Raw genomic sequence first — 54,852 nt, forward strand, 5'->3', positions numbered from 1 at the left:
AACAAGCGAATAACAATCTCTCGATCGGAAAAGGAGGTGTAGTTGTAGGGAATTTCACGCAGACGGGGGGAACCCGCCTCAGCGTCCAACAACTGGTTCAAAGCTAGTGGGGCGTTCATAGCGACATATTTGATAAATAAGCATTTTAATAGAGCAATCCCGATACTGGCAGTATTCCGAGAAAGCTGCTCCTGAAATGGATAAACCCTTGCAAATCTAAGGGCTTAGGAGCCATCCGTGGTACGCTCATTGGATGGCAACGAACTATTTAAAGAAAATTTTATCGGCTCGCGTCTATGACGTGGCCAGGGAAACTGAACTTCAGCTCGCTCCAGAGCTGACTAAGCGTTTGGGCAACCAGGTTCTCCTAAAAAGGGAAGATAACCAACCGGTTTTCTCTTTCAAACTCCGTGGCGCCTATAACAAAATGGCCCATTTACCCCCTGAGGCCTTAAAACGCGGGGTTATTGCGGCCTCTGCAGGCAATCACGCCCAAGGTGTTGCCCTATCGGCAGCCAAAATGAAGTGCAAAGCCGTCATCGTGATGCCAGTGACTACGCCTAGCGTCAAAATCGATGCGGTGAAGGCTCGAGGCGGATCTTGGGTTGAAATCATCCTTCATGGCGAATCCTATAGCGATGCCTTCAAGCATTCTGAAGTTTTAGGTAAAAAACGGGGCCTCACTTTTGTTCACCCCTTCGATGATCCTGACGTCATTGCGGGCCAAGGAACTATCGCCCACGAAATTTTTACCCAATATGAAAAACCAATCGATGCAGTATTTGTAGCCATTGGTGGTGGTGGCCTGATTGCAGGTATAGGCGAATACATCAAAGCCGTTAGCCCAAAGACAAAAGTAATTGGCGTTCAAGCCTCTGACTCAGATGCCATGAATCAATCGCTCAAAGCGAATAAGCGCATTGAGATGAAAGATGTTGGCCTGTTCTCAGACGGCACTGCTGTGAAACTCGTCGGCAAAGAAACATTCCGCATTTGCAAAAAAGTAGTCGATGAAATTATCACTGTTGATACAGATGAAATCTGTGCAGCGATTAATGATGTCTTTACTGACACTCGCAGCATTCTTGAGCCCGCTGGCGCGCTTGCTATTGCTGGCATGAAGAAGTATGTTGAGAAAAAACGCATCAAGAAGAAAACCGTAGTGGCTGTGGCTTGCGGGGCTAATATGAACTTTAGCCGTCTGCGCTTTGTAGCTGAACGCGCAGACGTTGGCGAGTTCCGCGAAGCTGTATTCGCCGTGACAATTCCCGAAGAACGCGGCTCCTTCAAACGCTTCTGTGAATTACTTGGAAAACGTAATGTCACTGAATTCAACTATCGCATTGGCGATCAAAGTGAAGCACATATTTTTGTTGGTATCAGCACACAAAAAGCTGGCGATAGTGAAGCAATTGCGAAACATTTCCGCAAAGCAAAGTTTGCAACGATTGACCTCACTCACGATGAATTAGCGAAGTCACATTTACGCCACATGGTGGGAGGACATTCTGCGCTCGCTAAAGATGAATTGCTCTATCGCTTTGAATTTCCAGAACGTCCAGGCGCTCTGATGAAATTCCTTACCAGCATGGCGCCGAACTGGAACATTAGCTTGTTCCACTATCGCAATCATGGCGCTGACTATGGACGTATTTTGGTTGGTCTACAGGTCCCCAAGAATGAGCAGAAGAAATTCCAAAGCTTTTTGGCTGGCCTAGGCTATCCACATTGGGATGAGAGCAATAATCCCGCTTATCGCCTATTTCTGAAATAAGAATTAACCCATGTCATACACCCTCACCGGAAAACTCGTCGTTGCGATCTCCTCGCGCGCCCTGTTTGATTTCGAAGAAGAAAACCGTATCTTTGAATCTACCGATGACAGTGCTTATATGAAGTTACAGCTTGAGCGTTTGAGTGAAGCAGCCCAAAAAGGGGTGGCCTTTCCATTGGTTAAAAAACTACTCGCCTTTAATGAAGAGGGTGAGCAGCGCGTTGAAGTGGTAATTCTTTCTCGCAACGATCCGGTAAGCGGCCTACGCGTCTTCCGCTCTGCAGAGCATCACGGCTTACATCTTGAGCGTGGCGTATTCACGAGAGGTCGCCCTCCATACCATTACCTACGCTCACTGCATGCCAACCTCTTTTTATCTGCAAATGAAGATGATGTACGTGCAACAATTGATGCTGGTTTTCCGGCAGCGCGTGTATATCCAGAGTCCAGCAAAACAGCTGAGTCACACCCAAATGAAATCCGCATTGCATTTGACGGAGACGCAGTACTCTTCTCTGATGAAGCTGAACAAGTGTTTCAGAAAAAAGGGCTTGAGGCCTTTGTTGATCATGAGAGCAAAAAGGTTGATATTCCCTTGCCTCCAGGCCCATTCAAACCCTTGCTCGAAGCACTCCACAGACTGCAGCGCTCTACCAGTGAAAACGGTATGCGCATTCGCACTGCATTGGTAACTGCGCGCTCTGCGCCTGCGCACGAACGTGCCATTCGCACCTTGATGGCATGGGGTATTGATGTTGATGAAGCAATGTTCTTAGGTGGCCTCTCGAAGAGTGAGTTCTTAAGAGAATTTGAACCAGACTTCTTCTTTGACGATCAAACTGGTCACTGCCAGTCTGCTGCATCTGTTGCACCAACAGGGCATGTTGTATCGGGCGTATCTAACAAGCCTAAGAAATAAAATTACTCATGGCAACGCTTCCACTCGGGCAATCAACCCAATACCCTGATCAGTATGATCCAACCGTACTCTTTCCCATTCCAAGAATAGAGAATCGCAAGAAACTTGGCATCAAAGAAAATCAGGCGTTGCCATTTGTTGGAGTAGATATTTGGAATGCATTTGAACTGAGCTGGCTCAATAAAAAAGGAAAGCCGCAGATTGCAGTGGCGGAGTTTCAGATTCCGGCCGACTCACAAAATATGATTGAGTCCAAATCATTCAAGCTGTATCTCAATAGCCTTAATAGCGCACGCTTTGAAGATGAGAATGAAGTTAAAGAGCGTCTAATCACTGATCTATCAGCAGTGGCCGGCAGCAAGATCACTACTCGCATCAACCCTACGGAAGCCATCTCCAAAAAAGGGATGCAAGAAATGGGGGGCATCTTGATGGATCGCTTAGATATTGAGGTTGATCCAAACCTACCCGCAGACCCAAGCTTGCTGGGCGTAAATGAATCTTTTGGTCCGATCGAGCAATGTCTTGTTTCGCACCTGCTTAAATCTAATTGCCCTGTGACAGGCCAACCAGATTGGGCAAGCGTACAAATTCGCTATCAAGGCAGACCAATTCTGGAAGAAGGTTTATTACGCTATCTCATTGGCTTTAGACAGCTAGGTGAGTTTCATGAGCATTGTGTAGAAACTATCTTTACTGACATCAAGCATCAGTGCAAACCAGAGAAGCTATCTGTATATGCGCGATACACGAGACGCGGCGGTTTAGATATCAACCCATTCCGCACTGATCACAATTCTCCATGGCCTGAAAACATTCGGCATGCAAGACAGTAAAAGTAGTTAATACTTAAAAAGTAGGTAATTAAAAACCCCTTGTAGGAAATCCTAGAAGGGGTTTTTGCTATTGCGGCATTGACCGCATTAGTTGATGTTGCTTAAAACGGAATATCGTCGTCCATTGCACCTAGTGATGCAGCATTTGAGGCTGCTGGAGCAGACTGCTCAGCCGGCTTTGAGCGGCTGTAGCTTTCGCCACCATCACCACTGCCACCAACTGGCTTACCACCGAGCATTTGCATTGTTTCTGCAACGATCTCAGTGGAATACTTTTCTTGACCACTAGCGTCAGTCCATTTACGAGTACGCAAACGACCTTCAACATAAACCTGTGAACCTTTTTTGAGGTACTGCCCAGCGATTTCTGCAAGCTTGCCAAAGAATGCAACGCGGTGCCATTCTGTGGTTTCTTTCATTTCGCCAGTTTGCTTGTCTTTGTAGCGATCAGATGTAGCTACTGAAATATTTGTAACGGCGTCGCCGCTTGGCATGTAACGAGTTTCTGGATCGCGTCCTACGTTACCTACGATGATGACTTTATTTACCGAAGCCATGTTGTCTCCCGAAGAAAAATACTGCTGTTATTACTACTAAAAATAAACTGCTCGCTTTAATTGAATTGATGAAGCTGCGGTTATGTCTTTGTGGCTACATCCTTTGATTCTGCTGCTCTCGTTGGCATTTCACCCATCGACCAAGCAATTATAAGCCAGCAAACCAAGAGCACTGCCCCCATCGCAAAGACTGATAAATCACCATGGCTATCCATTAAATAGCCGCCAATGGCAGCGCCTGTGAATAGGCCAATCGATTGCGTAGTGTTGTAAACACCTAGGGCTGTACCTTTAGATTCTTTGGCAAAGCGAGATACCAAAGATGGCTGCAATGCCTCTAATAAATTAAATCCGACGAAATAAATCAATAACGCTATTGCAATTGAAAGAATCGACGCAGTGTTTGTAAATAGAATTTCCGCAATCACTAGCAATACGATTGCAAATAAAAGAATGGTGCGTAATTGCTGCTTCTTTTCACCAAAAATTAAAATGGGAGCCATAAAGAAAAACGACAGTAAAACAACCGGTAGATAAACTTCCCAGTGCGATGAGAGTGGTAAGCCCGCTTGCACTAACAAACGCGGCACCACTAAGAACATGGCTACTTGAGTTGCATGCAATACAAATACACCTAGGTTTAAACGCATCAACTCTGGACGAAAGAAAACCTCTTTTAAAGAAGCTTGCTGAACTTTTGCCTCTGGTTTGCTTGTTGGCAAGACGTAGTAAGTGACGAACATCGCAATAACGCCCAACACTGCCAGAACAATAAAAATTCCGCTCAGGCTAATCGCACGATAAATCGGTGCTGCAATAACTAATGACAATGCAAAGGACAGAGCAATGCTACCGCCAACTAAGGCCATTGCTCGGGTACGAACTTGCTCGCGGGTTAAATCAGCCACCCAGGCTGAAATAGCGGCAGAGACTGCCCCCGCACCCATAATTCCACGGCCAATCGCGATCCACAGCAAATCATCCTTTGCAGCACAGATCAGGGCGCCAGCCACAAATAAGGATAGCCCCCATAAAACTACCGGTTTACGCCCAATTCGGTCCGATAAACGGCCTAAAGGGATATAGAAACAAGCCTGAACAATATTGAATATCCCGAGAGTCAAGCCCACCCAAAGGGCATGCTCACCACCCGGCAAGCCTCTCGCATGAATGCTGAAAATGGGCAATAGCAGAAATAGGCCCAACATACGGAGGCCAAAGATGCCTGCTAAGGCCAGAGTGGAGCGAAGTTCAGAAGGATTCATGGGAAAGAGCTATATTAACAAGTTACGCTAAAAAATCATGAATAACGAAATCAAGATCCGCGGTGCCCGCACCCACAACCTCAAAAACATCAATCTAGACATCCCTAGAGAGAAATTAGTCGTCCTCACTGGTTTATCCGGTTCAGGCAAAAGCTCATTGGCTTTCGACACCCTTTATGCAGAAGGCCAGCGCCGATATGTTGAGTCTCTCTCGGCTTACGCACGTCAGTTTTTGCAACTCATGGAAAAGCCAGACGTTGACACGATTGAAGGGTTGTCGCCAGCGATTTCGATTGAGCAAAAAGCAACTAGCCATAATCCTCGCTCAACCGTTGGTACCGTCACTGAAATTCATGACTACTTGCGTTTGTTATTTGCACGTGCTGGAACGCCGCATTGTCCAGATCATGATCTTCCATTAGAAGCGCAAAGCGTTTCACAAATGGTCGACACCGTATTATCGATGCCCGAAGATACGAAGTTGATGATTCTGGCTCCTGTTGTAAGTGAGCGCAAAGGCGAATTCGTTGACCTCTTCCAAGACCTGCAGGCACAAGGCTTTGTGCGCTTTCGCGTTCGCTCTGGCGGCGGCACAGCTAACGCCGCTAAGGCAGAGATCTTTGAAGTTGATCAACTACCAACACTGAAGAAAAACGATAAGCACTCAATTGAAGTGGTGGTTGATCGCATCAAAGTGCGCCCCGATATTCAGCAACGTTTAGCGGAGTCTTTTGAGACAGCGCTTCGTTTAGCCGATGGCAAAGCCATGATCGTTGATATGGATTCAGGCAAAGAGATGATTTTCTCGAGTAAGTTTGCTTGCCCAGTGTGTTCATATTCCTTGCAAGAATTAGAGCCTCGCCTCTTCTCCTTCAATAATCCAATGGGCGCTTGCCCATCCTGTGATGGTCTAGGCCACCAGTCCTTCTTTGATCCAAAACGAATTGTTGCTCACCCCGATTTATCGCTGGCATCAGGAGCCATTAAAGGCTGGGATCGCCGTAATCAGTTCTATTTCAAGCTACTGCAGACATTGGCTAAGCATGGTGGCTTCGATGTAGAAAAACCATTTGAAACACTAAACAAGAAACAGCAGGACCTGATTCTATTGGGCTCTGGCGATGTCACCATTCCTTTTGAGTACATCAACGAGCGTGGTAAAAATAGTATTCGTGAACATGCTTTCGAAGGAATTGTTGCCAACTTCGAAAGACGCTATCGCGAAACAGATTCGATGACAGTTCGCGAAGAATTGTCGCGTTATCAAAATGTGCAAACCTGCCCAGAATGTAACGGCAGTCGTTTACGTAAAGAAGCACGCTTTGTAAAAGTGGGTGAGAAAAAACAATCACGCGCTATTTATGAAATCAGTGCACTTCCACTAAAAGAAGCGAAAGAATATTTTGAGGCGCTTGAACTTAAAGGCGCTAAACGAGAAATCGCCGATAAGATTGTTAAAGAGATTAGTGCCCGCCTGCGCTTCTTAAATGACGTAGGTCTTGACTACCTCTCTCTCGAGCGTAGTGCCGATACCTTATCTGGCGGTGAAGCCCAACGCATTCGCCTGGCAAGCCAAATTGGCTCAGGCTTAACGGGCGTGATGTATGTTTTGGATGAGCCATCTATTGGATTGCATCAACGCGATAACGACCGTCTTATTGGCACCCTCAAGCATTTACGTGATTTAGGTAATAGCGTCTTGGTAGTTGAGCATGATGAAGATATGATTCGCGCCTCTGACTGGGTGATTGACATTGGCCCTGGCGCTGGCGTTCATGGCGGTGAAATTGTTGCTCAAGGCACTCCGGCAGAAGTAGAGGCAAATACAAACTCCCTAACTGGCGCCTACCTCTCAGGTCGCGAAGCAATCGCGGTTCCAGAAAAACGTATCCCAGTAAATGATCGTTTCTTGGAAATCATTGGTGCACGCGGTAATAATTTGCAATCCGTTCACGCAAAGATTCCAGTTGGCTTGTTAACCTGCGTTACCGGGGTATCAGGATCTGGTAAATCCACCCTAATTAATGACACCTTACATCATGCTGTAGCCCAGCATCTATACGGATCCAATGCGGAGCCAGCAGCACATGATGCGATCAAAGGTTTAGAGCATTTTGATAAGGTGATTAGCGTTGATCAATCTCCGATCGGTAGAACCCCACGCTCTAACCCGGCGACCTACACCGGACTATTTACTCCGATAAGGGAGCTCTTTGCAGGCGTTCCTGCTTCACGTGAACGCGGATATGAGGCGGGTCGTTTCTCCTTTAACGTGAAAGGTGGTCGCTGCGATTCTTGCGAAGGCGACGGCGTTCTCAAAGTAGAAATGCATTTCTTGCCGGACGTCTACGTTCCATGTGATGTATGTCATGGCAAACGCTACAACCGTGAGACTTTAGATATTCGCTACAAAGGCAAGAATATTCATGAAGTGTTATCGATGACCATCGAACAAGCTCATGAGTTCTTTGAAGCGGTGCCAGTGGTTAAACGCAAACTCAAAACACTGCTTGATGTTGGTTTGGGATATGTGAAGCTTGGGCAAAGCGCAACCACCTTATCTGGTGGCGAAGCGCAACGCGTCAAACTATCTCTAGAGCTTTCTAAACGCGACACCGGTAGAACCCTGTATATCTTGGATGAACCAACCACCGGATTGCATTTCCATGACATTCAGTTATTGCTAACAGTGATCCAAACCCTCAAGAAACAAGGCAACACAATTGTCATCATTGAGCACAACCTTGATGTCATTAAGACTGCTGATTGGATTATTGACTTAGGGCCTAAGGGTGGCGCTGGCGGTGGGCAGATCATTGCCACCGGTACGCCAGAAGATGTGGCCAAAAATGAATTGAGCTTTACAGGCCACTACTTAGCACCATTACTAACTCGCAAAATACCTGTAGCGAGCAAAAAGAAAAAGTAAATCGCTGACAGATCTCAGAGTAATTTAGCTTCAGCTAAATCCGTTGCTTCTGAATTACCTGAGATCACCAAAATATCATTTGCCTGAAGTTGTAAATCAGGGTTAGGTTCTAACTTCACATAATCGGCATTTTGACCTTTGCGACGCACTGCCTGGACGTTGACACCATCATCTTCTAGGCAAAGCTGGCCCAAGGTTTTACCAATTGCCTGTGAGTGTGGCAATAACGTAATCGCATGTAAGCGCCAAGACTCGTTCGAGCCAAAATCATCGTCTGCAGAACCTCGGAAGTACCCTCTCAATAAGCTATAGCGCTCTTCACGTGCTGTGGTGATACGGCGCACTACCTTACGCATGGGCACGCCCATGATCAGCAGAACATGTGAGGCAATCATCAAGCTGCCCTCAATGAGCTCGGGGACGACTTCGGTAGCGCCGGCGGCTTGCAACCTGGCAATATCCGCATCATCTCTAGTACGCACTAACACAGTCATCCCTGGGCGCAAGTGTTCTACTTGACGTAGAACGCGCATGCTTGCGGCAGTATCCGCATAGGTAATTACAACTGCCTTAGCCCTGGAAAGGCCCGCAGCCACTAAATAATTTTCACGGCTTGCATCTCCATAAACTACATTGTCACCGGCAGCCGCAGCTTCTTTAACGCGATCAGGATCTAAATCTAAAGCAATGTATGGAATTTTTTCTTGGTCTAGCATACGTGCCAAGCTTTGACCCGAACGACCAAACCCACAAATCACAACATGATTTTCATTGCGGACGCTTTTAGAGGCAACACGTGTCAATGCAAGAGATTGCAAGAGCCATTCGTTACTTGAGAAGCGCATTGCAATACGATCGCTATATTCAATCAGAAATGGTGCGCAGAACATTGAGATCAACATGGCTGCTAATACTGCTTGACTCAAGGTGGGATCAATCAAATCTAAACCATCAATTTGGTTGAGCAACACAAAACCGAATTCACCAGCCTGAGCCAAACACAAACCCGTTCTAATCGAGATGCCAGGGCTTGAACCAAATGCCCTAGACAGCAAAGCGATTAGGCCGAACTTAAAGAGCAAGGGGCCAATTAGTAAAACTAAAACCAGCAACCATTGCTCACGAATCACATTGAAATCAAGCAACATGCCAATCGTAATAAAGAAGAGGCCCAGCAAGACATCGCGGAATGGTTTGACGTCTTCTTCCACCTGATGGCGATAAGGGGTTTCAGAAATCAACATACCAGCCAAGAAAGCGCCAAGCGCTAGCGATAAACCAAAATGCTCTGTTAAGCCCGCCATACCCAGCACAATCAATAACAGATTGAGCATAAATAACTCTTGTGAGCGTAGCTTGGCAACCAACCTAAACCAGCGACTCATGAGCGTTTGGCCAATGAAGAAAATTAACACCAAAGCAATGGTGATTTTGATTGAAGCTGTTGTCAGCGCAACAAATAAGTCTGAAGGATTCTTGCCAAGTGATGGCAATAAGATCAAAAGAAAAACAACAGCTAAATCTTGGAATAACAAAATACCAACAACATTACGACCATGTTCGGTTTCTAATTCGGCGCGATCTGAAATCAATTTGGTCACGATCGCTGTTGAAGACATCGCCAATGCACCGCCTAAAGCAATAGCGGCATGCCAAGAAATGGGATATATCCAATTGATTAATAAGCTAGCGGGAATCGCTAACAACATTGTCAAAATGACTTGACTGCCACCCAGGCCAAATACGATGGTTCGCATTGCCCGTAATTTATGCAGGTTAAATTCCAGACCAATCGAGAACATCAAGAAAACTACCCCAAACTCAGCTAAATACTTGACCGTGGCTGAGTCGTTTGCCAAACCAAAGGCATGAGGGCCAATCAACACGCCAATGGCTAAATAGCCCAAAATAGGGGGCAAGCCAAAATAGCGGAAAATAACTACTCCGGCCACACCCGAGGCCAGGAGAATGAGGGTTAATTGAAGGACTGACGGCATATACTTACTCGATGATAGCTAAGACTCGTGAACGTACCCTAAAGCTTGCTCGCGACACCCTCACTATTGAGGCTGCTGCACTGCAAACAATGCGCGACCGCCTGGAAGGTGTCAATGCTGACGCCCTTGTGTTGGCGGTTGAACTTTTACACGGCTGCAAAGGCCGAATCGTGGTGTCCGGAATTGGTAAATCCGGCCATATCGCCCGCAAAATTGCCGCTACCTTTGCATCTACAGGCTCCCCTGCCTTTTTTGTACACCCTGCCGAAGCCAGTCATGGTGATCTAGGCATGGTGACTAGAGACGATGTTTTTGTAGCGCTTTCCAACTCTGGTGAGACGGACGAACTTCTGACCATCGTGCCGATTGTGAAGCGCACCGGCGCAAAACTCATTGCTCTGACTGGCGCACCAAATTCTTCGCTTGCCAAATTGGCAGATGCTCACTTAGATACCAGTGTTGAAAAAGAAGCTTGCCCCTTAAATCTTGCGCCCACTACTAGCACTACTGCAGCATTAGCAATGGGTGATGCTTTAGCAGTTGCTTTACTTGACGCCAGAGGATTTGAAGCTGAAGATTTCATTCGGTCTCATCCAGGTGGCAGACTAGGCCGTAAGCAACTTACGCATGTGAGTGAAGTGATGCGCAATCTTGCGGACACACCGAAGATTTCTATTAACGCTTCACTGCAAGAAGCTCTGTTAGAGATGACGGCAAAACGGATGGGCATGGTGGTCATCTTGGATGACAAACAAAAAGTATTTGGTATCTTGACTGATGGCGACTTACGTCGCTTATTGGAAAAGACAACCAATCTAGATGGCATCAAACTAGAAAGCGTAACCACTGCGGATCCGCGCACTATTCCAGCAGAATTGTTGGCGGAAGAAGCGATCGAAATGATGGAAAAGCACCGCATTAACCATTTAGTTGTTACCGACAACAATGGCCACTTACTAGGCGCCCTAAATCTGCATGATTTATTTGCAGCCAAAGTGATTTAACTTATTTAGTAATCGAACACATTCATGCCTAGCGCTTTTAATACTCACAATACCAACCCTTTAGCCCAATACCCACAAGCCTGGGAGCGCGCAGGCAAAGTGAAGCTCTTGGTTCTGGATGTAGATGGTGTCCTCACGAATGGTCAAGTTTGGATTGGTGCTGATGGCAAAGAATCCTTAAAAGCTTTTGATATACAAGATGGATTAGGAATAAAGCTACTAGAGCAATGCGGTATTCCAACTGCCATCATCACCGGCAGAAACTCCAAAATGGTTCTAGCGCGCTGCGAAGAACTCGGAATTAAACATGTACATATGGGTGTTGATAACAAAGCAATTGCATTGGCAGAGGTGACTAAATCTCTAGGGCTTGCTGCGGCAGATTGCGCCGTTATGGGTGATGACTGGCCAGACATGCAAATGATGAAGCAGGCTGGCTTAAGAATTTGCCCAGCACAAGGTCATGAAGCAGTTAAAGAATTTGCTCACTTAGTCACTACCCGTAACGGCGGCAATAGTGCCGTGCGTGAAGTGTGCGACCTCATTCTCAAAGCGCAGAATCGCTATGAAGAAATGCTCAATAAGGCCCGTAGCTAAGCAATGCAAATCAATCCCAAAAAAATCAAACTTGGACTTGGGCGCACCCTACTGCGCTTAATGCCAATGATATTGATGGGTGGCTTAACCCTCGCTACCTTTTGGATGGTGCAAAAAAATCAGCCCGGAGAAAAGTCAATGCTTGAACGGGTGCGTCTCCACGAGCCTGATTACATTATTACGAATGGCGCCCTTTCAGCATTAAACGAAATGGGAACTACCAAGTACCGCATCTTGGGAAACAAGGTCACTCACTATGATGACGATGCTTCCATCGATATTGACACGCCAAGGATGCGACTATTCCAGCCAGACAAAGCGCCTGTTACTGTGAAATCGGACACTGGGCATCTTGATGGTGATCTGACCATCTTGGACCTCATTGGTAATGCCTCTATATTTCGTCCAGCCAAAGCTGCGACCGCCACAGAGCCTGCAACAGCCCGTATGTTGGCTACCTCAAGCTACTACAAAGTGTTAATCAACGATGACATCATTGAGACAGACAAGCCAATTACCTTGCAACAAGGTATGTCAGTAATGAACTCCACTGATGGTGGAATTTTTAACAATATTGAACAAAGTATGGCGCTGAGTGGTCAAGTGAAAGGGCGCATTGAGCGCGCCCCGCGGAGCAACCCATAAAATGCCGCCATTAAATTACTTGCTAGCTCGCACTTCTCTATTAGGCTGTTTTGTCTTGGGACTCTCCATGACAAATCTAGCCAATGCCGAAAAAGCAGACCAAGATAAGCCCATCATTCTGGAAGCAGAGAAGGTTTCCGTAAACGACGTTAAGCAAATATACGACCTCAATGGTCAAGTCCTTCTGATCAAAGGCAGCATTATTGTTACTGGTCAAGATGGGCACATTACAGTCGACCCTCAAGGCTATGAATTTGTTGATGTCATCGGTAGTCTGAATGAAGTAGCCAGCTTTAGACAGCGTCGCGAAGGACCTGCAGATGAGTTCATGCAAGGGCGCGGCACCCAGGTTACTTATGATGCCAAAACAGAGTTTCTAACAATCACTGGTGATGCTACCTTGAAACGCTTACTCAATATGCAAATGCTCGATCAATTAAAGGGCTGGAAAATTGAGTACGATGATGTAAAGCAGTACTATCGAGTCATTCCCCCCAAAGATGCAAAGCCGGAAGATCTACCCTTAGCAAGAGCAATCCTTTCACCAAGACGAAAAGCAACACTAGAGAAATGACATCGGATTTAACCCAAGCCAGTAATGTGCCTACTCTCAGCGCCCATAACCTTCAAAAACGTTATGGCTCAAGAACCGTGGTTCGCGATGTGTCTGTTCAAGTCAAGTGTGGCGAAGTAGTAGGGTTGCTTGGCCCCAATGGAGCAGGCAAAACAACCTCTTTCTACATGATTGTTGGCCTTGTCCCATTAGACGGCGGAAATATTGTTTTAGACGGGACTGACATCACCCACTTCCCAATTCATGAGCGCGCCCGCATGGGCCTGTCTTACCTACCCCAAGAAGCCTCTGTTTTCAGGAAGTTGAATGTAGCTGAAAATATCCAAGCCGTCCTTGAGCTTCAGGTTCAAGGCGGCAAGCCACTTAGCAAGACTGAGATTGCTAATCGCTTAGATGAGCTCTTGGGCGAACTCCAGATTAGCCATCTGCGCAACAACCCAGCTCTCTCCTTGTCTGGCGGTGAGCGTAGACGCGTTGAGATTGCAAGGGCCCTTGCTTCCCAGCCTAAATTTATTTTGTTGGATGAGCCCTTTGCAGGCGTTGACCCTATTGCTGTTGGGGAAATTCAACGAATTGTGCGCTTCTTGAGAGATCGTCAAATTGGGGTTCTGATTACCGACCACAATGTCCGTGAAACCCTAGGCATCTGCGACCACGCTTATATCATCAGTGAAGGCAGCGTGTTAGCCGAAGGGAAACCAGATCAGATTATTCAGAACGATGCCGTTAGAAGAGTCTATCTAGGCGAAAACTTCCGGATGTAAGCCCAGTAAGGCTTCCCCCCTTTTAAGTAATAAAAATTGCTCTAACCTCTTGGTTTTCAGCAAATTCGCTGATACGCTGGAGGCTCATGGTTTATTTTTCCAAAAAAAACAGCTCAAAAAATTCAGGGGCCTGCTGCGCACCCCAGGCATCAGTATGCGCATGCATCAATAGTGTCTTTACAAGGAGTTGCTAATGAATTTAAAAATTAATAGCCGTCATGTAGAAGTTACACCCGCAATGCGTTCACACCTTGAGGCGGGGCTAGCCAAAATTCGTAAGCACTTTGACCATGTGATTGATGCCTCCGCCTTCCTGATAGTAGACAAGGCCAAAGAAAAGGATCTTCGTCAAAGCGCCGAAATCACTATTCACCTAAAGGGGAAGGATTTGTTCGCTGAAGCACACAATGCCGATCTCTATCACGCCATGGATGCAGTGGTTGATAAACTTGAGCGTCAGGTTGTCAAACACAAAGAAAAAATCCAGGATCACCATCACGAAAAGCATTTTGAGTGATCTATTGCGTCAGGACACCTATAATCAATTCACATGAATGCCCTGACCCATCTTTTTACTCCCGACTGCATTGCATTAGATGTTCCCGCTAAAAGCAGGGCTGATGCATTTGCAGCCGCTGGAGATCTATTTGCCAAGCAAACAGGTATCGATGCAAATTCTGTAGTCGAATTCCTTAATGCCCGTGAAGCTTTAGGCTCTACCGCCTTAGGAGCTGGTGTAGCCATTCCTCACGGACGAGTTAAAGGACTGAAGCAGCCGAGCGCTGCATTCATGCGACTACAAAACCCAATTGAGTTTGCAGCCCCAGATGGCGAGGCAGTATCAATCTTGATTTTTTTATTAGTGCCTGAAAAAGCCACACAACAACATTTAGAAATCCTGTCCTCAATTGCTCAGCTGCTATCTGATGCGGATGCACGCCAGACATTGCTTTCATCTACAGACTCCTCAACAGTTTGTGACCTTCTCCAGCGCTGGGGCGGGGCAAAATGACTCAGCCATTACTCCTAGACGGCGTAACCGCTCAGCAGATTTTTGATGACAATGTTTCGGATTTAAAACTATCTTGGATTGGCGGTCTCGAAGGTGCTGATCGTACTTTTCCACCGGAGGCCGTAAAGGCCGCTGCTGCGAGTTCAGACTTGGTAGGCCATTTAAACCTAATTCACCCAAGCCGTATTCAAATCTTTGGGGAACAGGAAGTCGACTATCACGCTGTCCTGGAGCCAAAACAAAGACAAGATCAAATTGCGAGCTTAATTTCTAAGACACCACCTTGTGTCATCGTAGCTGATGGCAAGAGTGCAGATCCTGACTTGCAACTGTTCTGCCAGCGCTCCTCAACACCTTTGTTTACTACTGCAATTTCAGCAGCCGAGGTGATTGATCATTTGCGCACTTACTTAACCAAAATTGGTGCGCCTCAAATTACGATGCATGGTGTCTTTATGGACATCTTGGGTCTGGGCGTCCTCCTCACTGGTGAATCCGGTCTTGGCAAGAGTGAATTGGGTCTTGAGTTGATCTCACGTGGCCATGGCCTGGTTGCAGATGATGCAGTGGACTTTGCGCGGCTTGGACCTGATTACATTGAGGGTCGCTGCCCTGTTATCTTGCGTAACTTACTCGAAGTTCGTGGATTGGGCTTATTGGATATCCGTACAATTTTCGGCGAAACGGCTGTTCGTCGCAAATTAAAATTACGCTTGATTGTTCAGCTAGTTCGCAGAACCGATGGCGAATTCGAACGCCTACCTCTTGAAGCTCAACATATTGATGTATTGGGTATTCCAATCCGCACCGTCAAAATTCAAGTTGCAGCTGGCCGCAACTTAGCCGTACTCGTTGAAGCTGCTGTGCGTAATACGATTTTGCAATTGCGTGGCATTGACACCTTAAAAGAATTTATTGAGCGCCAACGCCTGCAGATGAATGCTGAGGCAGACTCCATTAAGTCACAGGGCCGCTTACTTTAAGTTATGCAAATTAATCTGATTACCGGAATCTCAGGCTCAGGTAAATCAGTAGCCCTGAGGGCTTTTGAAGATGCAGGCTATGACTGCGTAGACAACCTTCCTGTTTCTCTTTTAGAAAATCTCATCACCACTCTAGAAAAAGAGCAGTGCGAACGAGTTGCAGTTGCGATAGATGCGCGTCGCGGACAATCTATTGCTGACCTGCCATCCACCCTTGAGAATTTACGCAAAAACCATCAGGTCCGAGTTGTTTTTCTAAATGCAGACACCAATACTTTGGTTCAGCGCTTTTCAGAAACACGTCGTCGCCACCCCTTATCTACCAATGCCAATCAGTCCCAATCTGCAACGCTCATTGAGGCCATTGATAAAGAGCGTAATCTGCTAGAGCCCTTACGCGCCCAGGCCCATAGTATTGATACCAGCAACATTCCTGCTCATGCGCTGCGCTCCTGGATTCAGGACCTACTCAAAGACAAGCCCGTCGGACTTACTGTCGTGTTTGAATCATTTGGATTTAAAAAAGGTGTCCCTAGCGAGGCAGATCTCGTTTTTGATGTGCGCTGTCTACCAAACCCTCACTATGACAAAGTTCTAAGGCCACTGACCGGCAATGACAAACCTGTAAAAGAATTCTTAGAGAAAATTCCAGAGGTAGTAAACATGGAAGCGGACATCACACAATTCATTCACCGCTGGCTACCTCATTACATTGCTGACGGACGTAGTTATTTAACGGTGGCCATTGGCTGTACTGGGGGTCAACATCGCTCGGTCTATTTGGTCAACCGCTTAAGTGAGCACTTTAGAGATCAAAAAGACTTTAGTAACTTGCAGCTTAATTTTTTAGATCGCCACCGCGAACTAGACTCAATTCCTGCAGCAAAACCTTAATCGGCTGCGGTAGGCCATAGCGCCCTAACTGACTTAAGAGTACCCACTTTAGATCTGGATTTGCAAACGGCAATTCCTTTGAGCAGCTTGCTTGCCATATATGCATCCATAAACGCCTATGGGTAAAGACATGCTTTATCTCATCTAGCTTTACAAAAGATTTACAAGCCTTTGCAATGGTCGCAATGCTTTCTTGTGGCAATGCAGCTTTCAGTAAATCTTGTGGGCTTAAATTAGCGTCTTTGGCGCTCTGCACCTTCGCCATCCATGGTGACTCAGGCAAAGACCAGAGGCCGCCCCATATCGCTTTGCTGGGGCGCTTTTGCAACAAAACTGAATTGCCTGAACGTATCAACAACATATTGCAATCAAATTCAGGGGATTTCGTCTTCTTGGCTTTCTGAGGCAGTAAAAGTACCTGATCACTCAGATTAGCCTGACAGTCTTTTGCGAATGGGCATTTTTTTTCAGAGCCTAAACAGACTGGTTTGCGCGATGTGCACCAAGTAGCTCCGAAGTCCATTAAAGCCTGCGTATACACCGGCATATCAGCAGGCTTTAATGGTAGCAAGTCTGCAGACAGCTTCCAAAGTCGATCATTTACTAACTTATCTTGAATAGCTCCATCCACCGCAAATAAGCGCGCCAGGATGCGTTTGACATTTGCATCTAAAATCGGCGCGCGCTCATGAAAAGCAAAAGCTGCGATCGCACCAGCTGTAGAGCGTCCAATTCCTTTTAATTGCTCAAGCAAAACGGGATCACTGGGAAACTTGCCCCCAAATTCAGCCATGACTTGCTGCGCACATGAATGCAAATTTCTAGCGCGAGAGTAATAACCTAAACCAGCCCATTCTGCTAAAACTTCATCAATATCTGCAGCAGCTAATTTTTTAACCGTTGGAAAGTGCTTCATAAAACGTGGGTAGCGCTCAAGTACTGTAGCAACCTGAGTTTGTTGCAACATAATTTCTGAGACCCAAACTGCATATGGGTCTCGATTGCCTTGCCAGGGCAAGCCCGAACGTCCACTGACCCCATGCCAAGCAATTAACTTGGGAGCAAAGGTATTGATCAGCGTTTTTGACATTGAGAGCAAAAATAGGTTGAGCGCTGGCCCTGCACTATCTGACTAATGGGTGTTTTGCATACCTTGCATGGCAATCCTTTGCGATCATAGACTTTGGTTTGCACCATGAAATGTCCGGGGTCACCATCACTATTGACAAAATCTTTCAATGAGCTGCCGCCTGCATCAATGGCTTTTTTCAGTATTAATCTGACGGCCTTTGCAAGACGAGAGCATTGTGGTCTAGTCAGCTTGCCTGCTGCCTTAGTAGGATGTATGCCGGCCTCAAATAAACTTTCAGAGCAATAAATATTGCCAACTCCAACAACAGCTTGCCCCGCCAAAAGAAATTGTTTGACTGCAACGCTACGCTTACGCGATGCTTTATACAAAATCTCCGCACCCAATTCACCTGAAAACTCTTCAGAAAATGGCTCAACGCCCAGCTTTAGCAAAAGAGTAAATTTTTCAATGGGGCCTTTAGTTTTTGGGTGCCATAAAACAGCCCCAAATTTTCGGGGATCATGCAAACGCAAGCTCAACTTACCAAACTCCAGTGTTACGCGATCATGCGTCTTCAAAGATTCTGAACTTGGCAACACTCTCAAGGTTCCCGTCATACCTAAATGAATCAGTAAGTAACCTGTATCCATTTCTAATAAAAGATACTTGCCGCGCCGCTCTATTTTGCCGATCTTTTGCCCAGGCAAGGTTTTGGCTAGATTGGAAGGCACGGGCCAACGCAAGCGCCCATCAATAATTTTGACGGCGGTGACTTTGCGACCCTCAAGGTGGGGCGCGATTCCTAATCGGGTAACTTCTACTTCTGGAAGTTCTGGCATAAATGGATTGTAGATTCGCGGATTAGAATGTGCTTATGAGTAAATTTGCACTAAGACCTCTATTAAAGGGTTTATTCCTGGCAGCCTTGACTGGCGGAGTCGTTTCACACGTCTACGCACAGCCGCAGCCAAATGGATTGCAAACGGGCGAAGCGATCTTTGAGGTACTAGCCTCCGAAATCGCCCTTCAGCGGGGCGAGGCTGGCTTGGCTTACAACACCTATCTAGAGATGGCGCGTCAATATAAAGACCCAAGGCTGGCTCAAAGAGCAATGGAAATAGCCATTGCGGGTGGATCTCCAGATTTAGCTATGCAGGCAGCTAAGACCTGGGATGAGCTATCTCCAGCCTCAGAAACAAAACCCAAAGAAGTATTGGTGACTCTGCTGATCCTCAGTAATCGTTGGTCAGATGCTGTCAAGCCAGCGATTGCTTTGCTACGCCAACAAACTCCTGCTCAACAAGAAAATACTCTCTTGCAGTTACAGGCATTGCTTGCTAAAGCAAAAGATGAATCTGAAGCGCTACGCGCCTTTTATGAAATTGCCTCAACCGTCAAAATAGCCCCCAAAGATCCAGGCTTGCTGTACACCTACGCTATGTCTGCCGAGAAAGTGGGACGCATTGATGTAATGGAAAAAACCTTGCGCGATATTCTGCGCAAAAATCCAAATGATGCGAATACATTAAACGCTCTTGGATATTCTTTGGCAGATCGGAACGAGAAGCTACCGGAAGCATTTGCACTCATCAGCAAAGCACACCAACTGTCTCCGAAAGACAGTTTTATTTTAGATAGTCTAGGTTGGGTGAATTTTCGACTTGGGAAAAACACACTTGCATTAGAGCAACTACAGCAAGCATTTGCTATGAAACCAGAGGCGGATATTGCGGCTCATGTGGGTGAAGTGCTGTGGGTCATGAATCGTCATACTGAAGCAGAAGAGATGTGGCGACAAGGTCAAAAATTAGATGCCAATAATCCAACCCTGAAAGAAACCTTAAAACGTTTTAAACCTGATTGGGCAAGGGATGATCAAGCTGCTAAGGGTTCATGGGACGGGCGCTTCGCCGTCAAAGTAATAGGCTTAACAGAAGCTCAAAATCAAGGTGGTTCTGGTGGTTTTACCTTAACCCAAGACGCACTAATAGATACCTTAGAGATACGCAATCCCATGGGTGGATCTATTGCAAAAATAATCATCAGGCCAGGTGAAGCAATCTTGGAGAGTGATGGCAAGTTAGTAACAGCAGTAGATGCAGATACCTTGGTGCAAAACACACTGGGACTGCCACTCCCAGCACGGGGGCTGTCAAACTGGTTAAGAGGTGAGGTGCGCGCTGGAAGTGAAGCCAGTGTTGATAGAAACTCCAAAGGGCAGGTAAATAAAATTAGTCAAGATGGCTGGGACTTGGTCTACACGTGGAGTAATACCAATCGTTTGGAAAAACTCACTATGACACGCAGCTCAAATATTGGTTCTATTGATATTCGTCTTGTTTTTGACCGCCCGAATGATTAAGTCGAACAATCATGGCGAACCTTGATTCCTTATCCCTTCATTCACCGGCTAAGCTCAATCTTTTTTTGCACATCGTTGGACGCAGAGCAGACGGTTATCACTTGCTGCAATCCGTCTTTCAGCTGATTGATTGGTGTGACACGCTGCACTTAAAAAGTATCTCTGAAAATACTGTGCACCGAATAAATCCGATTCCCGGGGTTCCACCTGAACAAGATTTAGTAGTGCGCGCCGCAAACTTGCTGAAAGATTTTTGTAAGTTTGAAGGTGGAGTAGAGATTGATCTACAAAAAGAAATTCCTATGGGTGCAGGCATGGGAGGCGGCTCCTCCGATGCGGCAAGTACATTGATTGGGCTGAATGCTTTATGGAATCTCAACCTATCAAAGGAAATACTTTGCTCCTTAGGCTTAAAGCTAGGAGCGGATGTCCCATTCTTTATTTTTGGCAAAAATGCCTTTGTTGAAGGTGTTGGGGAGAAAATTCAAGAAATTTCCCTTGAAACCCCTCATTTTTTGGTCGTCTTCCCCAGTCAGGCAATTGCAACCGCTAGCATTTTTCAAGACCCGGAATTGACCCGAGATCATGCTCAGATTACAATTGATGGCTTTCTTGCATCGCCATTGTTGTACCAATCGAACGATTGCCAGGCGGTAGCGATGCGGATTTGCCCAGAAGTGAAGCAAGCTTTGGATTGGATTACCCAGGCAGTACCGGGCTCACAGCCCCGAATGTCTGGTTCTGGTAGTAGCGTTTTTACAGTTTTAGACTCTAGAACTGACACCGCAAAACTAGAAAATCTTCTTCAAAATCTTCCTAAAGGGTGGGTAGGTCGGGTTGTTCGGGGGCTAAATAAAAATCCCGCTTACAATTTGATTTCTTCAGATTGACCTGTAGGGGAATCGCCAAGCTGGTTAAGGCACTGGATTTTGATTCCAGCATGCGAAGGTTCGAATCCTTCTTCCCCTGCCAAATACTGTAGAAACGACAAAGAAAACCTTTTGACCCCACAAAACCCTTAAGACTATGTCCTCCATAAACGCAGATTTATTGACTCTTTTCACAGGCAACGCAAATCCCGTTTTGGCTGAGGCTGTAGCCAAAGAACTCAAGCTCCCAATGGGAAAAGCCTTTGTAGGCCGCTTCTCAGATGGTGAGATTCAAGTAGAAATTCAAGAAAACGTTCGCGGCAAAAATGTCGTAGTGATCCAATCAACCTGTGCGCCTACAAACGACAGCTTGATGGAACTCATGATCATGATTGATGCCCTAAAACGAGCATCTGCCAGTCGCATAACCGCAGTGATTCCTTACTTCGGTTATGCCCGTCAAGACCGTCGCCCACGCTCTGCCCGCGTCGCCATCTCTGCTCGTATTGTGGCCAACATGCTTCAGTCCGTTGCTGGCATTGAGCGCGTTTTAACCATGGACCTCCATGCTGACCAGATTCAGGGCTTTTTTGATATCCCCGTCGATAACATTTATGCCTCCCCAGTCCTTTTGGCAGACCTGGAAGCCCAGAAGACTAAAAAAGATCTCATCATTGTGTCTCCCGACATTGGTGGTGTAGTTCGTGCCCGCGCAATGGCCAAACAATTAGGTACAGATTTGGCGATTATTGATAAACGCCGCCCTAAAGCCAACGTATCCGAAGTGATGCACCTCATTGGCGAAGTAGAAGGCCGCCACTGCGTCATCATGGATGACATCATCGATACCGGCGGAACCCTCTGTAAAGCCGCTGAGGCGCTAAAAGAGCGTGGTGCTAAGGGCGTTACCGCCTACTGTACTCATGCCGTGCTCTCAGGCGGTGCTGTGGCCCGTATTGCTGCATCTGAACTAGATGAGTTGGTCGTTACTGACACCATTCCGCTGACCCCAGAGGCAATGAAAGTAGCAAAAATTCGTCAATTGAGCGTTGCTCCGATCCTCGCTGAAACCCTTTCCCGCATTAGCAAAGGTGATTCAGTGATGTCCATGTTTGCCGAATAAGCCAAAAAACGCTGTTTTACCCCGTTTTTTGGCAGTTTTGAGCCTTTTGTAGGCAAAAACATCCTTTCCCACGATATAATCTAAGGCTTTTCTGTTTGGTCGCGAACGGAAATTAACCTTAACTAGGGAATTTAATATGAAAGTTGTAGCCTTTGAAAGAAGCGTACAGGGAACGGGTGCGAGCCGCCGTCTGCGCAATTCCGGAAAAACTCCGGGAATCGTTTACGGTAGTAAAGATCCAGCCTTGGTCATCGAGTTAGACCACAACGCGTTGTTCCATGCTCTCCGTAAAGAAGCATTTCACTCATCCATTTTGGATTTGGAAATTGGTGGCAAGACACAGAAAGTGTTGTTGCGCGATTACCAAATGCATCCATTTAAGCCATTGGTATTGCACATTGACTTCCAGCGCGTATCCGCGACTGAGAAAGTTCACATGCGCGTTCCATTGCACTTCACAAACGCTGACACTTCAGCTGCCGTGAAATTGCAAGGTGCTGTTATCAGCCACATCCTTACTGAACTCGAAGTTTCTTGCTTACCAGCAGACTTGCCAGAGTTCATTGAAGTGGACTTGGCTAAGATTGAAGTTGGTCACGGCGTTCATGCTAAAGACATTCCATTACCAAAAGGCGTTACCCTGGTATTGCATGTTGAGCAAGAAAATCCAGTGCTTGCTAACGCACGTATCCCAGCAGTTAAAGCTGCTGAGCCTACCGATGCGCCTGCTGCACCAGCTGCTGCAGCTCCTGCTGCTGAAGCGCCAAAGGATAAAGCTTAATCACATAGCTCAATCGCTTTTACAAGAAAGCCCGCGCAAGCGGGCTTTCTTCTTTCTATCACCCCGGTTTGCAATTCTTTTTGGCGAAATACTTTTATGTCTTTAAACTCTGTGCATGACTAAATTAATTGTTGGCCTAGGAAACCCTGGAGATGAGCACGAAGAAGATCGGCATAATGCTGGCTTCTGGTTTGTCGACGCCCTAGCAAAACAATTAGGAGTTCGTTTCGAATCTGAGAAACGTTTTCATGGGAAAGTGGCAAAGGCAAAATGGGAAGGCGAAGATCTCTTTCTGCTAAAGCCGAGCACGTATATGAATCTGAGTGGTCAAGCTGTTGGGGCGCTATGTCGCTTTCACAAAATTACCCCTGCAGATATTTTGGTAGTTCAAGATGAGCTTGATCTCAAGCCCGGAACTGCGCGCTTGAAGCTAGGCGGAGGCACTGGCGGACACAATGGTTTAAAAGATATTCAGGCACATTTAAGTACCCCAGATTATTGGCGCCTACGCTTGGGTATCGGCCACCCTAGAGATGTAGCGGGTGATGGTCGCCCTATGGATGTTGCTGATTATGTATTGCGTAGACCGCAATTAGCCGAGCAGAAACTCATCGTTGCCAGCATCGAAAATGGCCTACAAATTTTGTCGCTATTTTTAAAAGGCGATGCCCAAAACGCCATGATGGAATTGCACTCTAAAGGCTAGTCAGCAAATCTAGGCTGAATTCACCTTTTTACTGGCAGTTAATAGCCTGAACTTCACCATTAATTGCTCTTGAGATTCAACAACCTCAGGGTTGAACGGAATGCAATCTACTGGGCACACTTGGCGGCATTGAGGTGCATCGTAGTGCCCGACACATTCTGTGCATTTACTAGGGTCAATTTCGTAAATCTCCAGACCCATATAAATCGCGTCATTTGGACATTCTGGCTCACACACATCGCAATTGATGCATTCGTCCGTGATCATTAGAGCCATAACTTACTCGTCGATCCTCATTCTTTATTTTGAGTGCCAGAAGCAATTTTTTGGACGAGCCATTTTTCCACTGACGGGAAAACAAACTTACTCACATCACCGCCCATCGACGCAATTTCGCGCACGAAGGTGCCAGAAATAAATTGATATTGATCGGATGGAGTCAAAAACAAAGTCTCAACGTCAGGCAATAAGTAGCGGTTCATACCCGCCATTTGGAATTCGTACTCGAAATCGGATACAGCACGTAAACCACGCACAATCACTCGTGCATTGTGCTCACGCGCAAAATCTTTCAATAAGCCTTTAAAGCCAACAACTTTTACATTGGGATAGTGGCCAAGCACTTCCTTCGCAATATCAATCCGCTCTTGTAATGTAAAGAATGGACGCTTGCTACGGCTATCAGCGACACCCACAATCAACTCAGTAAAAATGCTAGATGCGCGGCGCACCAAATCCTCGTGACCACGAGTAAATGGATCAAATGTTCCAGGGTAAACAGCAACAGTCATATTATTCCTAAGGCTTTATCGGCTACAGGCAAGAGTTTAGCCTCTTCCGCCCCGAAATAGACAGGCTTTTACCTGTCCCGCCTCTAAGTATTTTCCACAATGCCAGTCCGGCAGTAAGGCCTCTATCTCTTCACGAGGACGACTAGATGGAAATTCGACATAAATACCACCCCCAGATGCGTCATCACACACTCTTCCCGCCTCAACCACTGTTCGATCTAATAAGCTCGAATCCTGAAAAGGTGGATCAATAAAAATCAGATTACTGGAGCGGTCTACTTGTTGTTTCAAAAACTCTAGGCTATCTCGTTGCAAGATTTCTACAACCCCTGAGACTGGTGATGACTGCAATAAAGCAAAATTAGTATTTAAGTTTGAGTGGGCCCTTTTATCCTTCTCCAACAAAATCACCAATGATGCCCCTCTTGATGCCGCTTCAAAACCTAAGGCACCGGTGCCCGCAAAAAGATCTAGGCAACGCAAACCTGTTAAATCCTGACCCAACCAATTAAATAGAGTCTCTCGAATACGATCCGTCGTAGGACGCAAGCCCGGTAAATCTAAAACCGTTAATAAGCGGCTTCTCCAGTTGCCGCCAATGATTCGAACCTTCTTAGGTGGCTCTGCCTTCAAAGGCTTATTCGCTTTATTGGACTTATTTATTTTTTGCTCCCAATACAACAATCTTCATGCGATCCATTGCAAGGTATTTTTGGAATGAAGCTTTAACTTGCTCTAATGTCACTGCCTCAACTTGTTTAGTCCAAATTTCCATCGTATCGAGCGGCAAATCATTCCAAGCAATGGAAGAAACGTTATCCAATAATTTACGGTTGTTATCTATCCGTAGTGGGTAGCCATTGATTAAGTTTGATTTAGCAGCTTCGAGTTCAGATGGAGTTGGTCCATCTGCAATAAATTGGGCAATCGTTGTACTCATAACATCTAAGGCAAGAGTGGCTTGATCATTCTTGGTTTGCAGGCCAGCCTGAAAAATGCCATTTTCCTTGCCAGGTGCAAAGTAACTAAAGACGCTATAGGCCAAGCCACGCTTCTCGCGCACTTCAGACATCAAGCGCGATACAAAACCGCCTCCACCCAAGATGTAATTACCAACCAGCAAGGGGAAATAATCGGGGTTGTTACGTGCTACTGCCGTCATCCCCATTGCAATATGGGCCTGCTGGGAATCAAACGGAATTTGAATCTCCCGTTGAGCCAAAGTTTCAATTGGGGAACGCTGTAGATCAGGCAATTTAGCAATAGGCTGACCTGACTGAGGAATCTGCTTTAACAAAGTCTGCACGATTTCAGCAGCTTGAGCGCGATCTACATCTCCGACAATACTCACAATCATACGATCACCGCGATAGAACTGCTTATGAAATTGCCTGAGGTCACTTGCATTTACAGCACCAACTGACTGAACCGTTGGTGAATTAGCTAAAGGATAGTTTCCATAAACTGATTTTTTAAATCTTCGCTCTAAAACAAACTCTGGCTTTGTTTCAGCTTCGCGCAAACTCGTAATCGTTCTTTGTTTTTCACGTTCAATAATTTTGGGGTCATACGTTGGAGCACTCAACATGGCTGCAGCTAATTGCACCGCTCTATCACGCAAGTCTTTTCTACTAAGGCTGCGAATGCGCAAAATTGCTCTTTCGCCACCCACCGACAAACCAATATTGGCGCCTAAGTCGGCAATTTCATCGGCGATTTGAGCCTCTGTTAATAGACCCTTATCGCCTCTGACACCATAATTCATCAGGCCCGCAACCATATCCGCCACACCGCTTTTGCCGGCAGGGTCATAGCGATCACCTGCATCAATACTGACCTCAATATCGACCATGGGCAATGCTTTGGTCTGGACCAAATAGGCTTGGGCGCCCTTGTAAGAATCCAACTTCTCAATCGGCAATATTGCGTAAGCATTACTCAGCACACCCAAACCTAATAGACAAGCTGAAATTATTCTTAAGAAGGCATTCATTATTTAACCTCCTTGCCAGCAGATTTACGAGTCTGTGGATCCAAAACAGCAATCGTCAAACCTTCATCAACCAAATATTTTTTTGCAACTGCCTGGACTTGCTCTGGAGTAATAGTCTGCATTTTCTCCAACACATAGTTAATGTCTTTCCAGGAAAAACCTGCCATCTCAGTGGTGCCGATTTCCATTGCCTGACCAAAGATAGAGTCACGCTTATAAATTTGATCGGACAAAATACGCACCTTAATTCTTTTGAGCTCGGACTCTAATATTCCTTTTTGCTTTACCTCTTCAAGTGACTTGCGAATACTTGCCTGAGCCTGCTCTACTATCTTACCTTTGGCCATCGTTGCACCAATTAAAAATAACTCTGGTCCGCGAGAGATCATGTCGTAACCAACGCCAACATCATTAACCACTTTTTCTTGCTTAACGAGAGTGCGATTTAGACGGGCATTGTCATAACCATCCAGAACAGCTGTTAGCAGCTCTAATGCATATGGCTCAACATCATCAAGCTTCCCAGGCTCAAGGCGGGGCACCTTCCAGGCCATAGCTAGCTGAGCATTATCCGCCGGTGCTTTTACCTGAACCTGCTTAATCCCTTTTTGAGGTGGCTCAATTTGAGGTTTGCGAACTGGCAGTTCGTGAGCAGCAGCTGCGCCGTAATATTTCTCCACCATAGCCAGAACTTGTTTTGCATCCACATCACCAGCTACCACCACGGTTGCATTATTTGGCGCGTACCAGCTGCGATACCAATCTCGTGCATCTACTGGCTTCATATTTTGTAAATCATTCATCCAACCAATCACAGGGTGACGATACGGCGAACTCATGTAAGCGGTTGCCATCAGTGACTCATTAAGCAAGCTACTTGGATTATCTTCAGTACGTAAGCGACGCTCTTCCATGACAACTTGAATTTCTTTTAAAAACTCTGCGTCGTCAAAATTGAGATTAGACATACGATCAGCCTCAAGCTTGATCACGTTTTCTAGCTTTGATTTTTCAACTTGCTGAAAGTATGCAGTGTAGTCACGGGATGTAAATGCATTTTCGCGCCCGCCTACAGCCGCTACCAAGCGTGAAAACTCTCCAGACTTCACCTTATGAGTACCTTTAAACATCATGTGCTCAAGCACGTGAGCAACACCCGTCTTACCATTCACCTCATCCATAGAGCCAGCCCGATACCAAACCATATGGGCTACCGTAGGCGCACGGTGATCTTCTCTAACAATTAATTTAAGACCATTACTCAACTGATATTCGTACGTATCAGGCGATTGAAGGCCGCTAGCCCATCCTATTTGTGTAAACAGGATGAATATGAGGGAAATTCGAAATAAATTGGAAAGCATCTGCTAAATCACCATACCTTAAGAATTAAATTGATAAGATGCATGTTTTAAATTGTATCGATTATGTTCGGCTTACGTAAAACCCTAGGATCCCTTTTCAAATCAAGCAAGGTTGATGAATCTTGGTTTGATACTTTGGAAGAATCACTCATACAAAGTGATGTGGGCCTTCCTACGACCGAACAACTCATCAGCAAACTACGTAAAGCAGCAAAATCAGAGAAGGCTTCCAGCCCCGAAGAGTTACAAGCGCTACTTATTCAAGAAGTCAGCTCATTACTCACTGCTATTGAGCCTTCACCAAATCCACTCTTTACCTGCGATAAGCCTAACACTCCAGAGGTATGGTTGGTTGTAGGGGTAAACGGTGCTGGCAAGACTACAACTATTGGCAAACTCTGCCGACTCTTTCAGTCTCAAGGTAAATCAGTTCTCCTGGCTGCTGGAGACACCTTCAGAGCCGCCGCACGTAACCAGCTTCAAGAGTGGGGTGTTCGCAATCAAGTGGGTGTCATCACCCAGGAAGGCGGTGACGCTGCCGCTGTTGCGCATGACGCAATTCATGCTGCCATCTCACGTAAGAATGACATTCTTATTATTGATACCGCAGGTCGCCTAGCAACCCAAGACAATCTGATGGAAGAACTCAAGAAGGTGAAACGTGTCATTGGCAAAGCACTCCCTGGAGCGCCTCACCACACACTGCTCGTTTTAGACGGCAATACTGGGCAGAACGGTTTGAGCCAGGTAAAGGCATTTCATGCCGCCCTGGGGCTTACTGGAATCATCGTGACCAAGCTTGATGGCACCGCCAAAGGTGGCGTGATCTGTGCCCTTGCCCACACCCTACAAGAAGGCCCAAAACCCGCTGTTCTAGCCCTAGGCAAAGGTGAGGGAATTGATGATTTAGCCCCCTTCACAGCAGGGCAATATTCTTCCGAATTATTCAATTAAATCAGTAACTTATAGAGTTAAAAAACCATTAGCACTCTCTTGACAAGAGTGCTAAAATAGTACACTACTAACACCTCATATTTATAAGAAAAAATGGTTCAAAAGAAATCTGATAAACCGAATTTGCAAACGCTGCCAGTCGCGCAGACTGCGGCGGCGTCTGCATTTCCAATGCTGCCAACTCTTGGGGTTGGCACTCTCGATTCATACATTGCGTACGTTAATCGCGTACCGATGCTCAGTGCTGCGGAAGAGTTACATCTTGCGCAGGAATTTCGTCGCACAGAAAATGTCGATGCCGCTAAAACTTTAGTGCTGTCACATTTGCGTTTAGTGGTTTCTGTTGCTCGCCAATATCTTGGCTACGGCATTCCACACGCAGACTTAATTCAAGAAGGCAACATTGGTTTGATGAAAGCAGTAAAACGCTATGACCCAAACAATGGTGCTCGCTTAGTGTCTTACGCGATTCATTGGATCAAAGCAGAAATTCATGAGTACATTCTCAAGAACTGGCGCCTGGTTAAAACTGCGACCACTAAAGCACAACGTAAATTGTTCTTTAACTTGCGCAGCAATAAACCCACCTTAAGCGCTCTGACTCCGAGTGAAGTGGATGCTTTGGCTAAAGCGCTTGATGTCAAAGGTTCTGACGTTAAAGAAATGGAAATGCGTCTTGCTGGCGGAGATGTTGCGCTTGAAGGCGATGATAGTGATGATGAGTCTGCATATGCACCTATTCAATGGCTAGCAGATAACTCACAAGAGCCTACTGCTCGCATTGCCAGCGCTGAAGCGGATGCCTTGCAGGGCCCTAAATTAGATCAAGCACTGATGGCTTTAGATGAGCGCAGTCGCAATATTGTGCAATCTCGTTGGTTAGCGATGGATGCTGAAGGCAATGGCACCAAGACATTGCATGATCTTGCTGATGAGTACGGCATCTCTGCTGAACGCGTGCGCCAAATCGAAACTGCAGCACTCAAAAAGATGCGTGGATTACTCCAGGCAGCCTAAATAAAAAAGGGTTCGAGTAAGAGCCCTTTTCATTTCTTACTTCAGTAGTTCTTTCAAATCATGTGCTAAGGTCTCAGGGCCTTGTGCGTGTTTGATATATAAACGTAAGCGACCTTCTGGATCAAATGCATAGCTACCTGCTGTGTGATCCATCGTATACGAGCCCGGCTTGGTGCCCGGTACTTTCTTGTAATAAATCTTAAAGTCTTTGGTGACCTTCTCTAATGCCGCTTCATCCGCTGGACGCAAGCCCAAGAAACGCGGATCAAATGCAGGCACATACTGCTTCAAAATCTCCGCTGTATCTCGCTCAGGATCCACCGTCACAAAAAGCACCTGGACCTTGTCTGACTGAGGTCCTAAAAGGGTCATCACTTGCTGCATTTCAGTCAAAGTGGTTGGACAAATATCAGGGCACTGCGTGTAGCCAAAGAACATCACTACCACTTTGCCCTTAAAGTCAGCCAAGGTTCTCACCTTCCCATCTGGATCCAGCAAACTAAAGTCTTTACCAAATGCAGTGCTGCCGGTGATATCAATGTTTTTAAACTCTGGCTTTGGACTGCAAGCAGTTAATACAAAACACAGAATTGCCAGAAAGCAAACACGTAGAAAATTCATATGGATCTCAGAGGAAATAGTGGTCTATTAAGAGCGCCGCAAAGAGTAGCGATAAATAGGTGATAGAAAATCGGAATGTTTTTTTAGCCAAAGCATCGCTATAAGAAATAAATAACGCAATCACATAAGCCAAGAACATCAAGCCGAGAACAATAGCTGATATTAAATACACCATACCACTCATGCCATAGATGTAAGGCAACATCGTAGCGGCAATCAAAATTAAGGTGTAAAGCACGATATTTAACAGTGTAAAGCGCTCACCATGAGTCACCGGTAGCATTGGCAAGCCCGACTGCACATAGTCATCACGGCGATACAAAGCCAAAGCCCAGAAATGTGGCGGCGTCCAAACAAAGATGATGAGAACTAAAAGCCAAGCCTCTGCAGAAAGCGTATTCGTTACTGCTGCCCAACCAAGGGCTGGCGGCATAGCACCCGACAAGCCACCGATCACAATGTTTTGTGGTGTAGCTGGTTTCAGCAACCAGGTATAGATCACTGCATAGCCAACAAAGGTAGCGAGTGTTAGCCACATCGTTAAGGGGTTGCAGAAATTCCACAAAATAATCATTCCGAGCGAGCCCAAAATGATAGAAAAAATAATGATGTGAAATGGTGTGACTTCACCAGTAGCGGATGGACGCCATGAGGTGCGCTTCATCTTGGCATCAACAGCTTGCTCAATTAAACAGTTCACCGCAAATGCTGCGCCGGCCAAAAGCCAGATACCCACAATGCCGCCAAATAACACTGGGTAAGGAACCATACCAGGCGTAGCCAAGAACATCCCAATCACCGCACAAAATACGGCGAGCTGAGTCACTCTGGGTTTGGTTAAAACCCAATATTGACGCCAACGTGGCATTGCCACAGGCGCGCTTGTTTTAGAGTCACTCATATTTATGCCATCTTCTTTTGAATGAAAGGCTTCCAAGAAGCCCAATAACTCATTCTGACCAAACAGAATACCAAAGCAGCCGAGCCCGCAGTATGTAATAAGGCTGCCAATAGCGGCCACTGAAATATCACATTAGAAATACCAGTCACGATCTGCAACAGTAGTACAGTCAACAGCAGCTTAGCCACCAAACTCAGGCTAGATAGGACTGGGGTTGCCAACTGCAGTGCTTTAAAGCCTAAAGCGCCCAGCACCACCAACACCAGCAACGCAAATATGCGATGCGCCCAATGAATGGTTTGCAGCGCTATGGGGGAGATAAATTCACCTTGAGCATTGAGTCCTAATTGGCGCCAAAGAGTAAATCCCTCACGCCAGTTTGTTTCAGGCCATACGCTACCCATACAAGTCGGAAAATCTGGACATGCTAGAACGGCGTAATTAGTACTCACCCAAGCGCCTAGAAAGACTTGGATAAACAGAACCACGAAGGAAAAAGCAAGCAGTTGTGCGGGTAGCGGGCGAACGCGAATTGCGCGAATCGTAGAAGATTTTTCTTCCCAAGATTGTTGCGCATACAAAGTGAGGAAGGACAATAAAACCAAGGCCAACATCAAATGAATGGTGACAATAATGGGTTGCAACTTCAGGGTCACTGTCCAAGCGCCAAAGGCACCTTGCACGCAGACCAAAACAAGTAAACCGAGACTACCCAGCAAAGGATTTTTTCCTAAAGACTTGAGCTTGCTAAAAGCAATTCCCACCTGCACCAAAATTAGGGCGCCCACCGTCATTGCCAAATACCGATGAATCATCTCGATCCAAGCTTTGATAACTGTCACAGGCCCGGTAGGCATGGCGCTCTCGGCCTGCTGAATCTCACTGAGGGCATGAAATGGATTGGAGGTGCCATAGCATCCAGGCCAATCAGGGCAGCCTAAGCCAGAGTCGGTTAGACGTGTAAATGCACCGAACACAATCAGATCAAAAGTCATAAAGACTAATACCCAATTGAGTTTTTGGAAAAAGCTATAGCCCGGCTTTCTATAAAGATAGAGCAACGGCAGGCCCGCAAAAATAATTGCGATAGCTCCTAACTCTAAAAATAAAATCAAGCTCGGCATTACAAATTCTCGCCCTTATGATTTAACTTCAGGAGCTTTTCTAGATCTTTCTTCATGCCAGCGAACTCTTTAGGAGAGTTTGTCACTGGGAAGTACATCATCTTTGCGGGACTTGGATCAACTAGCTGAATCTGCTGACCCGCCCCTTCTTTATTTAACCAGGCCTCAAAGTCTGATCGGAGCTTAGGATCTGATGGCAGAGAAACAATTTTGAAGCCTGCAGCTTTTTCGTCATACGCTTTGGTTACTTCTGGATCAACAGGCTGACCATCGGTATTGATCCATAAAAGTTGTAGTCGGCCACCCTCTCGTCCCATGGCCACCTTTACTTGACGCATCAAAAATAAGGCTTCGATGCATTTTTCATCTCTCACCTTACATTCGCCGGCAGGACGAGCAATTAAAAGGCTCCACTTACCTTTTGTGGGCGTATCAAGCCATGCAGTATTGAACTCTTGAGCTGGGTAAACCAAAGTCCCCAAATTGGTTTTACCGCCTGCAGGCTTAATCACGTAATACGTAAAATACGATGCGATTACTGGAGAGGCGCAAGCTAGCAATAGCAATAGCATCTGAATACGACCACGACGGGTACGCGCGTTAATAGCAGCCGAATCTACCTGTGATGCCGGAATTAATAACTCTTTATCGCTCACCCTTGATCCCCATTCGCAAAACCCTGACGTTTATATTGCCGCAAACCTGTAACTAACCAAAATATGAAACCAGCAAAGGCCAAAGCAAACCACTGGAATGCATAAGCATAATGGCGATCGACCCCGCTTGTCAGAGGCGGCCACTCACGTAACAAACCATCATCCGATCCGACCTCAACCTCACGCAAAATAAATGGGGCTTGCACCCAACTATGTAAATTACCTTCAGACACTAAGTCGAAATTTTGCTCAATCCTAGGCTTACTAGTATCAATAGGATTCTTGCTGCTACCTAACTCATAAACCTTGCCAGGCTGCGCAAAAACGATGCCTTCTACATTGACTATCCGATTTGGCGTTTGTACTGGCGGCAAGGTCTCTCGATTTTCATTGTTGCGTGGCGCCCAGCCTCTATTAACCCAAAGAATCTCATCCTTGCCCTCTAGCCTTAAAGGCATCATCAGATAGAAACCCGATTGCGAAGTATTGCTGCCGGCAGGAGGAATGGGTCTAGGCCGGTTATCTAGCCAAATGGCTGCTTCTGGAACGTATTGCCCCCTTGCAATCATACGGCGCTCACGAGCCTCTTCTAAAGCCCAAGGACCGGTATTCGCATTCAAGATAGGCATTTGTTGGCGAGCCAACAAATTGGCAGCCAAGGCAATTTTGGTATCAGCCCTACTCAGCTGCCAAATGCCCGCTCCACAGCCAATCGCAATCACGATCAAGGCTGATACAGTAGCAACTATGCGCTTTGTAATGAGAGCGGTAAAAAGACTATTCAAGAGATTTAATAATAAGGATTTGTGATGAAGTGGATTATTCCAATTGTCCTACTAATGATTGTTTTTAGCTTAGGATCGGCTTTGTATTACATGATGAAAGATAGGGGCAATAGTTCACGCATGGTCCACTCACTCATGCTGCGTATCGGACTATCTATCGCACTATTTGCCGGAATTCTACTGGCCCACTACTTTGGACTCATTGAGGCCACTGGAATTAAAGTCGGCACTAATTAAGCTGCGCCATTCTTCGGGGGCTTAAAAACAAATCGGGGCTTTAGGCCCCGATTTTTGTTATTACATCCAGTAAACAGCGATGTACAGACCAAGCCAGACTACGTCAACGAAGTGCCAGTACCAAGCAGCGCCTTCAAATGCGAAATGATGCTTAGAAGTAAAGTCGCCACGAATCATACGACGCAAGACAATCGCTAACATCGTGCCACCAAGGAAAACGTGGAAGCCATGGAAACCAGTCAACATGAAGAATGTAGAACCGTAGATACCTGAAGTCAGCTTCAAGTTCAACTCATGATATGCATGGTAGTACTCATAAACCTGGAAGCCTAAGAAGACAACACCCAAACCAACAGTTGCAGCCAAGCCAATGATGGCTTTCTTCATGTGGTTTTCTACTAACGCATGGTGAGCGATAGTAATCGTTACACCAGAGCTCAAGAGCAACAATGTATTGATTGTTGGAATTGGCCAAGGACCCATGGTGGTGAATTTCTCAACCAAACCAGCAGGACCATCATTTGGCCAAACAGCCTGGAAATTAGGCCAAAGCAATTTGCTTTCTACATCACCCATCCAAGGCATCGCAATATTGCGTGCATAGAACAAAGCTGCAAAGAATGCGCCGAAGAACATGATTTCAGAGAAGATGAACCAAGCCATCGACCAGCGATAAGAGATGTCAACGTTGACACCGTTCTTGCCAGCATTGGATTCTGCAATCGTGTCACCAAACCAGTTGTAAAGAACGTAGAGAACAAACGCAACGCCTGCGAGGGTCAAAGGTCCGCCCCAAGAGGCATGATTTACCCATCCAGAAATACCAAAGCCAAAAGCAATTAAGCCAAAAGCGGCCATTGCTGGATGTCTAGATAGTCCAGGGACGAAATAGTATGGGGTTGAATTGGATGACATCTTATTCTCTCTATTCAATCAAAAAATAATCAATGGGACACAACTACTTTCACTATCAACAGGAGGACACCCATAAAAATCAAGGCGCCAATAACACCTGCAATGATAATGTGCACAAAACTCAATGAAGCAACATCTTCCTGCAAACCAGACTTCTTACGCACCCCCAAAAAGCCCCACATCACGGCTTTCATAGACTGCATAAAACTACTTTTCTTTTTCATGATGCCAACCTTGTTTTAGGTGCTGGAGGCGTATTACCTAAGCCCAATTCAAAGAAGGTATATGACAAAGTAATTGTTTTTACATCATCCGGTAAACCTGCATCGATCACAAAGACTACCGGCATCTTTTTTGTTTCTTTTGCTGCTAGCGTTTGCTCCTGGAAGCAAAAGCACTCTAATTTAGTAAAAAACTCCGTTGCACTTTTAGGCGCATAACTCGGTATTGCTTGTGCGCGTACTGGGCGATTCTGATTATTAGTTACTTCATAAACAATCTCTGTCATTTCACCAGGGTGCACTTCTAAAAAATTCTTTACTGGTTTAAAAGTAAACGGGCCACGGCTATTCGAATCAAACTCAATAGTCACCGTACGAGCATAGTTAACTTGGGTATTGCCAACCTTATTAGGGCTAAAGGCTCTGACACCATAGTCATTCTTGCTCGTTACAACATTAATTCCGGTGACCTCACATAAGGCCTTGTACATCGGAACCAAGGCATAACCAAAACCAAACATCATCACCGCTGCAATTAAGAGCTTCAACAAAATCTGGCGGTTAAGTGCTTGAGTTGTAACCATGTCTACAAGGGGTTAACCCAACAAGCTCCGTTTAATCACAATACCAATAAAAAAGACTGCTACTACGCTCAACAGAATGAAGCCCGTCCTGCGATTGCTCGCAGCAAGGGCTTGCTTTCCTGATGAATTAAATTCCTGCTTCACGCATCTGCTCTGCGCTAGGCGGAGTTTCAAAAGTGTGATGAGGCGCTGGTGAAGGTACTGTCCACTCAAGACCCTTAGCACCATCCCATGGCTTCATCGGCGCTTTTTCACCTTGACCGCGGTAAGCCGGCATCACAACGAAGAGCAAGAAGTAAACCTGCGCCAAACCGAAGCCTAATGCGCCGATCGATGCAATCGCATTGAAGTCAGCAAACTGAGTTGGGTAGTCAGCATAACGACGTGGCATACCTGCCAAGCCCAAGAAGTGCATCGGGAAGAAGGTGATGTTAAAGAAAATCATGGAAGACCAGAAATGGATCTTGCCGCGAGTTTCGTTAGCCATGTAGCCAGTCCACTTTGGACACCAGTAGTAGAAGCCAGCAAACATCGCAAACAATGAGCCTGCTACCAATACATAGTGGAAGTGAGCAACAACGTAGTAAGTATCTTGAACACCAATATCAATTGGCGCCATTGCCAAGATCAAGCCTGTAAATCCACCCATGGTGAAAACGAAGATAAAGCCGATAGCCCACAACATTGGAGTTTCAAAGGTCATCGAACCTTTCCACATTGTTGCTACCCAGTTGAAAATCTTCACGCCAGTTGGAACTGCGATCAACATGGTTGCATACATAAAGAACAGTTGGCCTGTTACTGGCATACCAGTTGCAAACATGTGGTGAGCCCAAACGATGAACGACAAGATCGCGATGGATGCAGTTGCATAAACCATTGAGCTGTAACCAAACAATGTCTTTCTGGAGAAAGCAGGAACGATTTCACTCACGATTCCGAATGCTGGAAGAATCATGATGTAAACCTCTGGGTGACCAAAGAACCAGAAAATATGCTGGAACATGATTGGGTCGCCACCGCCAACAGCGGAGAAGAATGAAGTACCGAAATGACGGTCAGTCAGAACCATCGTAATTGCACCAGCCAATACAGGCATCACAGCGATCAACAAGTAAGCAGTGATCAACCATGTCCAGCAGAACATTGGCATCTTCATTAATGTCATGCCAGGAGCGCGCATGTTCAAAATAGTTACGATGATGTTGATCGAACCCATGATTGATGAAGCACCCAATAAGTGGAGTGCAAAAATCGCCATATCCATGCCAGGGCCCATCTGTGAAGTCAATGGAGCATAGATAGTCCAGCCACCTGATGGAGCGCCGCCAGGAACGAGGAATGAACTTAACAACAATGTTGCTGCAACTGGAAGAATCCAGAAGCTAAAGTTGTTCATACGGGCAAATGCCATATCAGACGCGCCGATTTGCAAAGGCACCATCCAGTTAGCAAAGCCAACGAAGGCCGGCATAATTGCACCGAACACCATCACCAAACCGTGCATGGTTGTGAGCTGATTGAAAAACTCTGGGCGCAAGAACTGCAAACCAGGCTGGAACAATTCCAAACGAATTCCCAAGGCCATCACACCGCCAGCTAGCAAGCTAACGAATGAGAAGATCAAATACATCGTACCGATGTCTTTGTGGTTGGTTGCGAACAACCAACGACGCCAACCATGTGGTGTGTGATCGTCGTGCGCATGGTCATGCGCGTGGTCGTGTGCGTGATCGTGGGTAGTAGAGACTGTGCTCATGAATTACTCCGGTTTCGTTTTTATCTGTATTTGTTAATCTGAATTAATTGCCGCGTGCAGTAATAATGTCTTGGGTCTGAATCACTTCACCCGTCTTATTGCCCCATGCGTTACGTGTGTAAGTCATTACTGCAGCGATATCGCCATCAGAAATCACGCCAGCCCATTTCGGCATTGCGCCCTTACCGTTAATCAAGATGTTGTATTGAGCAGCTTTAGGCCCCAATACCATCTTGCTACCATCCAACGCAGGGAAAGCACCCGCGCCTTTGCCGTTAGGTTGATGACAAGCAGCACAGTTTGCTGCATAGACTTTTGCGCCACGCTCTTTTTGTTCATCCAAGGTGTAAACCTTAGATGGATCATCGCCAGCGGCACCCATTTCTTTTTTCTTCTCAGCTACCCACTTGGTGTAATCATCTTGTGAAACTACACGCACAACGATAGGCATAAAAGCGTGCTCAGCACCACAAAGCTCAGAGCACTGACCGCGGAATGTACCAATAGTCTCAGCTCTAAACCAGGTGTCACGCACGAAGCCAGGGATCGCATCTTGCTTGACACCAAAAGCTGGAATAGTCCAAGCATGGATAACGTCATTAGCAGTGGTAATCAAACGGATCTTTTTACCAACTGGCACAACCATTTCATTATCTACTTCCATCAAGTAAGTATTTGATTTTGGTGCCAAGTTATTAATTGCTTCGCGTGAAGTAGACAAAGTGGATAAGAAGCTAATACCTTCACCTTCACCTTTGATGTAGTCGTAACCCCACTTCCACTGGTATCCAGTGGTCTTAATAGTGATATCAGAGTTAGTAGTGTCTTTCATTGCTACAACAGTTTTTGTTGCAGGCAAAGCCATACCGATAACGATGAGCAATGGAATCACTGTCCAAATAATCTCGACAGTCGTGCTCTCGTGGAAAGAGGCTGATTTATGACCCAATGATTTACGGTGCTTCAAAATGGAATAGAACATCACTCCAAAAACACCCACAAAAATTAAGGCGCAAATGACCAACATCATCCAATGCAACCAATGGATCTCTTGCATGATTTTGGTTGCAGCAGGCGCGAAATTTAGCTGATTGACAGCTGGGCCACCAGGCATGTTCTCTGCTGCATGAGCAAAAGCAGCGCCAAAAGCTACTGCGAAATAGAGCGAAGCCCTAGTGACTTTTCCAAATAAATTCATCTTATTCTCTGTTTATTGTCGTGAGCAAAGCAACAAAAATGCCGCGAATTGCCCAAAAAACGGTCTCAAGCCAATACATCCTGCCGTGATTATAGGGTTAATTAGGCGCAACAACAAACCGGGATAACCCAGCCTGATCCAATCTTGACCAAGGTTTAAATGATAGTAAGTACTTACACTTAAGCAGAATCTGGCCTAGTCTTGCGTCCAATTTGATTTAGATCAATATAGGCCACACTGTCTTTAGCCTTCGCAAGATGCTTTCCAATAGCCCAAGCATGCCCATAAACCACCTCTAGGGTGAGTTTTTGCGGCAAAACTTGCGTTTCTGGGGCCTTAAAAGGGGTGGGATCAATGAGGTTTAGAGCAGCAATATCGACCAACAAAAGACTCTCGCTCTCATAGTCCAGGGTCAAGTACTCCATATCCATTACCGGATCAGAAAATCTCTCTGCTAGCAGGGCATCCCCCATGTCGTGCATATCCCAGGGGCTCAACAGATTTTTAAGTCTTAACTCGGGAGGGGTTGGCGAACGCAATTCTTTTCCAGTATCAGGTCCCAAATAACTAAATGCGATTAAACCGCCCTCGCGCAGAACGCGCCAACACTCTTGTAGAAAGTGCTTTGGGTCTTCCAGATCCTGCAACAGAAGATCGCTAAAAACTAAATCAACAGAATTGTCTGGAATATCAAATCTTCCAGATGATAAGTAGCTTGCCAATGAAGCAGTACGACTCCTGAATATGGATCGCCAATTACTGATAGCTTTAGCACGCCACAGTTGAAACGCAGAAACACTTTTGTCCGAAAGACTCCAAATGCGCGCCTTTGGATACCGCCTTGCAAACGTATGCAGATGTTTTCCGGCGAAGTCTGGAACTATCAAAATATCTTTTACATCGAGCTTAACGATGTCCAACTTTTGCAGCATGCGATCTGCAATTTCGTCTTGTAACCATCTGATGGGCTGGGTCATTGGCTCAGTATACTCAGCGCCCCATGCAATTTCCAGAGAACATTTTCCAAACAATTTTTGAACAACTTTTGCCAACTGGATGCATTGTTTGTCAAAAATTCCAGGAATACTCCATTTGCAACTGCTGCCTGGATATTGTGAGAAATGAGGGGATATTTAATTATCAAAGTTGCGACCAATGCGGTCTCGCACTCCGACCTGAGGAAATGGCCTTGCAATGTTGTGCGTCATGCCAGTTATCCAACCCCTACTTTGATGAAACCTACTGCTTAGATCGGTACACAGGGATTCTTCAAGTGCCATTGCATAAATTTAAATATCAAAAGCGGATTGCTTTTGGGTACGCACTTAGCGACATGTGGAACAAACTTCTCTCATGGCAACTTAAAGATATTGATGCAAGTTATTTGCTGCCCGTACCACTCAGCACTCAAAAGTTAGCGCAACGTGGTTTTAACCAAAGCTGGGAAATTGCCAAACGAATTCATTGCGGTAGGCACATTCAAAAATCACCTTACATGCTTTGGCGTCATCATTATTCAGAACATCAAGCTGGTAGCAATCTTGAAAACCGATACCTATCAACTAGAGGTATGTTTTATGTTCAGCCAAAGCACATTGAGCAACTACAAAATAAAACGGTCATTGTTTTTGATGATGTTATGACTAGCGGGGCAACTCTTAATGAAATTGCCCGCATTCTGAAGGACAATGGCGTATCTCGTGTTATCAACTGGGTACTTCTCAGAGCTGCACGGCCAATCTCAAGAGTGCGACATGTTTAATATTGTTTTATTCGAACCAGAAATTCCCCCCAATACTGGCAACATCATTCGCCTCTGTGCAAATACCGGTGCAAAGTTGCATTTAATAGAGCCTCTTGGGTTCCCGATGGAAGATGCAAAGCTACGCAGGGCTGGTTTGGACTATCACGAGTTCGCAAGTGTAAAAGTTCATCAAAATTGGGCGCAGTTTTTAAAAGATGAGAAGCCAGATCCTGAGCATCTCTTTGCGTTGACTACCAAAGGATCAGGAAAGTTTCATGAAGGCAAATATTCCCTTAATGATTACTTTGTATTTGGCTCAGAAACCAAAGGCATTACTGATGAAGTGAGAGATTCCATTCCTGCAAGTAATCGCATGCGCTTAGCAATGCAAGATAGCAGCCGTAGCTTGAACTTATCAAATACTGTAGCAATAGTGGTTTATGAAGCATGGCGCCAAAATGGGCTTACTGGCGGTCAATAAAACAGCTTAGCTAGTAAAGCTTACGATTCGATTTTTGGATCGCGTCCCATCAGTTTTTTAACGGCCTCATGCGGCATCAGCTTTCCAGATAATACTTCGCCCATCATGGCTGTAATGGGCATTTCCACACCCAGACGCTTAGCAAGATCTCCAACAGCTTGGGCGCATAGAACACCCTCAGCAACGTGACCAAGACTAGCTAGTATTTCTGGCAATGATTTGCCAGCTGCTAACTCGAGACCAACACGGCGATTGCGAGATAAGTCACCCGTGGCGGTCAAGATTAAATCTCCAACACCAGTAAGGCCCATACAAGTTTCAGATTTACCACCAGCAGCTTTTACTAAACGCATCATTTCTGCCAGACCTCGTGTTAGCACTGCAGCACGAGCATTCAAACCTAAATCTAGGCCGTCACCAATGCCAGCTGCTATGGCAAGAACATTCTTAACGGCGCCACCCAACTCAACACCCACTAAATCATCGCTTGAGTAAACGCGCATATTTCCGTGATGGAAAGCGGCTTGGACTATCTCACAAAGCTTGGTGTTTTTGCTTGCAACGGTTAGCGCGCAAGGCATGCCTGCACCAACTTCACGAGCAAAACTTGGGCCAGACAAGGCACCATACGAATGCGTTAAGCCATGTGAGTGAAGCTTGCTTTCACGTTCGACAACCTGATGGGGCAATAAAGCAGTATTGGGCTCTAGGCCTTTACATAACCAAATAATATTGAGTGGATGCTCAGCAACCTTCAACACTTGAGCCATTGTTTCAGAAAGACCTGACATTGGCGTAGCAATGACTAAAAGGTCATCACTAGAAAGCCTTTGAATCGCAGCAGAAAAATCACACTCAAACGTTAGCCCTTTGGGCAATTGAACGCCTGAAAGATAGTCACGGTTCTCACCGCTCTTTTGAATATCTTGTAATTGGTCTTTGCTGCGAGACCATAAACATACATCTCCCTCTTGGAGGTGGCGGGTGGCTTGCGCAGCCATCGCCGTCCCCCATGCACCAGCACCAAGAAGCGTTACTTTCATGATCTGAGTGCTTACTGAATAAGACTAGTGAGGAAGAATGATTTTGCTCTCATCAGCATCATCCTTCTTTTCTGATGCTGCTTGTTGAGCCTGCATCAAGCGATGCTCATACATGCCATGGAAATTAATCTCATTCAAATGTATCGGCTGGAAACCTGCACGACTAATAGCATCGGCAATGTTGGAGCGCAAATAAGGATACAAAATGGTTGGGCATGTAATGCCTAGCATTGGATCAACTTGCTCAACGGGAATATTATTGAACTCAAAAATACCAGCTTGCTTTGCCTCAACTAAGAACAACACCTTTCCCTCAACTTTTGCAGTGACAGTTGAGCTCAGGGAGACTTCAAAAATCTCGCTACTGACAGGAATAACTGAAATGTCGACCATGACCTCTACTTGAGGCTCGGCTTGAACTAATAAAATTTGTGGCGAATTTGGCTGCTCAAGAGACAAATCTTTCAAATAAATGCGTTGAATACGAAATGACGGCTCTTTTGAGCTATCAATACCTTCTTGAGGTGCGGAAGATTGTTCAGTCATTGCTAACTTTCTGTTGTATTGAATTTATTAAACTAAAAGTGGATCGAGCTTGCCTGCTCTATCTAAGGCAACCAAGTCGTCATAGCCACCTACATGTGTATCACCAATATAAATTTGGGGAACTGTGCGGCGTCCAGTGCGAGCCATCATGGCCTCACGCTGGGATGGGTCACGATCAATCAAGATCTTTTCTAAGTTGGCAACACCTTTTTTGATCAATAGCTTTTCTGCCATGACGCAATATGGGCAAACCTGAGTGCTATACATTGTTACTGGAGGCATTAATTTCTCCTTACTTCACTAGAGGAAGAGCTGCTTCTTTCCAAGCCTGAACACCGCCATCCAATACGCCTACTTCAACAAAACCCAGTTTTCGAGCTTCAGCAAGGTGCTTGCGGGAATGGGCGCCAGTTTCACAAACCAAGACAACTGGAAGCTTACGGTCTAACTTAAGCTTTTCAATGGCAGCAGTCAAACCAGATTCATTAACAAATTTGGCACCAGGCAGATGTCCGGCCTTAAAGAGCTCTGCAGTGCGCAAATCGAGCACATAAGCTTTGCGACGGTTAATCCAAATCGTTGCCTCAGTAGGCGACAAGCCTTTTCCGCCAATAAGCGTAGATAATGTAGGTAGGAAAAGCGCTGCGCCCGAAACCAACAGAAGGGCAATAAGCGCTAAATTATCAATTTGCGTGAGAAAGTTCATCACCGGATTATAGAATGGCTCTATGAAACAACTTGTCCTTATTCGTCATGGCGAATCCGCCTGGAACCTTGAAAACCGCTTCACTGGCTGGGCGGACGTTGACTTAACCCCAAAAGGTGCAGAACAGGCCCTAGCGGCAGGTGCAAACCTCAAAAAAGCAGGTTACGAATTTGATATCGCCTACACCTCGGTTTTAAGGCGTGCGATTCGCACTCTCTGGAACGTACAAGACACCATGGATTTGATGTGGCTGCCCGTTGTGCATAGCTGGCGTCTCAATGAGCGTCACTATGGAGCGCTCACCGGGCTCAATAAAGCAGAAACTGCAACAAAATATGGCGATGAACAAGTTCATATTTGGCGACGTTCATATGATGTACGTCCACCATTGCTCGAACATGAGGATGAGCGCAACCCCAAAAACGACCCTCGTTATTCAAAACTAAATCCTTCTGATATTCCATTAGGTGAGTGCCTGAAAGACAACGTTGATCGTGTATTGCCATTGTGGAATGAATCTATTGCGCCCGCACTGAAAGCAGGCAAGCGTGTTCTCTTAGTAGCACACGGTAATAGTATTCGCTCACTAATTAAATATTTAGATCAAATGTCTGATGAAGCCATTATGGAAGTCAATGTTCCTAATGGTGTGCCACTAGTTTACGAATTAGATGATGACCTCAAACCTATTCAACACTTTTATTTGGATTAAAGCAAAGAGCTATGCGCCAATTTCTAAAGAATTTTGCACTGATCGCCGTTGGTCTTATTGCTGGTGTAGCAGCTACGATCCAGCTTTCTGCGACCGCCCAGCAAGGCTCTCAGCTCCCGCTGGATGAGCTGCGTACACTTTCTAACGTCTTTGCGCAGATCAAGCGTGAGTATGTCGAACCGATTGAAGATAAGCAATTATTGACAGATGCAGTCAAGGGAATGGTGAGTAGTCTTGATCCACACTCCACCTTCTTAGACAAAAAAGATTTTTCAGAAATGCAGGAGCAAACTACCGGAAAGTTTGCTGGTCTTGGAATTGAAATTACCTCCGAAGATGGAGTAGTAAAAGTATTAAATCCCATTGAAGATAGTCCTGCTGCACGCGCAGGTCTCCAAGCGGGAGATTTAATTACACGTCTCGATGACAAACCAGTGCGAGGTATGTCTCTCGACAAAGCAGTCCGTACTATGCGCGGTACACCAGGAACCAAAATTACATTGACAGTGTTTCGTAAGAGTGAAGAACGTAGCTTTCCAGTAACCATCACTCGCGCAGAAATTAAAGTTCAATCTGTCAAAACCAAAATTCTCGACAACGATATTGCTTGGGTACGTATCACGAGCTTTCAAGAGCGCACCGTTCCTGATCTTGCTAAGAAATTAACCGATATCGCCAACCAAGATCCAAAACTCAAGGGCATCATTCTTGACCTTCGTAACAATGGTGGCGGCCTATTACAAGGCGCCGTAGGAGTCGCAGCTGCATTCTTACCCGCCGATGCCATTATTGTGTCTACTAAAGGCCAGTCCCCTGATTCGAAGCAAGTATTTAATGCCACGCCAGCTATGTACCGCCTCAATGAACCAGGCGACCCTCTAGCAGGAGTACCGGCGATATTTAAAAAGCTTCCAATGGTAGTTTTGGTAAATGCCTATTCCGCTTCTGCCTCTGAGATTGTGGCTGGTGCACTCCAAGACTACAAACGTGCAACCATCATTGGAAAAACTACTTTTGGTAAGGGCTCAGTACAGACTGTTCGCCCCCTAACGAATGATTCAGCACTCAAAATTACTACCGCTTACTACTACACCCCGAGCGGTAAGTCGATTCAGGCTTTTGGCGTTAAACCAGATATTCCAGTAGATCAAAATAAGGATGGCGATCCAGATGATGTATTGATCACCCGTGAGATTGATAGCGAGAAGCACCTGCGTAATAAGCAATCTGCTGAAGACAAACTGATTAAAGATCGTGAGCAACGTCGCCTCGAAGAGCTACAACGCATTGAAGAAAAAAATGCCAAGAAAACTCCTGAGGAAAAAGAGAAAGACAAAAATAAGAAGCCCACTGAACTTGGTAGCGCAGATGACTTCATGCTTTCTCAAGCAGTGGCCTTTATTAATGGCCAGCCTGTAAAACGCTCATCATCCAAACTCGAATAATTTTTACGCGCATGAATGATGAGCAGTTACTTCGCTACTCAAGGCATTTACTGCTAGAGGAAATTGATGTTGCTGGCCAAGAAAAACTGCTGGGCTCGCATGTATTGGTCATTGGCGCAGGCGGCCTAGGTAGCGCTGCTGCACCTTACTTAGCGGCTGCAGGAGTAGGTCACATCACCCTAATGGATCATGATGCAGTAGAGCTAACGAATTTGCAGCGCCAAATCATGCATGTCGAAAGTAGTATTGGCAAAAGTAAAGTTGCCTCTGGAAAAGGGTTTCTAGAGCGCCTAAATTCCACCATTCAAATTGAAGCTATTCAAGCTAAAGCGACTAATTCCCTCCTGGATGAGTTATTGCCGAGTGTGGATGTAGTATTAGATTGCACAGATAATTTTTCAACAAGACACCTCATTAATGCTGCCTGCGTTAAAAACCAAACTCCATTGGTTTCAGGGTCAGCGCTTAAATTTGACGGTCAAGTGAGCGTCTTTGATCCTCGCAACCCAAGCTCACCTTGCTATGCCTGCATATTTTCTCCAGATGAGCAATTTGAAGAAGTCAGCTGCTCTAGCATGGGCATCTTTTCGCCACTAGTCGGAATTATTGGTGCTATGCAAGCAGCTCAAGCTTTACAAGTTTTGATTGGTTTCGGTGAAACCTTGATGGGGCGTATGTTGCTTTGGAATGGACGCACCACCCAGATTGATGAAATCCGCATTAGCCGCAATGCCGAATGTTCGGTATGTGGCACGGCACACTAAACCTTTAGGACAGCAATCGTTCTAAAGCCTTGGCTTGCTCTTCGGGCTCATAAGCTCTTAAGACCCTACCTATGCGGGCTTTTAGTAAACCTACATTAGCTTGCAAAATCTCGCGCTTCACCAATAGCAGCTGACTAAAGTGCATTGAAAAATCGGTCAGGCCCAGCGCCAGCAATAACCTTGTTAACGCAGGATCACCAGCCATCTCGCCACAAACCGCCACAGGCACATTAGCGCGCTTAGCTTGTTCAATGATGTTTGCCAATAAATTCAATATCGCTGGATGCAGCGGATCATATAAATGTGCAACCGCGTGATCTGCCCGATCGATTGCTAAGGTGTACTGGATTAAATCGTTAGTGCCAATAGATAGAAAATCAAAGCGATTAATAAACAACGGCAATACTAATGCGGCAGCCGGAATTTCAATCATGGCACCAACTTGAATATTGGGATTGAATGCTTTGCCACGTTGATGCAATTGTTGCTTTGCTTTTTCAATCAATCTAAATGTTTCATCGATTTCTTTAGCATGTGCCAACATCGGAATCATGATGCGAGCTTGACCATGCGCTGATGCGCGCAAGATCGCTCTCAGCTGCGTCAAGAATATTTCAGGCTCAGTGAGGGACCAGCGAATCGCCCGCAAACCCAGTGGTGATGTGCCAGTTTGAGAAATATCGCCACCGCCACCTAAAGCTTTATCAGCGCCAACGTCAATCGTTCTGATATTGACGGGCAAGCCATGCATCAAATCCACTACACGGCGATATTCTTGGTACTGTTGCTCTTCATCAGGTAAAGCTTGCTTGCGATCCATGAATAAGAATTCAGAGCGAAATAGACCAACACCTACAGCACCCAACTTCACAGCCTGAATAGCATCTTCTGGTAATTCGATATTGGCAAATAACTCAATTTCAACACGATCAGCTGTTTCAGTTTTTGCATGCTTTAACTGCTGAAGCTTACGAGCCTCTTTTAAAACTTGAGTTTGTAGCTTGCGATATTCAGACAAGAGTTGCTCATCAGGAGCAACTACAACAACGCCACGCTCGCCATCTAATACCAGCCAGTCGCCATGACGGATCATTTCACTCGCGTGGCGAACTCCTACTACCGCAGGAATCTCCATGCTACGAGCCACAATAGCGGTATGTGAGGTCTTTCCACCAAGATCTGTCACAAACCCTGTAAAAGCATGCTCTTTAAAGCGCAACATATCGTGCGGGGCAATATCGTGAGCAACAATAATGGACTCCACACCGATTTCACTGCCAGGCAAGAAATCAGAGTCATTCAAAGAGTCTTTTTTCTGCGCATTTAACGCTTTAATAACTCGCTCAGCAACCTGCCGTATATCGTTAGCGCGCTCTTTTAAATACGCATCCTCAATATCTGCAAATTGCTCCAAAAGATCATTGAGCTCGGTTGTTAAAGCCCAAGCCGCATTCAATCTTTGAGTACGAATTAACTTAATTGGCTTCTCAGCTAAAGCAGGATCAGCCAAGATCATGCCGTGTACATCTAAAAATGCTGCCATCTCTTGTGGCGCATCCTTTGGCAAACCCTGACGTAATTGCTCCAGCTCTAGACGCACTTGATCAAATGCATCTAATAATTTTTGGGCCTCAGCCTCTTCTTTGCCAGCCTCAACCAAATGATGGCTAACTTCTAATGCTGCGCGCGAAATCAGTACGGCCTTGCCAATGGCAATGCCTTTCGATACTGGAATTCCGTGCAAAGCAAATGTCATGCTAATTACTCACCTTCACCAAAACGATCATTAATTAATGCTGTCAGGGCCTGCATTGCCTCATCTTCCTTTTCGCCAACAGTCTCAAGAGTCACAGTGCTGCCAATACCTGCTGCCAACATCATGACACCCATGATGCTCTTAGCATTAATTTGACGCCCATTACGTGACAAGAATATTTCACAAGGAAATTGCGCAGCCAACTGAGATAGCTTCGCGGAAGCGCGAGCATGTAAACCCAATTTATTAATGATTTCGATTTCTGCAATAGGCATTGTGCGATGAGCCCTTTTTAATCTTGGTTTACTTTTGAACCCAGGCGCAAGATTCCATGCTGCCCGCCAACTAATGCCTTTTGTGCAAGCTCTTCTAGACTCTCGCCGCGATGAGAGATGCAGCGCATCAACATCGGAAGGTTAAGTCCCGCCAACACAATCACTGGGGCATTTAATCCTGATAAGGGACCCAAAGCCTCTAACTTAGATGCAACATTGGCAGGGGTGGCTCCCATGACGTCTGTCAGGATGAGTACGCCATTGCCGGTATTGACACCATAAGCTGCCTTCAGCACGCGATCAAAGCTAACCTTGGTGTCCTCGTGCGGAGGAATATCTACCGCACGCACTCTTTCAGGTACTACACCAAAGGTATGCTCTGCAAATCCCAACATTGCGCTCGCAACAGGTGTGTGAGCAACGATGACAATTCCAGCCATATTTATGCCAATGCTTTCTCTAGTGTTGCCAACCAAAATTTTGGAACATCAAAATTACTCTGGTCGGTAATTTCAACAAAACAAGTCGGACTAGTCACATTAATTTCAGTGAGGTAGCCGCCAATTAAATCCAATCCAACTAAGAATAATCCACGCTGATTGAGTATTGGCGCCAATTTTTCAGCAACCTTTATTTCAGTCTCAGTTAAAGGCATTGCAACGCCTTTGCCACCAGCCGCTAAATTTCCGCGGATTTCACTACCTTGAGGAATACGGGCCAATGCAAAAGGCACCACCTCACCACCAATTAATAAAACCCGCTTATCGCCCTGGGCAATCTCCGGAAGAAAGCGTTGAACCATCAGCGTTCTCGCGCCATTTTCACCAAGCGTTTCCACGATACTGGCGAGATTAAGCCCATCAGCGCCTACCCTAAATACGCCCATACCACCCATACCATCTAAGGGTTTGATTACGATATCCCGATGAATTTGATGAAAACGTTCTACAGCATCCAATTCACGCGTAACCAAACTAGGTGGAATAAGCTCTGGAAACTCAGTGATAGAAAGTTTCTCTGAGTGATCACGAACCGCACTTGGCTCATTAAATACTTTTGCACCTTGACGAACTGCTGCTGACAGCAACCAAGTTGTATTGAGGTATTCAATATCAAATGGTGGATCTGTACGCATGAGCACTGCTGAAAAAGATTTAAGTGCTCGAGATTCAATGTCGCCTAACTCATACCAATTAGTAGAACTAGGTTTGATTGTCAAAGATTGGCAATCAGCCACAACCAAGTCATCTCTCCACAAAACATTTCTGCTTTGACAAAACCACAATTGATGCCCTGCCTCTTGCGCAACGCGCATCATTGCAAGCGTGGAATCTTTTTGAATCTTGAAAGATTCAAGAGGGTCTGCAATAAAAAGAAGGTCCATTTTTGCTATTGAGAGATTAGCGTTTCATTTATGCAGCTTCAGCATCTGGATCAGTGCGCTCTAATTCCAATGATGCAGCAAGAAGAGCCAAACGGGCAACCACGCCATATAGATAGAAGCGATTAGGCGCTGCACTACCTGGCTTAGCACCTAAATCAGGCATGGAATTTTGCTCAAATGCCAACGGTACAAAGTGCATGCCAGGAGCATTGAGATTTTCATCTGGGCCACGATCAGTATGCACTCGATAGAAGCCGCCAATGACGTAACGATCGATCATATAAACAACTGGCTCAGCAACGGCTTCATTTACTTTTTCGAAGGTATAAACACCCTCTTGAATCAATACATCACTGACTTCAAGGCCTTCCTTAACCACACTCATCTTATTGCGGTCTTTGCGGTTCAAACCCTTTAACTGCGCAGGATCATTCACCACCATGATGCCCATGCCATAAGTCCCAGCATCTGCTTTCACTACGACATAAGGCTTTTCTTTAATGCCATATTCGCGGTATTTCTTCGCAGTCTTTTTCAATACCTGCTCAACTGCAGTCTGCAGCTCATCTTCACCTTTGCGCTCATGAAAATTAATATTCGAGCAACTTGAAAAATAGGGGTTGATCATCCACGGATCAATGTCAACCACTTTGGCAAATTTCTTTGCGACCTCTTCATAAGCGGCAAAGTGATTGGATTTCCGACGAACGTGCCAGCCCGCATGCAGGCCTGGCAATAGATATTGTTCGTAAATATTTTCCAGAATCGGAGGAATACCTGCAGATAAATCGTTGTTCAGCAAAATGGAGCAAGGATCAAAATCTTTTAAGCCTAAGCGCTGCTTCTTGAGTCCCAAGCGCGACAGGGGCTCCATTAATAAACGATTCCCATCAGGCAACTCAATCCAAGTGGGCTTCTTAATTTCTTCTGAGAAAGTACCGAGGCGAACGTTCAATCCAGCTTGACGCAAAATGGAAGACAAGCGAGCAATATTTTGCAAATAGAAAGTATTGCGAGTGTGACGCTCAGGAATTAGCAATAAGTTTTTGGCTTCTGGACAAATCTTCTCGATTGCGGCCATTGCAGCTTGCACAGCTAAAGGCAACATCTGCGGAGATAGGTTATTAAACCCACCTGGAAAAAGATTGGTATCTACCGGAGCCAGCTTAAAGCCAGAATTACGCAAATCCACCGAACAGTAAAACGGCGGAGTATGTTCTTGCCATTCCAGCCTGAACCAACGCTCAATGGTTGGGGTCGCTTCTAGAACCTTTGACTCTAATTCGAGCAAAGGGCCGCTGAGTGCAGTAATGAGATGTGGAACCATTCCACCATTGTAAGATTATTAAAAGAAAGACGCGGGATCCGAGGATCCCGCGCTTAAAACTAGGCAGCCAACCAAGGCCGCCCAGTGAGGGGTAATCTACTAATTAAGACTCGTAAGCAGACTCACCGTGTGAGCTGATATCCAAGCCTTCGCGCTCTTGATCTTCCTTAACGCGTAAACCAATCACGATATCGACTAATTTGAAGGCAATATATGAAACTACGCCTGACCAAATTAAAGTCACAATCACGCCTTGGCTTTGGATCCAAAGCTGGCTAGCGATAGAGTAATCAGGGGCAACAGCATTTGCTACATAGTCCCAGATACCTGTTCCGCCGAGTGCTGGATCAGCAAATACGCCGGTTAACAAAGCGCCCAAGATACCGCCAACGCCATGCACACCGAATACGTCCAAGCTGTCGTCTGAACCCAATATTCTCTTGAGACCAGAAACACCCCACAAACAAACTACACCAGCAGCAGCACCGATGGCGAGAGCACCCATTGGACCAACAAAGCCAGCAGCAGGAGTAACAGCAACTAAACCAGCTACGCAACCAGATGCAGCGCCCAACATGGAAGGCTTGCCTTTTGTAATCCACTCAGCAAATGACCAACCCAATACTGCAGCGGCAGTTGCCAACAATGTATTTACGAAAGCTAATACCGCACTGCCATTTGCTTCGAGAGCTGAACCAGCATTGAAGCCAAACCAACCAAACCACAAAAGTGATGCGCCAATCATGACGAATACCAAGTTGTGTGGCTTCATTGCTTCTTTGCCGTAACCCAAACGCTTGCCAACCACGTATGAACCAACCAAGCCTGCGATCGCAGCATTGATGTGAACAACAGTACCGCCAGCAAAGTCGAGAACACCCTTCTGCCACAACCAGCCAGCACGCGCTGTAATTGCTTCGAGTGATGCAGCATCTTTGATGTCATCTGGACCAGGCCAGAACCAGACCATGTGAGCGATTGGTAAATAGCTGAAAGTAAACCAAAGAATCACAAACAAAATGATCGCGGAGAACTTCGCACGCTCAGCAAATGCACCAACGATCAAGCAGCAAGTAATTGTTGCGAATGCAGCCTGGAAAGCCATAAATACAAACTCAGGAATAACAACACCCTTACTAAAGGTAGCCGCTACTGAATCAGGATTCATGCCTTGCAAGAACAAACGATCTAATCCACCAATAAATGCCCCGCCTTCGCTAAACGCAAAGCTATAGCCATAAAGAGACCATAAGACCGTTACTAATGAAAAGATAAACATACACTGTACGAGTACAGACAGAATGTTTTTGCTACGTGTTAAACCGCCGTAGAACAAAGCCAAACCAGGCAGAGTCATCAAAATTACTAATGCGGTACACACTAGCAACCAAGCTGTATCTGCTTTATTGCACTTTTCAGAGCAAAGGACTGGAGCAGGCTCTGCAGCAGCAGGCGTTGCAGCAGGAGCTGTTACAGCTGGCTTTTTAACTTCATCAGCATGCGCTGGCGAAGTAACCATCACACCAGTAGCGCCAATAGCCAAGGCCATAGCACCACTAGCAACGAGTCGTTTCATCCAAGTTAACATTTTGAACCTCTCTTTAAAGTGCTGACGCGCCGGTTTCACCGGTACGAATACGAATGACGTGCTCAACTGGCGAGACAAAAATCTTGCCGTCACCAATCTTGCCAGTACGCGCAGATTTTTCAATTGCTTCAATCGCGCGCTCCAAGATGCCATCTTCAACAGCAGCTTCAATTTTTACTTTAGGCAAAAAGTCGACAACATACTCAGCACCGCGATACAACTCAGTGTGACCTTTTTGACGACCAAAGCCTTTAACCTCAGTGACGGTAATGCCCGAAACTCCAACTTCTGAGAGAGCTTCGCGCACTTCGTCAAGCTTGAATGGCTTGATGATTGCGGTAATTAATTTCATACGTTTCTCCGTTCAGAGGAAATAATTAAAATACTTTTGTGAGAGAAACTACAGCACCTGGACGACCTGCAGAGCTAGTCATAACTCCAGTTGTTGTGCTTGACCATGTGTTCCACCAAACTGGATTTGCATTGGTGCTTACATAAGCAGCTGAAAGAGATAAGCCTCCCCCAAAGTCTTTAGTTGCGCCAACCTTAAAGTCTGTATAGCTAAGATTGTTTTGGCCTTGCAACAATGGACCACTTGTAACAGGCTGACCAGCAACGTATTGATAGCCAATGTGCCCATTCAAGCTAATACCCCAAATGCCAGTGTCATAGTTTGCTGTGAGGTCTGGATACACAGAACCTGTACTATTTGGGATACCAAAGATGTTTGTTAATGAATAGTTCACCTTAACAAAACCAGTAACCGGGCCAAAGGTAAAGTTTTGAGCAGCATACAGTTCTGTTGTATTTGGATTCAACATCATGGCGTTATAGTTGCCGCCAGTTTGTGGATAGTAGTACTGCAATACACCAAAGTCAGAAGCAAAACCTTCAGCAATCAACTCCTTCTTAAAACCACCGTAGAAGTCCATTTCAATCGGCGCTTTAACTCCGTTATTTGTAGTATTAGCCACCCAGTTAATCGTGCTGTTCCAGTTGCCGATATAGAAACCGCTCTCATGGGCATAATCAAAACCGCCCTGAATTGCTGGTTGATAGTTTGTTTGAGAAATACCACGGTAGCGATAGTCATTAGTGATCGACACGTTTGCTGTAACCGGGCTCACTTCTGGAGCCTCCGCCGCAGGAGCAGTTTGCGCAAATGCTGCGGTTGCAAATAAACCAGAGGCTGCTAGAGCGATGGCTGTCTTTTGAATTGTTTTCATTTAAAACTCCTAAGTGATCATGAAAAGGGAAAAATGCTTATTGCATGGAGTGATCATGAAGGTCGGCCCTTTTTTGAATTTCTGCAGATTCACCTAATTAATGCTTATGCACTTTTTTGGTGCTTACTATTGCACCTGATGAGTGAATTTGGGCCATTTATCGGGTTTTGACCCCCTTTTGGGCATTTTTAGCGCTACAACTTAAAATAGAGATCTGTATCTTTTCTGCAACTCTCAATAGAACTGCGAATCCCCATCATGCAAAAACCCGGTGAAATTCTCGAGCAAATCCAACGTATCGCCAGCGATATGCAAAACAAGGTTGGTGATGCAATCCGCAATTCTCCAGCTCAAGAGATTGAAAAGAATGTGCGCGCGATGATGAACCAGGGATTTCAGAAAATGGACTTGGTCACACGTGAGGAGTTTGAACTTCAGAGCAAGGTACTTGCTAAAACACGTGAAAAACTAGAGGCACTTGAAGCTAAAGTGGCAGCACTGGAAAAACAGTAATAGCCAGCAGCTACCTCAAATTAAATTAGTCAGGCTTTACTCGGGCAAAAAATCATTAAAGAAGTTTTCATATTCCTCTTTAGCAAAAAAAGTTTTTGCATTGTCTGAGCTTGCTTTTGCATGTAGCACTGAGATCTGATAGACCCAACTGTCTCCATTGGGCGCCACCCGATTAATCCAGCGTACGCGCATGAGCTGCTGTGTTTTGTCATTCGACTTCAAATCAAGAAAATAATCTTTGGTCGATAAACGTTGTCGGTCTAGGGTTTTATAAAAAGCATCTTCAATCATGACATTGCCGCCAGACGCCTTTGTCCTCTCAATTAAATTAGTCTGCAACTGGGAAAGCAACTTATTCAATGATGATGCTTGATTGGCTGGTAACTGAATAGTGCTGACCGAATAAATATCGTCGTCAATTTTTACGGCTTCGAGTGTTTGAGAAAGCTCCTGTTCCCCATAGGGAATCTTGCGCTCCAGTTTATCTGGCTTACCCGGAAATAAAGCGGTATATCTTTCTTGTGGCGACTGGACTGTACGCCAATCTAATTTGGGGCTA

General features: G+C 45.8%; 63 protein-coding genes and 1 tRNA gene (2 of these 64 only partly in view). 28 read left to right on the forward strand and 36 right to left on the reverse strand.

The window, feature by feature from the left end:
- Positions 1-119: the 5' portion of an FAD/FMN-binding oxidoreductase gene (locus tag ICN23_RS03400; protein WP_216230914.1), read on the reverse strand. The gene continues 3,721 nt to the left of window position 1, outside the view; 119 of the gene's 3,840 nt are visible here — the first part of the coding sequence; the start codon lies at positions 117-119; the stop codon falls past the left edge of the window.
- Positions 120-253: 134 nt separating this feature from the next.
- On the opposite strand from ICN23_RS03400, the gene ilvA reads away from it, so the two are divergent.
- The 3 genes from ilvA to queF are packed head-to-tail and all read left to right on the forward strand — an operon-like array spanning position 254 to position 3,529.
- On the forward strand, positions 254-1,774 hold the full coding sequence (gene ilvA, locus ICN23_RS03405; protein WP_216230915.1) for a threonine ammonia-lyase, biosynthetic: 1,521 nt from the start codon (positions 254-256) through the stop codon (positions 1,772-1,774).
- A 10-nt stretch (positions 1,775-1,784) separates the two neighbouring features.
- Positions 1,785-2,693: a 5'-nucleotidase gene (locus tag ICN23_RS03410; protein ID WP_216230916.1), complete on the forward strand. Its 909-nt coding sequence runs from the start codon at positions 1,785-1,787 to the stop codon at positions 2,691-2,693.
- A gap of 8 nt (positions 2,694-2,701) precedes the next feature.
- Positions 2,702-3,529, forward strand: a complete 828-nt coding sequence (gene queF / locus ICN23_RS03415; RefSeq protein WP_216230917.1) for an NADPH-dependent 7-cyano-7-deazaguanine reductase QueF — start codon at positions 2,702-2,704, stop codon at positions 3,527-3,529.
- 101 nt (positions 3,530-3,630) lie between these two features.
- On the opposite strand, the gene ssb is transcribed toward queF, so the two are convergent.
- Positions 3,631-4,086: a single-stranded DNA-binding protein gene (gene ssb, locus ICN23_RS03420; RefSeq protein WP_068319607.1), complete on the reverse strand. Its 456-nt coding sequence runs from the start codon at positions 4,084-4,086 to the stop codon at positions 3,631-3,633.
- Positions 4,087-4,166: 80 nt separating this feature from the next.
- A complete protein-coding gene (locus ICN23_RS03425) occupies positions 4,167-5,351 on the reverse strand; it encodes an MFS transporter (protein WP_216230918.1) in 1,185 nt (394 codons plus the stop codon).
- A gap of 37 nt (positions 5,352-5,388) precedes the next feature.
- Here ICN23_RS03425 and uvrA point away from each other — a divergent pair, with 37 nt between their 5' ends.
- A complete protein-coding gene (uvrA, locus tag ICN23_RS03430; protein WP_216230919.1) occupies positions 5,389-8,280 on the forward strand; it encodes an excinuclease ABC subunit UvrA in 2,892 nt (963 codons plus the stop codon).
- Positions 8,281-8,294: 14 nt separating this feature from the next.
- On the opposite strand, the gene ICN23_RS03435 is transcribed toward uvrA, so the two are convergent.
- A complete protein-coding gene (locus tag ICN23_RS03435; RefSeq protein ID WP_216230920.1) occupies positions 8,295-10,277 on the reverse strand; it encodes a monovalent cation:proton antiporter family protein in 1,983 nt (660 codons plus the stop codon).
- Between the two features lie 11 nt (positions 10,278-10,288).
- On the opposite strand from ICN23_RS03435, the gene ICN23_RS03440 reads away from it, so the two are divergent.
- From ICN23_RS03440 to rapZ, 9 genes are all read left to right on the forward strand, one after another.
- Positions 10,289-11,281, forward strand: coding sequence for an SIS domain-containing protein (locus ICN23_RS03440; protein ID WP_216230921.1), 993 nt, complete (start codon positions 10,289-10,291; stop codon positions 11,279-11,281).
- A 24-nt stretch (positions 11,282-11,305) separates the two neighbouring features.
- Positions 11,306-11,878: an HAD family hydrolase gene (locus tag ICN23_RS03445; protein WP_216230922.1), complete on the forward strand. Its 573-nt coding sequence runs from the start codon at positions 11,306-11,308 to the stop codon at positions 11,876-11,878.
- A gap of 3 nt (positions 11,879-11,881) precedes the next feature.
- A complete protein-coding gene (gene lptC, locus ICN23_RS03450; protein ID WP_216230923.1) occupies positions 11,882-12,523 on the forward strand; it encodes an LPS export ABC transporter periplasmic protein LptC in 642 nt (213 codons plus the stop codon).
- 67 nt (positions 12,524-12,590) lie between these two features.
- Positions 12,591-13,097: a lipopolysaccharide transport periplasmic protein LptA gene (gene lptA, locus ICN23_RS03455; RefSeq protein ID WP_255532686.1), complete on the forward strand. Its 507-nt coding sequence runs from the start codon at positions 12,591-12,593 to the stop codon at positions 13,095-13,097.
- Entirely contained in the window at positions 13,094-13,861 is a 768-nt protein-coding gene (gene lptB / locus ICN23_RS03460) for an LPS export ABC transporter ATP-binding protein (RefSeq protein WP_216230925.1), read from the forward strand. Before lptA ends, lptB begins: the two co-directional genes overlap by 4 nt.
- A gap of 193 nt (positions 13,862-14,054) precedes the next feature.
- Positions 14,055-14,378, forward strand: a complete 324-nt coding sequence (gene hpf, locus ICN23_RS03465) for a ribosome hibernation-promoting factor, HPF/YfiA family (RefSeq protein WP_068319625.1) — start codon at positions 14,055-14,057, stop codon at positions 14,376-14,378.
- Between the two features lie 33 nt (positions 14,379-14,411).
- Complete coding sequence (locus ICN23_RS03470) at positions 14,412-14,873, forward strand: PTS sugar transporter subunit IIA (protein ID WP_216230926.1); 462 nt, start codon at positions 14,412-14,414, stop codon at positions 14,871-14,873.
- Positions 14,870-15,856 (forward strand): HPr(Ser) kinase/phosphatase, encoded by a 987-nt coding sequence (gene hprK / locus ICN23_RS03475; RefSeq protein ID WP_216230927.1) that lies wholly within the window; start codon positions 14,870-14,872, stop codon positions 15,854-15,856. Before ICN23_RS03470 ends, hprK begins: the two co-directional genes overlap by 4 nt.
- A 3-nt stretch (positions 15,857-15,859) precedes the next feature.
- The gene (gene rapZ, locus ICN23_RS03480) at positions 15,860-16,750 is read left to right on the forward strand and encodes an RNase adapter RapZ (protein WP_216230928.1); all 891 of its coding nucleotides are present in this window, start codon (positions 15,860-15,862) and stop codon (positions 16,748-16,750) included.
- Here the strand turns inward: rapZ and mutY are convergent.
- Both mutY and mutM read right to left on the reverse strand, forming a co-directional pair.
- The gene (gene mutY / locus ICN23_RS03485) at positions 16,695-17,840 is read right to left on the reverse strand and encodes an A/G-specific adenine glycosylase (RefSeq protein WP_216230929.1); all 1,146 of its coding nucleotides are present in this window, start codon (positions 17,838-17,840) and stop codon (positions 16,695-16,697) included. The two genes, rapZ and mutY, sit on opposite strands and share 56 nt — an antisense overlap.
- A complete protein-coding gene (mutM, locus tag ICN23_RS03490; protein WP_216230930.1) occupies positions 17,825-18,661 on the reverse strand; it encodes a bifunctional DNA-formamidopyrimidine glycosylase/DNA-(apurinic or apyrimidinic site) lyase in 837 nt (278 codons plus the stop codon). The genes mutY and mutM overlap by 16 nt, the downstream gene beginning before the upstream one ends.
- 35 nt (positions 18,662-18,696) lie before the next feature.
- Between mutM and ICN23_RS03495 the strand changes: the two genes are divergently transcribed.
- The 6 genes from ICN23_RS03495 (at position 18,697) to pth (ending at position 23,663) form a co-directional block, all read left to right on the forward strand.
- Positions 18,697-20,184 (forward strand): lipoprotein insertase outer membrane protein LolB, encoded by a 1,488-nt coding sequence (locus ICN23_RS03495; RefSeq protein ID WP_216230931.1) that lies wholly within the window; start codon positions 18,697-18,699, stop codon positions 20,182-20,184.
- An 11-nt stretch (positions 20,185-20,195) separates the two neighbouring features.
- Complete coding sequence (gene ispE, locus ICN23_RS03500; protein WP_216230932.1) at positions 20,196-21,074, forward strand: 4-(cytidine 5'-diphospho)-2-C-methyl-D-erythritol kinase; 879 nt, start codon at positions 20,196-20,198, stop codon at positions 21,072-21,074.
- Positions 21,075-21,079: 5 nt separating this feature from the next.
- Positions 21,080-21,156 (forward strand) — tRNA-Gln (locus ICN23_RS03505).
- Positions 21,157-21,210: 54 nt separating this feature from the next.
- Positions 21,211-22,176, forward strand: a complete 966-nt coding sequence (locus ICN23_RS03510; RefSeq protein WP_216860536.1) for a ribose-phosphate pyrophosphokinase — start codon at positions 21,211-21,213, stop codon at positions 22,174-22,176.
- Between the two features lie 136 nt (positions 22,177-22,312).
- Positions 22,313-22,957 (forward strand): 50S ribosomal protein L25/general stress protein Ctc, encoded by a 645-nt coding sequence (locus ICN23_RS03515; protein ID WP_216230933.1) that lies wholly within the window; start codon positions 22,313-22,315, stop codon positions 22,955-22,957.
- 115 nt (positions 22,958-23,072) lie between these two features.
- On the forward strand, positions 23,073-23,663 hold the full coding sequence (gene pth / locus ICN23_RS03520; protein WP_216230934.1) for an aminoacyl-tRNA hydrolase: 591 nt from the start codon (positions 23,073-23,075) through the stop codon (positions 23,661-23,663).
- A 9-nt stretch (positions 23,664-23,672) separates the two neighbouring features.
- Here pth and ICN23_RS03525 read toward each other — a convergent pair whose 3' ends face one another.
- The 5 genes from ICN23_RS03525 to ICN23_RS03545 are packed head-to-tail and all read right to left on the reverse strand — an operon-like array spanning position 23,673 to position 27,811.
- The gene (locus ICN23_RS03525) at positions 23,673-23,939 is read right to left on the reverse strand and encodes a YfhL family 4Fe-4S dicluster ferredoxin (protein WP_216230935.1); all 267 of its coding nucleotides are present in this window, start codon (positions 23,937-23,939) and stop codon (positions 23,673-23,675) included.
- A gap of 17 nt (positions 23,940-23,956) precedes the next feature.
- Entirely contained in the window at positions 23,957-24,454 is a 498-nt protein-coding gene (gene coaD, locus ICN23_RS03530) for a pantetheine-phosphate adenylyltransferase (RefSeq protein WP_216230936.1), read from the reverse strand.
- Positions 24,455-24,490: 36 nt separating this feature from the next.
- Complete coding sequence (gene rsmD, locus ICN23_RS03535; protein WP_216230937.1) at positions 24,491-25,087, reverse strand: 16S rRNA (guanine(966)-N(2))-methyltransferase RsmD; 597 nt, start codon at positions 25,085-25,087, stop codon at positions 24,491-24,493.
- A 22-nt stretch (positions 25,088-25,109) separates the two neighbouring features.
- Entirely contained in the window at positions 25,110-26,447 is a 1,338-nt protein-coding gene (locus ICN23_RS03540; protein ID WP_216230938.1) for a pitrilysin family protein, read from the reverse strand.
- Complete coding sequence (locus ICN23_RS03545) at positions 26,447-27,811, reverse strand: pitrilysin family protein (RefSeq protein WP_216230939.1); 1,365 nt, start codon at positions 27,809-27,811, stop codon at positions 26,447-26,449. Before ICN23_RS03545 ends, ICN23_RS03540 begins: the two co-directional genes overlap by 1 nt.
- 63 nt (positions 27,812-27,874) lie before the next feature.
- On the opposite strand from ICN23_RS03545, the gene ftsY reads away from it, so the two are divergent.
- Both ftsY and rpoH read left to right on the forward strand, forming a co-directional pair.
- Complete coding sequence (gene ftsY, locus ICN23_RS03550) at positions 27,875-28,765, forward strand: signal recognition particle-docking protein FtsY (protein ID WP_216230940.1); 891 nt, start codon at positions 27,875-27,877, stop codon at positions 28,763-28,765.
- A gap of 93 nt (positions 28,766-28,858) precedes the next feature.
- Positions 28,859-29,782 carry an RNA polymerase sigma factor RpoH gene (gene rpoH, locus ICN23_RS03555; protein WP_216230941.1) on the forward strand — a complete coding sequence of 308 codons (924 nt, stop codon included), beginning with the start codon at positions 28,859-28,861 and terminating at the stop codon, positions 29,780-29,782.
- Between the two features lie 36 nt (positions 29,783-29,818).
- On the opposite strand, the gene ICN23_RS03560 is transcribed toward rpoH, so the two are convergent.
- The 5 genes from ICN23_RS03560 to ICN23_RS03580 are packed head-to-tail and all read right to left on the reverse strand — an operon-like array spanning position 29,819 to position 33,869.
- Positions 29,819-30,403, reverse strand: coding sequence for an SCO family protein (locus ICN23_RS03560; RefSeq protein ID WP_216230942.1), 585 nt, complete (start codon positions 30,401-30,403; stop codon positions 29,819-29,821).
- A gap of 7 nt (positions 30,404-30,410) precedes the next feature.
- A complete protein-coding gene (gene cyoE, locus ICN23_RS03565; protein ID WP_216230943.1) occupies positions 30,411-31,304 on the reverse strand; it encodes a heme o synthase in 894 nt (297 codons plus the stop codon).
- 2 nt (positions 31,305-31,306) lie between these two features.
- Positions 31,307-32,428, reverse strand: coding sequence for a heme A synthase (locus ICN23_RS03570; protein WP_216230944.1), 1,122 nt, complete (start codon positions 32,426-32,428; stop codon positions 31,307-31,309).
- Complete coding sequence (locus ICN23_RS03575; protein ID WP_216230945.1) at positions 32,428-33,084, reverse strand: hypothetical protein; 657 nt, start codon at positions 33,082-33,084, stop codon at positions 32,428-32,430. The genes ICN23_RS03570 and ICN23_RS03575 overlap by 1 nt, the downstream gene beginning before the upstream one ends.
- On the reverse strand, positions 33,081-33,869 hold the full coding sequence (locus ICN23_RS03580; protein ID WP_255532687.1) for an SURF1 family protein: 789 nt from the start codon (positions 33,867-33,869) through the stop codon (positions 33,081-33,083). Before ICN23_RS03580 ends, ICN23_RS03575 begins: the two co-directional genes overlap by 4 nt.
- A 24-nt stretch (positions 33,870-33,893) precedes the next feature.
- On the opposite strand from ICN23_RS03580, the gene ICN23_RS03585 reads away from it, so the two are divergent.
- Complete coding sequence (locus ICN23_RS03585; protein WP_215348025.1) at positions 33,894-34,106, forward strand: twin transmembrane helix small protein; 213 nt, start codon at positions 33,894-33,896, stop codon at positions 34,104-34,106.
- A gap of 60 nt (positions 34,107-34,166) precedes the next feature.
- On the opposite strand, the gene ICN23_RS03590 is transcribed toward ICN23_RS03585, so the two are convergent.
- The 7 genes from ICN23_RS03590 to ICN23_RS03620 all read right to left on the reverse strand — a co-directional run bounded on the left by ICN23_RS03590 (position 34,167) and on the right by ICN23_RS03620 (position 39,760).
- Entirely contained in the window at positions 34,167-35,021 is an 855-nt protein-coding gene (locus tag ICN23_RS03590; protein WP_216230946.1) for a cytochrome c oxidase subunit 3, read from the reverse strand.
- 29 nt (positions 35,022-35,050) lie between these two features.
- A complete protein-coding gene (locus ICN23_RS03595) occupies positions 35,051-35,245 on the reverse strand; it encodes a DUF2970 domain-containing protein (protein ID WP_068319664.1) in 195 nt (64 codons plus the stop codon).
- A complete protein-coding gene (locus ICN23_RS03600; RefSeq protein ID WP_216230947.1) occupies positions 35,242-35,826 on the reverse strand; it encodes a cytochrome c oxidase assembly protein in 585 nt (194 codons plus the stop codon). The genes ICN23_RS03595 and ICN23_RS03600 overlap by 4 nt, the downstream gene beginning before the upstream one ends.
- A gap of 12 nt (positions 35,827-35,838) precedes the next feature.
- Positions 35,839-36,054, reverse strand: coding sequence for a cytochrome oxidase small assembly protein (locus tag ICN23_RS03605; RefSeq protein ID WP_216230948.1), 216 nt, complete (start codon positions 36,052-36,054; stop codon positions 35,839-35,841).
- Positions 35,954-37,585 (reverse strand): cytochrome c oxidase subunit I, encoded by a 1,632-nt coding sequence (gene ctaD, locus ICN23_RS03610; protein WP_216230949.1) that lies wholly within the window; start codon positions 37,583-37,585, stop codon positions 35,954-35,956. Before ctaD ends, ICN23_RS03605 begins: the two co-directional genes overlap by 101 nt.
- 43 nt (positions 37,586-37,628) lie before the next feature.
- Entirely contained in the window at positions 37,629-38,783 is a 1,155-nt protein-coding gene (coxB, locus tag ICN23_RS03615; protein ID WP_216230950.1) for a cytochrome c oxidase subunit II, read from the reverse strand.
- A 179-nt stretch (positions 38,784-38,962) separates the two neighbouring features.
- Positions 38,963-39,760 (reverse strand): methyltransferase domain-containing protein, encoded by a 798-nt coding sequence (locus ICN23_RS03620; RefSeq protein ID WP_255532688.1) that lies wholly within the window; start codon positions 39,758-39,760, stop codon positions 38,963-38,965.
- Between the two features lie 296 nt (positions 39,761-40,056).
- Between ICN23_RS03620 and ICN23_RS09995 the strand changes: the two genes are divergently transcribed.
- Together ICN23_RS09995 and trmL are read left to right on the forward strand one after the other, a co-directional pair.
- A complete protein-coding gene (locus ICN23_RS09995) occupies positions 40,057-40,545 on the forward strand; it encodes a ComF family protein (RefSeq protein WP_370624750.1) in 489 nt (162 codons plus the stop codon).
- Positions 40,538-41,008, forward strand: coding sequence for a tRNA (uridine(34)/cytosine(34)/5-carboxymethylaminomethyluridine(34)-2'-O)-methyltransferase TrmL (gene trmL / locus ICN23_RS03630; protein ID WP_216230953.1), 471 nt, complete (start codon positions 40,538-40,540; stop codon positions 41,006-41,008). Before ICN23_RS09995 ends, trmL begins: the two co-directional genes overlap by 8 nt.
- Before the next feature lie 20 nt (positions 41,009-41,028).
- Here the strand turns inward: trmL and ICN23_RS03635 are convergent, their stop codons facing one another.
- Genes ICN23_RS03635 through ICN23_RS03650 form a run of 4 tightly spaced genes read right to left on the reverse strand, consistent with a single transcriptional unit; the run spans position 41,029 to position 43,303 of the window.
- A complete protein-coding gene (locus tag ICN23_RS03635; protein WP_216230954.1) occupies positions 41,029-42,051 on the reverse strand; it encodes an NAD(P)H-dependent glycerol-3-phosphate dehydrogenase in 1,023 nt (340 codons plus the stop codon).
- A gap of 24 nt (positions 42,052-42,075) precedes the next feature.
- Entirely contained in the window at positions 42,076-42,597 is a 522-nt protein-coding gene (gene secB, locus ICN23_RS03640) for a protein-export chaperone SecB (RefSeq protein ID WP_216230955.1), read from the reverse strand.
- A gap of 27 nt (positions 42,598-42,624) precedes the next feature.
- The gene (gene grxC / locus ICN23_RS03645) at positions 42,625-42,879 is read right to left on the reverse strand and encodes a glutaredoxin 3 (RefSeq protein WP_216230956.1); all 255 of its coding nucleotides are present in this window, start codon (positions 42,877-42,879) and stop codon (positions 42,625-42,627) included.
- Positions 42,880-42,889: 10 nt separating this feature from the next.
- The gene (locus tag ICN23_RS03650; protein WP_216230957.1) at positions 42,890-43,303 is read right to left on the reverse strand and encodes a rhodanese-like domain-containing protein; all 414 of its coding nucleotides are present in this window, start codon (positions 43,301-43,303) and stop codon (positions 42,890-42,892) included.
- 22 nt (positions 43,304-43,325) lie between these two features.
- Here ICN23_RS03650 and gpmA point away from each other — a divergent pair, with 22 nt between their 5' ends.
- The 3 genes from gpmA to ICN23_RS03665 are packed head-to-tail and all read left to right on the forward strand — an operon-like array spanning position 43,326 to position 46,224.
- Positions 43,326-44,015 carry a 2,3-diphosphoglycerate-dependent phosphoglycerate mutase gene (gene gpmA / locus ICN23_RS03655; protein WP_216230958.1) on the forward strand — a complete coding sequence of 230 codons (690 nt, stop codon included), beginning with the start codon at positions 43,326-43,328 and terminating at the stop codon, positions 44,013-44,015.
- Positions 44,016-44,026: 11 nt separating this feature from the next.
- Positions 44,027-45,460: a S41 family peptidase gene (locus tag ICN23_RS03660; protein ID WP_216230959.1), complete on the forward strand. Its 1,434-nt coding sequence runs from the start codon at positions 44,027-44,029 to the stop codon at positions 45,458-45,460.
- Positions 45,461-45,471: 11 nt separating this feature from the next.
- Positions 45,472-46,224: a HesA/MoeB/ThiF family protein gene (locus ICN23_RS03665; RefSeq protein WP_216230960.1), complete on the forward strand. Its 753-nt coding sequence runs from the start codon at positions 45,472-45,474 to the stop codon at positions 46,222-46,224.
- Between the two features lie 4 nt (positions 46,225-46,228).
- On the opposite strand, the gene ptsP is transcribed toward ICN23_RS03665, so the two are convergent.
- The 8 genes from ptsP to ICN23_RS03705 form a co-directional block, all read right to left on the reverse strand.
- Complete coding sequence (gene ptsP, locus ICN23_RS03670; RefSeq protein WP_216230961.1) at positions 46,229-47,980, reverse strand: phosphoenolpyruvate--protein phosphotransferase; 1,752 nt, start codon at positions 47,978-47,980, stop codon at positions 46,229-46,231.
- Between the two features lie 5 nt (positions 47,981-47,985).
- Positions 47,986-48,255, reverse strand: a complete 270-nt coding sequence (locus tag ICN23_RS03675) for an HPr family phosphocarrier protein (protein ID WP_216230962.1) — start codon at positions 48,253-48,255, stop codon at positions 47,986-47,988.
- A gap of 17 nt (positions 48,256-48,272) precedes the next feature.
- Entirely contained in the window at positions 48,273-48,695 is a 423-nt protein-coding gene (locus tag ICN23_RS03680) for a PTS sugar transporter subunit IIA (RefSeq protein WP_216230963.1), read from the reverse strand.
- Between the two features lie 2 nt (positions 48,696-48,697).
- Positions 48,698-49,639, reverse strand: coding sequence for a glutathione synthase (gshB, locus tag ICN23_RS03685; RefSeq protein ID WP_216230964.1), 942 nt, complete (start codon positions 49,637-49,639; stop codon positions 48,698-48,700).
- A 28-nt stretch (positions 49,640-49,667) separates the two neighbouring features.
- Positions 49,668-50,966: a glutamate--cysteine ligase gene (gene gshA, locus ICN23_RS03690; protein ID WP_068319708.1), complete on the reverse strand. Its 1,299-nt coding sequence runs from the start codon at positions 50,964-50,966 to the stop codon at positions 49,668-49,670.
- Positions 50,967-51,069: 103 nt separating this feature from the next.
- The gene (locus ICN23_RS03695) at positions 51,070-52,554 is read right to left on the reverse strand and encodes an ammonium transporter (RefSeq protein WP_216230965.1); all 1,485 of its coding nucleotides are present in this window, start codon (positions 52,552-52,554) and stop codon (positions 51,070-51,072) included.
- A 13-nt stretch (positions 52,555-52,567) separates the two neighbouring features.
- A complete protein-coding gene (locus ICN23_RS03700; RefSeq protein ID WP_011903792.1) occupies positions 52,568-52,906 on the reverse strand; it encodes a P-II family nitrogen regulator in 339 nt (112 codons plus the stop codon).
- Positions 52,907-52,931: 25 nt separating this feature from the next.
- The gene (locus ICN23_RS03705) at positions 52,932-53,780 is read right to left on the reverse strand and encodes a TorF family putative porin (RefSeq protein WP_216230966.1); all 849 of its coding nucleotides are present in this window, start codon (positions 53,778-53,780) and stop codon (positions 52,932-52,934) included.
- A 258-nt stretch (positions 53,781-54,038) separates the two neighbouring features.
- Between ICN23_RS03705 and ICN23_RS03710 the strand changes: the two genes are divergently transcribed.
- A complete protein-coding gene (locus ICN23_RS03710) occupies positions 54,039-54,293 on the forward strand; it encodes an accessory factor UbiK family protein (RefSeq protein WP_068320637.1) in 255 nt (84 codons plus the stop codon).
- 36 nt (positions 54,294-54,329) lie between these two features.
- Here ICN23_RS03710 and ICN23_RS03715 read toward each other — a convergent pair whose 3' ends face one another.
- On the reverse strand, positions 54,330-54,852 hold the 3' portion of the coding sequence (locus tag ICN23_RS03715) for a hypothetical protein (protein WP_255532689.1). Its footprint extends 146 nt past the window's final position; 523 of the gene's 669 nt are visible here — the last part of the coding sequence; the start codon falls outside the window, past its right edge — the gene reads right to left on this strand; the stop codon is at positions 54,330-54,332.

The organism is Polynucleobacter sp. MWH-Jannik1A5, from assembly GCF_018881795.1.
Lineage (GTDB): Bacteria > Pseudomonadota > Gammaproteobacteria > Burkholderiales > Burkholderiaceae > Polynucleobacter.

Coding starts and splice junctions, on each gene's coding strand:
- ICN23_RS03515 (WP_216230933.1), top strand. CDS start 22,313: ATGAAAGTTGTAGCCTTTGAAAGAAGCGTACAGGGAACGGGTGCGAGC.
- ICN23_RS03525 (WP_216230935.1), bottom strand. CDS start 23,939: ATGGCTCTAATGATCACGGACGAATGCATCAATTGCGATGTGTGTGAG.
- ICN23_RS03650 (WP_216230957.1), bottom strand. CDS start 43,303: ATGAACTTTCTCACGCAAATTGATAATTTAGCGCTTATTGCCCTTCTG.
- ICN23_RS03695 (WP_216230965.1), bottom strand. CDS start 52,554: ATGTTAACTTGGATGAAACGACTCGTTGCTAGTGGTGCTATGGCCTTG.
- rapZ (WP_216230928.1), top strand. CDS start 15,860: ATGCAAATTAATCTGATTACCGGAATCTCAGGCTCAGGTAAATCAGTA.
- ICN23_RS03470 (WP_216230926.1), top strand. CDS start 14,412: ATGAATGCCCTGACCCATCTTTTTACTCCCGACTGCATTGCATTAGAT.
- hprK (WP_216230927.1), top strand. CDS start 14,870: ATGACTCAGCCATTACTCCTAGACGGCGTAACCGCTCAGCAGATTTTT.
- trmL (WP_216230953.1), top strand. CDS start 40,538: ATGTTTAATATTGTTTTATTCGAACCAGAAATTCCCCCCAATACTGGC.
- coaD (WP_216230936.1), bottom strand. CDS start 24,454: ATGACTGTTGCTGTTTACCCTGGAACATTTGATCCATTTACTCGTGGT.
- cyoE (WP_216230943.1), bottom strand. CDS start 31,304: ATGAGTGACTCTAAAACAAGCGCGCCTGTGGCAATGCCACGTTGGCGT.
- ftsY (WP_216230940.1), top strand. CDS start 27,875: ATGTTCGGCTTACGTAAAACCCTAGGATCCCTTTTCAAATCAAGCAAG.
- ICN23_RS03710 (WP_068320637.1), top strand. CDS start 54,039: ATGCAAAAACCCGGTGAAATTCTCGAGCAAATCCAACGTATCGCCAGC.
- ICN23_RS03545 (WP_216230939.1), bottom strand. CDS start 27,811: ATGCTTTCCAATTTATTTCGAATTTCCCTCATATTCATCCTGTTTACA.
- ICN23_RS03440 (WP_216230921.1), top strand. CDS start 10,289: ATGATAGCTAAGACTCGTGAACGTACCCTAAAGCTTGCTCGCGACACC.
- pth (WP_216230934.1), top strand. CDS start 23,073: ATGACTAAATTAATTGTTGGCCTAGGAAACCCTGGAGATGAGCACGAA.
- hpf (WP_068319625.1), top strand. CDS start 14,055: ATGAATTTAAAAATTAATAGCCGTCATGTAGAAGTTACACCCGCAATG.
- ICN23_RS03675 (WP_216230962.1), bottom strand. CDS start 48,255: ATGCCTATTGCAGAAATCGAAATCATTAATAAATTGGGTTTACATGCT.
- lptC (WP_216230923.1), top strand. CDS start 11,882: ATGCAAATCAATCCCAAAAAAATCAAACTTGGACTTGGGCGCACCCTA.
- ICN23_RS03620 (WP_255532688.1), bottom strand. CDS start 39,760: ATGACCCAGCCCATCAGATGGTTACAAGACGAAATTGCAGATCGCATG.
- lptB (WP_216230925.1), top strand. CDS start 13,094: ATGACATCGGATTTAACCCAAGCCAGTAATGTGCCTACTCTCAGCGCC.
- ICN23_RS03585 (WP_215348025.1), top strand. CDS start 33,894: ATGAAGTGGATTATTCCAATTGTCCTACTAATGATTGTTTTTAGCTTA.
- ctaD (WP_216230949.1), bottom strand. CDS start 37,585: ATGAGCACAGTCTCTACTACCCACGATCACGCACACGACCACGCGCAT.
- secB (WP_216230955.1), bottom strand. CDS start 42,597: ATGACTGAACAATCTTCCGCACCTCAAGAAGGTATTGATAGCTCAAAA.
- ICN23_RS03590 (WP_216230946.1), bottom strand. CDS start 35,021: ATGTCATCCAATTCAACCCCATACTATTTCGTCCCTGGACTATCTAGA.
- ICN23_RS03435 (WP_216230920.1), bottom strand. CDS start 10,277: ATGCCGTCAGTCCTTCAATTAACCCTCATTCTCCTGGCCTCGGGTGTG.
- ICN23_RS03665 (WP_216230960.1), top strand. CDS start 45,472: ATGAATGATGAGCAGTTACTTCGCTACTCAAGGCATTTACTGCTAGAG.
- rpoH (WP_216230941.1), top strand. CDS start 28,859: ATGGTTCAAAAGAAATCTGATAAACCGAATTTGCAAACGCTGCCAGTC.
- uvrA (WP_216230919.1), top strand. CDS start 5,389: ATGAATAACGAAATCAAGATCCGCGGTGCCCGCACCCACAACCTCAAA.
- ICN23_RS03570 (WP_216230944.1), bottom strand. CDS start 32,428: ATGCCGAGCTTGATTTTATTTTTAGAGTTAGGAGCTATCGCAATTATT.
- ICN23_RS03425 (WP_216230918.1), bottom strand. CDS start 5,351: ATGAATCCTTCTGAACTTCGCTCCACTCTGGCCTTAGCAGGCATCTTT.
- grxC (WP_216230956.1), bottom strand. CDS start 42,879: ATGCCTCCAGTAACAATGTATAGCACTCAGGTTTGCCCATATTGCGTC.
- ICN23_RS03495 (WP_216230931.1), top strand. CDS start 18,697: ATGAGTAAATTTGCACTAAGACCTCTATTAAAGGGTTTATTCCTGGCA.
- queF (WP_216230917.1), top strand. CDS start 2,702: ATGGCAACGCTTCCACTCGGGCAATCAACCCAATACCCTGATCAGTAT.
- ICN23_RS03410 (WP_216230916.1), top strand. CDS start 1,785: ATGTCATACACCCTCACCGGAAAACTCGTCGTTGCGATCTCCTCGCGC.
- ICN23_RS03605 (WP_216230948.1), bottom strand. CDS start 36,054: ATGGTGCTAAGGGTCTTGAGTGGACAGTACCTTCACCAGCGCCTCATC.
- ICN23_RS03540 (WP_216230938.1), bottom strand. CDS start 26,447: ATGAATGCCTTCTTAAGAATAATTTCAGCTTGTCTATTAGGTTTGGGT.
- ICN23_RS03700 (WP_011903792.1), bottom strand. CDS start 52,906: ATGAAATTAATTACCGCAATCATCAAGCCATTCAAGCTTGACGAAGTG.
- ispE (WP_216230932.1), top strand. CDS start 20,196: ATGGCGAACCTTGATTCCTTATCCCTTCATTCACCGGCTAAGCTCAAT.
- coxB (WP_216230950.1), bottom strand. CDS start 38,783: ATGAATTTATTTGGAAAAGTCACTAGGGCTTCGCTCTATTTCGCAGTA.
- gshA (WP_068319708.1), bottom strand. CDS start 50,966: ATGGTTCCACATCTCATTACTGCACTCAGCGGCCCTTTGCTCGAATTA.
- ICN23_RS03560 (WP_216230942.1), bottom strand. CDS start 30,403: ATGAATTTTCTACGTGTTTGCTTTCTGGCAATTCTGTGTTTTGTATTA.
- ICN23_RS03680 (WP_216230963.1), bottom strand. CDS start 48,695: ATGGCTGGAATTGTCATCGTTGCTCACACACCTGTTGCGAGCGCAATG.
- ICN23_RS03595 (WP_068319664.1), bottom strand. CDS start 35,245: ATGAAAAAGAAAAGTAGTTTTATGCAGTCTATGAAAGCCGTGATGTGG.
- ICN23_RS03660 (WP_216230959.1), top strand. CDS start 44,027: ATGCGCCAATTTCTAAAGAATTTTGCACTGATCGCCGTTGGTCTTATT.
- gpmA (WP_216230958.1), top strand. CDS start 43,326: ATGAAACAACTTGTCCTTATTCGTCATGGCGAATCCGCCTGGAACCTT.
- ICN23_RS03705 (WP_216230966.1), bottom strand. CDS start 53,780: ATGAAAACAATTCAAAAGACAGCCATCGCTCTAGCAGCCTCTGGTTTA.
- ICN23_RS03600 (WP_216230947.1), bottom strand. CDS start 35,826: ATGGTTACAACTCAAGCACTTAACCGCCAGATTTTGTTGAAGCTCTTA.
- ptsP (WP_216230961.1), bottom strand. CDS start 47,980: ATGACATTTGCTTTGCACGGAATTCCAGTATCGAAAGGCATTGCCATT.
- gshB (WP_216230964.1), bottom strand. CDS start 49,639: ATGGACCTTCTTTTTATTGCAGACCCTCTTGAATCTTTCAAGATTCAA.
- ssb (WP_068319607.1), bottom strand. CDS start 4,086: ATGGCTTCGGTAAATAAAGTCATCATCGTAGGTAACGTAGGACGCGAT.
- mutY (WP_216230929.1), bottom strand. CDS start 17,840: ATGTCAAAAACGCTGATCAATACCTTTGCTCCCAAGTTAATTGCTTGG.
- mutM (WP_216230930.1), bottom strand. CDS start 18,661: ATGCCAGAACTTCCAGAAGTAGAAGTTACCCGATTAGGAATCGCGCCC.
- lptA (WP_255532686.1), top strand. CDS start 12,591: ATGACAAATCTAGCCAATGCCGAAAAAGCAGACCAAGATAAGCCCATC.
- ICN23_RS03445 (WP_216230922.1), top strand. CDS start 11,306: ATGCCTAGCGCTTTTAATACTCACAATACCAACCCTTTAGCCCAATAC.
- ilvA (WP_216230915.1), top strand. CDS start 254: ATGGCAACGAACTATTTAAAGAAAATTTTATCGGCTCGCGTCTATGAC.
- ICN23_RS03510 (WP_216860536.1), top strand. CDS start 21,211: ATGTCCTCCATAAACGCAGATTTATTGACTCTTTTCACAGGCAACGCA.
- ICN23_RS03635 (WP_216230954.1), bottom strand. CDS start 42,051: ATGAAAGTAACGCTTCTTGGTGCTGGTGCATGGGGGACGGCGATGGCT.